This is a genomic window from Citrobacter portucalensis (assembly GCF_002042885.1).
GTDB classification, from domain to species: domain Bacteria; phylum Pseudomonadota; class Gammaproteobacteria; order Enterobacterales; family Enterobacteriaceae; genus Citrobacter; species Citrobacter portucalensis.
In genome coordinates, this window is sequence record NZ_MVFY01000016.1 from 54,654 (window position 1) to 97,824 (window position 43,171).

The 43,171-nt window shown below is 51.8% G+C and carries 39 protein-coding genes and 1 pseudogene; 39 read left to right on the forward strand and 1 reads right to left on the reverse strand.

The genetic code is table 11. From position 1 onward, the window contains the following. Positions 1-36: 36 nt before the first annotated feature. The 14 genes from BZK40_RS20150 (at position 37) to BZK40_RS20215 (ending at position 12,878) form a co-directional block, all read left to right on the forward strand. The gene (locus BZK40_RS20150; RefSeq protein WP_048227623.1) at positions 37-546 is read left to right on the forward strand and encodes a transcription termination/antitermination NusG family protein; all 510 of its coding nucleotides are present in this window, start codon (positions 37-39) and stop codon (positions 544-546) included. A 239-nt stretch (positions 547-785) separates the two neighbouring features. Next, positions 786-1,466, forward strand: a complete 681-nt coding sequence (locus BZK40_RS20155; protein ID WP_048227624.1) for a hypothetical protein — start codon at positions 786-788, stop codon at positions 1,464-1,466. Positions 1,467-1,488: 22 nt separating this feature from the next. Further along, positions 1,489-2,613 carry a TcpQ domain-containing protein gene (locus BZK40_RS20160; protein WP_053069305.1) on the forward strand — a complete coding sequence of 375 codons (1,125 nt, stop codon included), beginning with the start codon at positions 1,489-1,491 and terminating at the stop codon, positions 2,611-2,613. Continuing rightward, complete coding sequence (gene pilM / locus BZK40_RS20165) at positions 2,610-3,050, forward strand: type IV pilus biogenesis protein PilM (RefSeq protein WP_224773767.1); 441 nt, start codon at positions 2,610-2,612, stop codon at positions 3,048-3,050. Before BZK40_RS20160 ends, pilM begins: the two co-directional genes overlap by 4 nt. 14 nt (positions 3,051-3,064) lie before the next feature. Then, the gene (pilN, locus tag BZK40_RS20170) at positions 3,065-4,741 is read left to right on the forward strand and encodes a PilN family type IVB pilus formation outer membrane protein (protein WP_048227625.1); all 1,677 of its coding nucleotides are present in this window, start codon (positions 3,065-3,067) and stop codon (positions 4,739-4,741) included. A gap of 1 nt (position 4,742) precedes the next feature. Further along, entirely contained in the window at positions 4,743-6,047 is a 1,305-nt protein-coding gene (gene pilO2 / locus BZK40_RS20175; protein ID WP_048227626.1) for a type 4b pilus protein PilO2, read from the forward strand. Then, complete coding sequence (pilP, locus tag BZK40_RS20180) at positions 6,031-6,531, forward strand: type IV pilus biogenesis protein PilP (RefSeq protein WP_053069306.1); 501 nt, start codon at positions 6,031-6,033, stop codon at positions 6,529-6,531. The genes pilO2 and pilP overlap by 17 nt, the downstream gene beginning before the upstream one ends. A 2-nt stretch (positions 6,532-6,533) precedes the next feature. Beyond that, entirely contained in the window at positions 6,534-8,093 is a 1,560-nt protein-coding gene (locus BZK40_RS20185) for a GspE/PulE family protein (protein ID WP_048227627.1), read from the forward strand. Beyond that, positions 8,086-9,180 (forward strand): type II secretion system F family protein, encoded by a 1,095-nt coding sequence (locus tag BZK40_RS20190; RefSeq protein WP_040231337.1) that lies wholly within the window; start codon positions 8,086-8,088, stop codon positions 9,178-9,180. Before BZK40_RS20185 ends, BZK40_RS20190 begins: the two co-directional genes overlap by 8 nt. 13 nt (positions 9,181-9,193) lie before the next feature. Further along, on the forward strand, positions 9,194-9,808 hold the full coding sequence (locus BZK40_RS20195) for a type 4 pilus major pilin (protein WP_052463753.1): 615 nt from the start codon (positions 9,194-9,196) through the stop codon (positions 9,806-9,808). 84 nt (positions 9,809-9,892) lie between these two features. Further along, the gene (locus BZK40_RS20200) at positions 9,893-10,375 is read left to right on the forward strand and encodes a lytic transglycosylase domain-containing protein (protein WP_069325157.1); all 483 of its coding nucleotides are present in this window, start codon (positions 9,893-9,895) and stop codon (positions 10,373-10,375) included. Beyond that, positions 10,360-11,034, forward strand: a complete 675-nt coding sequence (locus BZK40_RS20205) for a prepilin peptidase (protein ID WP_048227628.1) — start codon at positions 10,360-10,362, stop codon at positions 11,032-11,034. Before BZK40_RS20200 ends, BZK40_RS20205 begins: the two co-directional genes overlap by 16 nt. Next, positions 11,016-12,317: a shufflon system plasmid conjugative transfer pilus tip adhesin PilV gene (pilV, locus tag BZK40_RS20210; RefSeq protein WP_407056912.1), complete on the forward strand. Its 1,302-nt coding sequence runs from the start codon at positions 11,016-11,018 to the stop codon at positions 12,315-12,317. The genes BZK40_RS20205 and pilV overlap by 19 nt, the downstream gene beginning before the upstream one ends. 54 nt (positions 12,318-12,371) lie before the next feature. Continuing rightward, positions 12,372-12,878 carry a sugar O-acetyltransferase gene (locus tag BZK40_RS20215; RefSeq protein WP_077223963.1) on the forward strand — a complete coding sequence of 169 codons (507 nt, stop codon included), beginning with the start codon at positions 12,372-12,374 and terminating at the stop codon, positions 12,876-12,878. A 925-nt stretch (positions 12,879-13,803) separates the two neighbouring features. Here BZK40_RS20215 and BZK40_RS20225 read toward each other — a convergent pair. Then, positions 13,804-14,190: pseudogene (locus tag BZK40_RS20225) on the reverse strand (phage tail protein); the annotation flags it as partial. 274 nt (positions 14,191-14,464) lie between these two features. Here BZK40_RS20225 and BZK40_RS20230 point away from each other — a divergent pair. The 25 genes from BZK40_RS20230 (at position 14,465) to BZK40_RS20340 (ending at position 42,994) form a co-directional block, all read left to right on the forward strand. Then, a complete protein-coding gene (locus tag BZK40_RS20230; protein ID WP_370450876.1) occupies positions 14,465-15,628 on the forward strand; it encodes a site-specific integrase in 1,164 nt (387 codons plus the stop codon). A gap of 19 nt (positions 15,629-15,647) precedes the next feature. Beyond that, entirely contained in the window at positions 15,648-16,124 is a 477-nt protein-coding gene (locus BZK40_RS24535; RefSeq protein ID WP_127674287.1) for a hypothetical protein, read from the forward strand. 145 nt (positions 16,125-16,269) lie between these two features. Then, positions 16,270-17,106 carry a hypothetical protein gene (locus tag BZK40_RS20235; RefSeq protein WP_048227630.1) on the forward strand — a complete coding sequence of 279 codons (837 nt, stop codon included), beginning with the start codon at positions 16,270-16,272 and terminating at the stop codon, positions 17,104-17,106. A 102-nt stretch (positions 17,107-17,208) separates the two neighbouring features. After that, entirely contained in the window at positions 17,209-18,417 is a 1,209-nt protein-coding gene (locus BZK40_RS20240; protein ID WP_048227631.1) for a conjugal transfer protein TraF, read from the forward strand. Positions 18,418-18,549: 132 nt separating this feature from the next. Further along, the gene (locus tag BZK40_RS20245) at positions 18,550-19,023 is read left to right on the forward strand and encodes a DotD/TraH family lipoprotein (protein WP_048227632.1); all 474 of its coding nucleotides are present in this window, start codon (positions 18,550-18,552) and stop codon (positions 19,021-19,023) included. Further along, the gene (locus BZK40_RS20250) at positions 19,020-19,826 is read left to right on the forward strand and encodes a type IV secretory system conjugative DNA transfer family protein (RefSeq protein ID WP_048227633.1); all 807 of its coding nucleotides are present in this window, start codon (positions 19,020-19,022) and stop codon (positions 19,824-19,826) included. The genes BZK40_RS20245 and BZK40_RS20250 overlap by 4 nt, the downstream gene beginning before the upstream one ends. A gap of 11 nt (positions 19,827-19,837) precedes the next feature. Beyond that, positions 19,838-20,998, forward strand: a complete 1,161-nt coding sequence (gene traJ / locus BZK40_RS20255; RefSeq protein WP_048227634.1) for a plasmid transfer ATPase TraJ — start codon at positions 19,838-19,840, stop codon at positions 20,996-20,998. Beyond that, positions 20,995-21,282 carry a hypothetical protein gene (locus BZK40_RS20260; protein WP_048227635.1) on the forward strand — a complete coding sequence of 96 codons (288 nt, stop codon included), beginning with the start codon at positions 20,995-20,997 and terminating at the stop codon, positions 21,280-21,282. Before traJ ends, BZK40_RS20260 begins: the two co-directional genes overlap by 4 nt. A 71-nt stretch (positions 21,283-21,353) precedes the next feature. Continuing rightward, positions 21,354-25,853 (forward strand): LPD7 domain-containing protein, encoded by a 4,500-nt coding sequence (locus tag BZK40_RS24975; protein ID WP_053069308.1) that lies wholly within the window; start codon positions 21,354-21,356, stop codon positions 25,851-25,853. Positions 25,854-25,870: 17 nt separating this feature from the next. Continuing rightward, positions 25,871-26,221 (forward strand): hypothetical protein, encoded by a 351-nt coding sequence (locus BZK40_RS20270; protein WP_048227636.1) that lies wholly within the window; start codon positions 25,871-25,873, stop codon positions 26,219-26,221. A gap of 5 nt (positions 26,222-26,226) precedes the next feature. After that, positions 26,227-26,928 (forward strand): DotI/IcmL/TraM family protein, encoded by a 702-nt coding sequence (locus BZK40_RS20275; protein ID WP_048227637.1) that lies wholly within the window; start codon positions 26,227-26,229, stop codon positions 26,926-26,928. A 10-nt stretch (positions 26,929-26,938) separates the two neighbouring features. Further along, the gene (locus BZK40_RS20280; protein ID WP_048227638.1) at positions 26,939-27,922 is read left to right on the forward strand and encodes a DotH/IcmK family type IV secretion protein; all 984 of its coding nucleotides are present in this window, start codon (positions 26,939-26,941) and stop codon (positions 27,920-27,922) included. After that, complete coding sequence (gene traO, locus BZK40_RS20285) at positions 27,922-29,238, forward strand: conjugal transfer protein TraO (protein ID WP_048227639.1); 1,317 nt, start codon at positions 27,922-27,924, stop codon at positions 29,236-29,238. Before BZK40_RS20280 ends, traO begins: the two co-directional genes overlap by 1 nt. Continuing rightward, entirely contained in the window at positions 29,219-29,992 is a 774-nt protein-coding gene (gene traP, locus BZK40_RS20290) for a conjugal transfer protein TraP (protein ID WP_129719564.1), read from the forward strand. Before traO ends, traP begins: the two co-directional genes overlap by 20 nt. Next, the gene (gene traQ / locus BZK40_RS20295) at positions 29,992-30,516 is read left to right on the forward strand and encodes a conjugal transfer protein TraQ (RefSeq protein ID WP_048227641.1); all 525 of its coding nucleotides are present in this window, start codon (positions 29,992-29,994) and stop codon (positions 30,514-30,516) included. Before traP ends, traQ begins: the two co-directional genes overlap by 1 nt. A 34-nt stretch (positions 30,517-30,550) precedes the next feature. After that, on the forward strand, positions 30,551-30,955 hold the full coding sequence (locus BZK40_RS20300) for a DUF6750 family protein (protein WP_048227642.1): 405 nt from the start codon (positions 30,551-30,553) through the stop codon (positions 30,953-30,955). Positions 30,956-31,138: 183 nt separating this feature from the next. After that, complete coding sequence (locus BZK40_RS20305) at positions 31,139-31,870, forward strand: hypothetical protein (protein WP_069325142.1); 732 nt, start codon at positions 31,139-31,141, stop codon at positions 31,868-31,870. 71 nt (positions 31,871-31,941) lie between these two features. Next, positions 31,942-34,995 (forward strand): putative type IV secretion/conjugal transfer ATPase, encoded by a 3,054-nt coding sequence (locus tag BZK40_RS20310; protein WP_048227643.1) that lies wholly within the window; start codon positions 31,942-31,944, stop codon positions 34,993-34,995. Then, the gene (locus BZK40_RS24655) at positions 34,992-35,564 is read left to right on the forward strand and encodes a conjugal transfer protein TraV (RefSeq protein WP_164850802.1); all 573 of its coding nucleotides are present in this window, start codon (positions 34,992-34,994) and stop codon (positions 35,562-35,564) included. Before BZK40_RS20310 ends, BZK40_RS24655 begins: the two co-directional genes overlap by 4 nt. A 12-nt stretch (positions 35,565-35,576) precedes the next feature. Next, positions 35,577-36,779, forward strand: a complete 1,203-nt coding sequence (gene traW / locus BZK40_RS20315; RefSeq protein ID WP_048227644.1) for a conjugal transfer protein TraW — start codon at positions 35,577-35,579, stop codon at positions 36,777-36,779. Further along, complete coding sequence (gene traX / locus BZK40_RS20320) at positions 36,776-37,318, forward strand: conjugal transfer protein TraX (protein ID WP_048227645.1); 543 nt, start codon at positions 36,776-36,778, stop codon at positions 37,316-37,318. The genes traW and traX overlap by 4 nt, the downstream gene beginning before the upstream one ends. A gap of 56 nt (positions 37,319-37,374) precedes the next feature. Further along, positions 37,375-39,537 (forward strand): DotA/TraY family protein, encoded by a 2,163-nt coding sequence (locus BZK40_RS20325; RefSeq protein ID WP_048227646.1) that lies wholly within the window; start codon positions 37,375-37,377, stop codon positions 39,535-39,537. Between the two features lie 61 nt (positions 39,538-39,598). After that, positions 39,599-40,231, forward strand: a complete 633-nt coding sequence (excA, locus tag BZK40_RS20330) for a plasmid IncI1-type surface exclusion protein ExcA (RefSeq protein WP_053069310.1) — start codon at positions 39,599-39,601, stop codon at positions 40,229-40,231. 302 nt (positions 40,232-40,533) lie between these two features. Beyond that, positions 40,534-41,742, forward strand: a complete 1,209-nt coding sequence (locus BZK40_RS20335) for a secretion/conjugation apparatus DotM-related subunit (protein ID WP_048227648.1) — start codon at positions 40,534-40,536, stop codon at positions 41,740-41,742. A gap of 52 nt (positions 41,743-41,794) precedes the next feature. Further along, positions 41,795-42,994, forward strand: coding sequence for a thioredoxin domain-containing protein (locus BZK40_RS20340; protein ID WP_053069311.1), 1,200 nt, complete (start codon positions 41,795-41,797; stop codon positions 42,992-42,994). The last annotated feature ends 177 nt before the right edge of the window (positions 42,995-43,171 follow it).

Here is a 43,171-nt window from a genome sequence, read left to right on the forward strand (position 1 = left end):
CCCGTCATGGATCAATTCTGCGCGAAGCGTTCAAAAATGAATATTGAGACTGTATGTAACCAACAATGGTATCTTGCTCTCTATATTACGGGGGGCAAAAATCGCGAGAAATTATTCGGCTGGCTACACGACAGGAGAATTACTCCCTGGACGCCATTATCCTTAACGAAAATACGTCGTGCTGATGCACCGCATGTTTTCAGAAAAAGGGTATCTGCAGTTTTTCCTGGATATTTTTTCCTAAAAGCCAATTTTGATGTTCAAAAGATAGATACTATTAGGGCGCACTCAGCCTTCTGCGATTTTGTGAAGTTCGGTAGCCAAATCACCCCAGTGAACACAAGGGTGGTTGAAGCATTAATGAAAAAATATCCCGACCCTACCCATCACCCTGCAGCAAGGGATGAACTGGAAGTTGCATCAAATATTTGGCTTACAAAAAGTCAGTACAAACGCCTGACACAGCTAGAAAAAATGGAACACCCAATATCCAGGACAGCGATGTTGTTCGATATGATCACCCATGCTGATGCATGGGGGTTTTGAAATGTAATTTACCGTAGCCTCTTAAACTGGCCTTAACCAGTTATCACTCCATCCCTTTTAGTTTCCCCCGTCTATGGGGGCTTTTTTTTGCACCGTTTTCCGGCAATGACGTCTGGGCTGGTCCTACCCGATGAACAACCTCTGTTCCTTTAACCAGCCAGCACTCAGGCTTCCTTCATTCTGGCGGAATGAAGGTACAGACGTCATTGCCAGAAACCGGAACCTAAGAGAGACAAACCATGCAATCCACCCAGGAACAGGTCAGCCATCTCTTGTGGTGCATTCTCGTTGCCTTACGTACGGCAGTCGAAAACCATCACATAACCTCAGAGCGTGGCAAACGTAGATTCATCACTGAATGGTTAAGCGGAGCAAGAAGAATACCGACATTCAAAGGAATGGGAAGCGAGTTCATGACTATCCGGCAGTTACTCGAAACCGAAAAAAAACGCTCCATTGATGCCGTACTGACTACGCTCTGGACGAACTCTGTATCAACCGGGAACTGCGATCTTTTTCGATTCCGGGCAGTACTTAATTCACTTCTAGGACTTGGTTGGAAACACTGCCTCTGCCCCTGGCCTGAACAAGTTGTCACCGAAATCATGGAGCGCCAGCGCACTCGGAAGAATCACATCCTGCAGCTCACTCGTATGGAAGAAGCATTTACCGCAACAGGCTCAATGATTTCACCTGTCACATTTCAACTCCTGCTGAAAAAAAACGAGGACGAAGAAGTTGAAAAGTCTTTCTATCTCGATCGTTTCTCTGTTGTTCGAGGCCGGGACACCTCGTTGTCTAAAGCTACTTTACGCACTCTCTATATCGGACATAGTACCCTGCCGGAAACCGCATGGGGAGCATGGGGAGATCGAGAAAATGTCGGCAGCGGTAATCTCTGGCGGCCAGACCTTCACTGACCGATAACAAAAGGAACAAACCATGAAGTTTCGACCATTCACCCGGGACGTCAGCGTGCATAAAATTGCCCTGCCCCTGTTAATACCGTCACTGTTGAGCAGCTGCACGGGATTTCAAAACCGTAATGTCGCACCAGACACCCCTGCACTCGTGTTTGTAGACGGTCAGATCAGCGACAGCGCTGATATAATCAAACAAACACAACGACGGATAGCGCCTCCGGCCGCTACACCTGTTCCCGTACGACAGTCGGCAACTGCAGCGCAGTTATCGAAGACCTCGCCTTTACCTCAACCAACAATGCTGGCTTCCTCCACAAGTAAATCCAGCGCACCTGGTTCAGTCGCGAACCCATCACTGTCAACACTTACATTTATCGGCACACCGGGTCCCGTTGAAGTTCTGTCATTATCACCGGCGCGCAACCTCACACTCGAACAGTGGGTCAAACGTATCATTCCCACTGGCTGGGCACTCAACTACGAGAATGCACTGCGCCCTGTCCTGAATACCCGTATCGTCTCGGTATACACCAATGACCAGTGGACTAGGGTGCTCAACCGTTTGCTGGAAGAGCAATCAATCCAGGCGCAGGTGGACTGGAATCGTCATGCCGTCACACTGCAGCGAAAGGGTCAATCTGCTCAGTTAAAAACCTCTGCGTCGTCCACTGAAAACCGAACAACTCCTGCCCAGGCAGCCGGCGTACCGAAAAACCCATTCAGCGGCCCGGATTCAGCCCAACCAGTAGCGCAGGCAACTGTTAAATCTCCGGCCCCTGTAACGACAAAATCGGCGCAGACACCGGTAGCGGTGAAACCGCAGCCAGTCACAGGACAACCGATCGCACCTGTGATTCAGGGCAAAACCTGGACGGCACCGGCTGGTACAACTCTGCGGGAAATGCTGATGAAATGGGCACAGGACACCCGCTGTGAATCTGGCGCTTCACCACACTGGACGGTTATATGGCCTGTCGCCGTGACGGATTATCGGCTTGATGCTCCGCTGACATTCCGCGGTTCATTTGAAACCATGCTCGGCCAAATGTTCGACCTTTACCGTACCGCACAGAAACCGCTTTATGCAGAAGCTTCCCGCATGCAGTGCGTGGTATCAGTCACAGACACTCCGGCAGGTCGATGATGGGCTGGGTCATACTGGCCATCGGTATGATATTTTTCCTTATCGCCGGTGATATAGATTCCCAGCGCAATCAGAACAGTCGGACAGCTATACAAACACAGAGCGGCCAGTTTTATGCATCCCAGTTCCTGACCATCGCTAATCGTGTTAATGACTGGCGTTACAAGACAGGTCAGAAGGAGGGCGCCATTCCAACCGATCAACTGGGTCTTCCCTTCACGCCCGACAGCCGAATCCAGTACCGGTTACTTCAGAGCAGATTGTGGATCTGGATGCCGGAACAACCTGGGCTCGTTGATGCATTACGGGCACAGAGTCGCGGTTCGGCACTTATCGGCACCATGAGAAGTGGCCAGCTAATCTGGCTCTCCGGTCTTGCCACCGGACTCACGGCACCACAGGGCGTTTCTGAAGGCGCCGTGGTTTACCTCAACTAATCCGGATTTTCCCCATGAAGAAAACCCTTTTGCGGCGCCTGCTGATGGCGTCCTGCTTTGCCATGCTCGCAGGCTGTACCTTCTCTGAAATCAACAAAATGCAGACGAAGGCTCAATCTGATGCCACGGTAGCCCGCGCGCAGGCGCAGCTGCCACGAACCCAACACCAACAACCACTGACCTGGACGGACCGGCAGTGGATTAACCCCAGCCCCATTCCTGTCGCCGTACGGGAAAGAAACCGCCAGGCTCCGTCCTGTAACATAACTCAGGCAAAAAAGAACATTACGCTGCAGGAACTGGCACAACGCATCACAGCTTTGTGCGGCACACCAGTCATATTTACTCCTGATGCCATTGATATCAGCCAGAGTAGCGTCAGCACCGGCGTCACACGCCAGATGAGTGGCTCACTCCCCCCCCCTGATGACAGTGGGCGGACACCACTGGCAAGCCTGGGTGGCGTAACCTCTCCGGCAACAGGCGGAACCAGCCAGCCCCTGAATCTCACCGGATTGATGTGGCAGGGCGATCTGGGCGGGCTTCTGGATCTGATGGCCAGCCGTAGCGGTCTCTACTGGCGAATGGATAATGGCACCATCGTTTTCTACCTGATGGAAACCCGGACCTATTCGTTGGCCATGCTGAATACCAAAACGTCCAGCACGTCGAGCGTCAGTTCAGGAACGACCAGCAGTATGGGGGCCACCAGTGGCACGGATAACTCCGCATCCGGGGAATCCACCACCTCCCAGAGCACAACTACCGGTCAGGAATACGATCTGTATGCTGATCTGCGCAAAGCTGTTGAGTCCATGCTGACTCCAAATAAAGGCCGCTACTGGCTGTCCTCGTCCAGCTCATCACTGATTGTGACGGATACACCTTCAGTACAGGCTGCCGTGGCCCGTTACGTGAACGAGCAGAATCTCATCATGAACCGGCAGGTAGCGCTGAATGTTGAAGTACTGAGCGTCGGTAATTCACGAAATGAAGATTTCCGGATTGACTGGAATCTGGTCTACAAGTCACTGCATTCAGCTGGCGCAACGCTTAATAACGCTACCGGGGATCTCTCTGGCGGTATATCTGCCGGCGCATCCATTCTTGATACCGCTACCGGTAATGCCGCGAAGTTTGCTGGCTCCAGCCTGCTGCTAAAAGCACTGTCCGAACAGGGTGATGTCAGCGTCGTCACCTCTCAGTCCAGCACCGTGACAAACCTGACGCCCGTGCCTATCCAGATGGCAGATCAGACGGTTTATGTGGCACAGTCGGCTACAACAACCACCACTGATGTTGGCGCCACCACAACTCTGACTCCGGGGATGATCACTACCGGGTTCAACATGACCCTCCTGCCGTTAATTCAGGAAACAGGTAATGTTCAGCTGCAGGTGAACTTCAATCTGTCTGATCCACCTACTATTCGTAACTTCACGTCAAAAGACGGCAACTCCTATATAGAGATGCCATATACCAAACTGCGCTCCCTGAGCCAGAAGGCAAACCTCCGGGCCGGGCAGTCGCTGATCCTCACCGGCTTTGATCAGAACAATACCTCCGTCAATAAGTCCGGTACCTTCACGCCAGGGAATCCGCTCCTGGGTGGAAGTCAGTCAGGTAAAAACGAGCGAACCACTTTGGTCATAGTGATCACGCCGACGTTCCCGCAGAACTCCGGAGGCTGAAATGAATGATGAGGCTTACCTGTTTACAATCCGGGATGGAAAATCCCGCAGCCGTTACTGGCTGGCGGGAATGGACTGGGCACCAAAGGAAAGGCAGAAATTCCGGCTACCGTCATTTCAACTGAGAAAAGCACGGCCCGCCAGTACAGCAGGTATCGGTGTTAATGCTTCCAGTGAACGAATAAATGGACGGGACAGGCAGCAACAGGTAGTTGGGGGCGGCCGATTGCCAGCCCGTCATCGCCGGCATCAGCTTTACTCACTGGCGCTCGCTTTTTGTGCCAGTACACGAAACGGATATGGTATTTACCGACTGAATAGTACTGATTTCGTGTTTCTGGCCAGCATCAATGGTTTGCCTGCCGTCACCGCCGATAAAACGGGGGGCGCAGACAAAATGCAAACGCTGCTGACACTGTTCCTGAGCATGAATGAACCGCCGTCAGAAGGATGGAAGTGTCTGGCCACAGTGGACACCCCGCTTGAAGCCAACAGTCTCTTTACCGGACTCTCTGCGCGTAGACGACAGCAATGCCGTGTACATGTTGATGGACTGCAAAGACAACGCTGGTTTTTAGCCAGCGCGATATTGCTGATGGGTACATTTGGCATTACCTGGTGGCAGGCTGCCACACCACCAGAGGAGCCGACGCTCACCGCCGAGGAAATCCAGGCCAGGGCCCGCGCGATGTTTGCCACCCAGGTAAAACCTCAATCTCTGCCTCACCCCTGGGCACACGAAGTCACGGCTACGGATCTTCTCAACGATTGTCAGAGACGGACCGATCCGGCGAAGTATGTTCTGGAAAGCTGGAAGCTGACATCCGGAACCTGTTCACCTGATGGGATAACACTTCTGTACCAGATTATGCCGGGCGGTACAGTAGAGGGATTCCTGGCCCGCGCCCGGGAAGTTTTCGGTGTCACACCTGTATTCAATCTGAAAGAGGGGGGGCGGGAAGCCAGGGTTACACTGGCTCCCCCTGACAGCCCACTCAAAGATGAAGCCGTGCCGAGCAGCTCAACGCAGTTCATCCGTATCCTCTCCTGGTTCCAGCGACAGCAGGTCATGCTCAACATCACTGATGTAGCTGCACCTCCAGTCCTGCCAGGGGCGAACGGAGAGCCGCCTCCCGTGCAGGACTGGCAGGAATACGTGTTTAGTTTCTCCGCTCCCCTCCCCTCCATCATGTTATTCGACGGTCTGGATGAAACTGGTATCCGACTAACCCGAATCTCTTTCGAGCTGAATGGCAGTGCGTTCAGCTATACCACTGAAGGTAAAATTTATGCGTCAGCAAAGTAACTTTCTGCGACAGGCGACACTCTGGCTCCTGCTGCCAGTATTCAGTCCATTACCTGTTCAGGCCTCTCAGTCAACTAACCAGCAGGTATCACAACCAGCCGAAGTGACAAAAGGTCAGCTTGAGCAACTGCATATCCGAAACATCATCCTCCAGGCAGAAGTGCAGGGGGCGCAACTTCAGCGCCAGCTGGAGGAAAACCAAGCCGGTGCCGGTACCGTCGCCCCTTCCCTTCCTGGAGCTATCGTCGGTGAGACTTCACTGCCCGGCCAACCTGCACGCACAGTTCCCGCAAATAATCGTCCTGTCGTGCTGGAAATCAACGGTCGCGACCAAAAACTCCGCGCCACACTACAACTACCATCAGGACAGTCACTGGTTGTATCGCCGGGGAGCCGTATTCCTGGTCTGGAGAGCACTGTCAGGAGTATTACGCTTGCCGGTGTCACACTCAGCGATGGCACTCTGCTTGCTTTCGGAGACTAACCATGAACGCTATTACTGCAGAATCCCTCCTGCTGTTTGATGACGGAGAAAAGAAAGAAATCCTTATCGACACCAACCAGCGAGGCGACCCAGGTGTACAGGCCGCGCTGATGGATTTAATGAATAAGCATCCAGGGATCAAACATCGTTTTGTTACTCTCTCGGACTTACGTGAGGCGAAAAAAAACCAGGCTGCTCAACCTCAGGCCAGCGATAAGGCTGGTTTGACGCTGGCAGATCTGGGTGGCGACAGCAGCCACAGTGAGCAACGGATCCTGAACTATTTCTCAGTGGCCAGAAAGCTCGGCTCCTCAGATATTCACTTCCTGATTTCAGACTCGCTCTTCCAGGTCAAAATGCGGGTTCACGGCTATTTACATGTGGTGGATGAACGTCAGAGAGAGGAAGGAATGTCCCTCTGTGCCACCTGTATTCTCTCTATGTCGGATGTGTCAGAAACCAGTTTCTACCCACACCGTGAGCAGGATGCACGACTCTCTCCAGCCATGATGCGGAAAATAGGCCTGTTTGGTGCCCGCTACAGCCACCGTCCAACTGGCGATGGTCTGATTGCGGTAATGCGCCTTATCCCGGATGACGGCAATAACGTACCTGACTTTCTACAACTGGGGTATTTGCCCGAACAAATCAAGCTACTGATACGCATGATTGACCGCCCTGAAGGGAAAATCATTCTCTCGGGACCTACCGGTTCTGGTAAGTCCACTACGCTGCGTACCGCCTGTCGGGTATACCTCGATACCAACCCCGGGCAACACCTTCTGACCATTGAAGATCCGCTTGAGGGACAGGTCGTGGGTGCTGTTCAGACCCCGATCATCTGCGACAAATCTGATGAAGAAGCAGTACATATCGCCTGGGGAAAAGCCATCTCGTCAGCTTTGCGACTGGACCCTGACTCAATCATGATGCAGGAAATGCGCGACCTTATCTCGATGCTGGCCACCATTTATGCCGCCCAGACCGGACACCTGGTGATGACTACGCTACACACAAACTCTGCACTCGGTATCCCGGAACGCATGGTTACGCTCGGCATTAACGAAAATCTGCTGTGTGATGCCCAGTTATTGATTGGACTTATCAGCCAGCGCCTGGTGCCCACGCTATGTCCTGAATGTCGTATATCCTGGCAGGATAAGGTCGCCAGCCTGACTCTCGAGGAAAAGGACTGGCTGGAGAAATACTGCAACATTGAAGGTATCTGTTCGACCGATAAGCTCTATTTCCACAACCCAGAGGGATGTGAAGCATGTACACAAGTGGTGGAGATAAACGGTCAGGTTCGCGGTAAAGTCGGTCAGGGGATCAGGGGGCGTACCGTCATTGCCGAGGTTATCGAGACCAATAACCGTCTTTTTAAGCTGCTGAAAACAGACGGCAAAGTCGCGGCGCGCCAATACTGGATAAATCACATGCAGGGGATCAGCCGTGTCCGGCACGTCCTGCATAAAATCAACGAAGGACTGGTCGACCCGCTGATGGCCAACCGTATCATTCCGCTCGATGAAGATGAACGTCTGGAGGTGGATGATGCGTGAAATGCACGTCCTGAAACGACTCCGATATACCCTGGTTCGCAAGACGTTCAGCGGTCGATACCGTGTTCAGTTCTATGATGCCCTGCGATTTCTGATTGAAAACCAGCAACAACTTAAGCCTTCACTGGAGAAAATGCGCAATGCTTGGACAAACTTCGGCCAGAACTGGCATCCCTACGTTGAGCTGACGGATGACTGTGTTGATGCCTTAAGGGAAAACAGCGGGGAAAAAACGCTGGAGCGTACGCTCTCCCGATGGCTACCGGCCGCAGAAGCGTCCGTCATAAGCGCAGGCATACGCAGTGAGTCACTACCACGCGCGCTAAGATACGCCTGTGCTCTGACCAGCGCCGGTAAGCGTATTCGTGCTGCAGTATGGCAGATGGCCATCTATCCGATCGGCTTTGCCATCATGATGGCCAGCACCATTTATGTGCTGAATACTGAGTTACTTCCCACGTTGACAGAAATCAGCCCGCCAGAGAACTGGACCGGTGCACTCGGCTTTCTTTATGGTATCTCGCTGTATTTCAGTGAATATGGCGTAATAACTGCCATCGCTACTATCGCATCAACTATCTGGACTATCTGGTCACTCCCCCGCTGGCACCGCCCCGACAAACTTCGCCGTGCATTCGACGGTCTGATGCCATGGTCGGTTTATAAGGATATTCAGGGTGCAACTTTCCTGTTGAACATCGGTGCACTACTGCAGTCCGGTGTCAAAACTAAAGACGCGCTGGAGATTCTGCAGGAAACGGCATCCCCCTGGCTTGCTGTGCGTATCGAAGCAATTACCGAACACGTTCGTGAAGGTAAACATTTCGGGCTGGCCCTGAAAGATTGCGGTTATGACTTTCCGTCGCAGGAAGCTGCCAACTTTCTCTCCCTTCTACAGGGGGACGGCGATGATGAAATCATAATTAACTACGGCCAGCGCTGGCTTGAACAAACTCTGGAGCGAGTAGCAAAACGTGCAGTCGTTATCCGCGGTCTCATGTTCCTGGCAATGATCCTGATGCTTTTGCTTCTGGTCCTTGTCGTTATGGATATCAATGCCCTTAACAGCTCGTCGGGCGCTTTTTAAACGAGGAAAAATCATGCAATTTAATTCCGAATCAACTTCTCAGACATACAAACCGGTTAAGACAGTGTTGCACCATCGAGGCTGGGGGTTTCTGGAACAGGGGAGTATTGCCCTGATCGTCCTGGTCGTCATCGGCCTTGTGCTGGCGGGATACTTCGCCCTCAAAAATAACGTCAACGTGGGTAAGGAATCATCGAATATTCAATCTCTCATCACCAGTACACAAAACCTGCTGAAAGGGGGAGATGGTTACACATTCACTTCCGGAGCCAAAATGATGGGCGCGCTTATCCAGATGAAAGTCCAGCCTAAAAGTATGACTGTACGGGGTACAGCCTCTTCCGGGACTGCCACACTTTACAATGGATGGGGTGGTGCAGTGACACTGTCACCTGTAACCGTGTCTGGATTCTCAAACGGATTCTCATTGACCTACGAAATGGTTCCTCAGGATGCCTGCGTCTCGCTCGCCACACAGCTCAGCCGAGCCAAAATTGCTGATGCCATTACCGTCAACTCCACGGCACACAGTGATGGAATCGTGACAACCGAAGAAGCCAGCGCACAATGCACAGCTGACAATGGGAGTACCGGTACTAACAAGCTGATCTTCACGCTTAACAGCTAAGGAGACGATATGCGGAGGGAACGCATTCTCTCCTGCTACCTGGCAATGATGCTGCTCATTTTTTCCCTTTCCCCAGGTCCATTGATGGCCAGTTCGAACTCCCCTCCTGATACGTTTGATGCCTGCTTTAATAGTGCCGGTGCCCGATACCAGATAGAGCCACTGCTGCTTAAGGCAATGGCCAAAGGGGAGTCCTGGCTCCGACCATGGGTCACAAACACTAACAGGGATAAAAAGGGCAATCCGGTCAGCACGGACTATGGGTTGATGCAGATAAATTCAACCCATGTGCCAAAGCTCATCCGAATGGGCATCATCCAGAGTGCAGAAGACCTGCTGAAACGACCCTGTCTGAATATTCAGATCGGGGCGTGGATACTGGCCAGCCACTTTCAGGTATGTGGTGTGACATGGAATTGCCTCGGGTCTTACAACGCTGGATTTCGTAAGGACAGGCACGAAACTCGCGAACAGTATGCCAACCGTATCTGGGGGTTCTATCTGGAACTGAAAGGCCTTCGAGTCTGTCGGCAGGAGAAAGGAAAGCGAATATGCGAACCATCATAGTCACCAGCCTGGCAACAGCATGGAGCCTGCCGTTACTGCTGGGTTTTGCGCTAATTGGCAGATGCCTGATGTGGAGAGTACTCGACTTTCTGGAAGATACCACTGCTCATAGTAAGGAGCGGAACTCGCTTCTAACTGCTGGGATTTGGCTTTTCGCCACGTTCAGTATGATCGCTGCCCTGTCACCGGCTCCAATTGCCGATCGGGCTGCTGCCATCATGATGATGGGCTTCCTGCTTCAGTCCGGTATCACCGACGCAGTCAGTGGATATTTGCCACGTACTTTCACAGCACGTCTGTTACTTGGAGGACTTATTTGGGGAGTAACAAAAGACGTTTCGATTGCAGGTGTATATACGCAATTGGTGGAAATCGCTGTGGTGGGCGGCCTGATGACGTTGCTGAGTATCCTGATAAACCGGGGCGATCAGCGTCTTGGTCGGGGAGATTTATGGCTGATAACAGGTCTGACGGCCTGGATGGGGGGGAAAGATGCAGCACTGGCCACTCTGTTTGGTGCTGCAGCCTTTATGCTCTGGCTGCTAACCTGGCATTTGTCCGGAAAAAAAGAGGGGCCGCTTGGCCCCTGGTTGTGTCTTAGCGGGAGTCTCTTCCAGTTATCCAATCTGTATCAACCTGTATGGATATCAATCTTATGAAAAAGCACGATCGTGGCTGGGCGAATCTTGATGTTGCTCTGGCGCTCATAGTTGTGATGGCAATGACCGTCTTTGGACTCACTAAATACAAAGACTGGCAGCAGGAGAAAAACTGGCAGGTTGAAGCCTCCCATATCAGTACATACGCAGCTGCTGCACGGGGATACGTCGGTCGTAACTACGCCACTTTGTTAAGCGCAACCAGTACCACCGCGCCGACAGTGATAACTACGGCCATGCTTAAAAACACGGGTTTCCTGCCGTCCGGTTTCACCGAAACAAACAGTCAGGGTCAGCGTTTGAACACTTATCTGGTCAGGAATGGGCAAAACACGGAGTTACTACAGGGCATGGTAGTATCCAGCGGTGGCAGTGTATACCCGGACAAGGCATTGAGGCTGATATCAAGGGATATCAAAACCGGTTTCGGGGGCTACATTGATGATGGTAAAACCGCCACAGGTGCCCTGCGTTCTTGGAAAATCCTGCTGAGCAGTTACGGTGCCACCTCTGGTAATGGACATATTGCAGTACTCCTCTCAACAGATGAGCTGTCTGGTGCGCAGGAGGACAACGACAGGCTGTACCGTTTTCAGGTAAATGGGCGTCCCGATCTGAATAAAATGCACACTGCTATCGACATGGGTGGTAACAACCTGAACAGTGTCGGCACCATTAATGGCCAGACTGGAACATTTAGCGGAAACGTCAGTGGGTCAAACGGTATTTTTACCAGTAATGTCAGCGGTGCAAACGGTAGTTTCACCCAAAACATTACAGCCGGAGCACAGGTAAAAGGAGCAACGGTCCGTGCCGACAGCGACATTAGCGCCGGACGCAATATTACGGCAACTAACGAGGTTTCTGGTGCCACAGTCAAAGCAACAGGCAACTTGTCAGCAGGTGGGGTTTTGCAGTTGGATCGGATCAATGTTGCAGGCATCGCTTGTTACCCGAATGGGCAGATAAGCCGCGATGCCAATGGCGGCATACTTTCCTGTCAATCCGGTGCGTGGACGTCCAGCGGCAAGGTATCAGCATTTGAAATGATTCAAGGAAATGATGCTTGTGGCAAATACGTCTACTCAAAAGCCTACTGTCCTGCCGGAAAACAATTGATTTCGGGTGGCTGGGTTCTCTCAAACTGGACAGGTGGTAACGGGTGGAACGCCCCAGATTCCTCAATGCCATCACCATCAGATAATGCCTGGCAACTTGTTACTGGAGGTGGTGTTACGGGTGGAACGTGTATGCGCGCAATAGCGTGGTGTGCTAAAAATTAACTGAATGATAAACTTGGATAAATCCTCAAGCACAAGCAAAGGAAGCCGCTAATAATGCTTACGTATCTCTTCAGTACATTAAGAAACAGGTTGAAAGTACCGACTGCCAGAAACCTCTTCAACACAACAAATCTTCGAAGAAAATCACGCAACAAGTTGCTCAAAAAATCAGGGGTTGTCATAACTGGCGAAAGCGCAGTAACCCCCCCATTTTTTTATGAATATGGTCGCATAACGATCGGTCAAGGTGTCTACATCAACACTGGATGTGTCTTCCTCGATCATGCGTCAATTTCGATAGGCGACAATACCCTGATTGGACCGAATGTCACACTGACGACAGCCAGCCATGAAACTTCGCCTGAATTGAGATGTAGTGGCGTTACTCAGGCTCCAATCAGTATTGGCCATAAGGTATGGCTAGGAGCAGGCGTCGTCGTTTTACCGGGCGTTACAATTGGCAATAACAGCGTTATAGCGGCAAACAGCGTAGTACGTTCGGATGTACCAGAAAATACGTTGTACGCAGGTTCTCCTGCTGTTTTTAAACGCAACATATGATATGGGTTACTGGAAACGAAACACATTAAAACTGCCGTAATCGCACCCATAAGCCATCATTCCATTTGATGTAATCGAGAACGATTGGCCATCAGGAACATCAAATGAAAAACTTCCAGATTTCTGCCACTGAGAGTTACCATCGATTGAGTGTGCAACAGTAAGGCCGCCAACTGTAGCTGTCAGTGAAAACGTATTGGCACAGTTATCTGAGTTACCAAAGTTGATTTTTTTGGGGGGGGGATTGCCTCCCCAGGCATATATTTTAAACTGCTTTCCAGTTGTGTTGCTGCTACTAAAAAAGCCTTTAAATGCTCCGAGAGAGGTGTAAATACCATCAGATGGAGAGGGGGAACGCCAGGCACCGGATTGACAGTCACACTGACTCTGTTGAGTTCATGTTTATGAGCAGCTAATTATGAAGCTGCATTTCCCTGTTAAATCCGTTCGGTTAGTGCCTGGGTGAAAGACATATTCATCATAGTAGCCGCATGTAACCACTCGGTTTGCATCTACGGCAGCAACTTGACCGGCGAAGTAATTTGGTTTCCATCCATGTGGATTTTCGCTATTGCTGACACTCCAGGTGCATTGGTTTTGGCTAAAACCTGTGGGCAGCGGAATCTGTTGCCCGTTGCCGATTAAACCCGTTAAAACTGTACTCCCTATGTTCCTGCGCCAGACACCGGATTGACAGTTAGAAACAGTTGATCATAACAGCACCGCCTAATGTATTAGTTTGCCAGAGGTACTTACCTTCACCATCCGGCCCGGCTACTGGGTAGATCTGCGATCCACCACCTTGTCCGTAATGCCCTAAAGCACAATATCTGGCCCATGTAATATTGTTGACACCAACTGGAGAAGCGACAGAAAAAAAACCGATTTTCAAACCACTATTCCACACGCCGGATTGACAGTTTCCTCAACCGGCTTTGACTATGTAGTTAAACGCAACGTTCTTAGGGCGTACTTCACTACCATTTGAGTAGTAATGATCCATACCGTTATGATGGCCTTCGAGCCTACCACCAGTATTAAGGATCATATTACTTTGGTCTTTTTGGTAACTGAGAATAGCTCGTCCATTGTCGAGGCCGCGCCCATTATCCCAACCACGTATAAATGTGCCGCGTAGATCGGGTAATACACATCCAGGATAAACAATAGCCAGTTTAGGGTTAGAACCGCATGAAAAGCTCTGCCCTGCCATTAAAAAGAAACCTGGTGGGGGTGTTGTGGAAGGCCACGGAATAGGGCTACCAACAGGGTAGCTGTCAGATCCGCCCCACACGCCGGATTGACAGATTAATTAATTCAGTCTGACTGCAAAACATCTAACGTTATCTATAGTGCAAGTTTGGTTATCTTCTGTACAAGCATCAGATCCAGTGGCGACCCAACCTTGTGCCGTTAACCCGCTCGAATTCAAGGAAGTCTGGCAAATATCGCCGTAGTTATTCCCTGAATTTACTGACCATGTGTAACGCTGTATTTTTTTTTCCCCAGAATTAGCCCAGGCACCGGATTGACAGAATTATTGCATTTTTCTCTTAAGGCTTTATTTTCTTCACCTTTTAGGAGTAATGATGTCTTCCGTTGCGCGTATTAGAAAAATGCCCCTCAGTCGTGGCCTCGATAAATATTACGAATCAGTATCTGTTCATAAAAAGGGCCACCTTCAGGAGTTTTACCGAACCAACGTCATTAAGCGCCACCCACTGGCCAGCAGGAATATGGACGAAATCACCACGGTTGATATTGCCGCCTACCGTGATGAAAGACTGACCCAGCGCAACCCCAGGACGGGGAACCCTATCACCGGTAATACAGTAAGACTTGAGCTGGCGCTATTGTCATCACTTTTCGGTATTGCACGTGTGGAATGGGGAACCTGCCGTAGCAATCCGGTCGAATTAGTGCGTAAACCAAAAGTATCAAAAGGTCGTGATCGCCGCCTGACATCCACTGAAGAGCGCAGACTGTCCCGGTATTTCCGCGAGCGAAACTTAATGCTGTATATAATCTTTCATCTCGCGCTGGAGACGGCCATGCGTCAGGGTGAAATCCTTAACCTGAAATGGGAATATATTGACCTGCAGCATGGTGTCGCACACCTGCCAGACACCAAGAATGGGTCATCGCGTGACGTCCCCCTCTCACGTAAGGCACGCAATCTGCTTCAGATGATGCCGGCCCTGCTCAAAGGTAAAGTATTTTCATATACGTCATCCGGTTTCAAAAGCGCCTGGCGGCTCGCCCTCAAGGCCCTCACTATCGAAAATCTGCATTTTCATGATCTTCGGCACGAGGCCATCAGTCGCTTTTTCGAGCTCGGTACATTGAACGTTATGGAGGTCGCTGCCATTTCGGGTCATCGGTCGATGAATATGCTTAAACGCTACACCCATTTGAGAGCTTACCAACTAGTCAGCAAGCTGGACGCGCGACGGCGCCAGACTCAAAAGATTGCCCCCTACTTCGTACCTTATCCCGCACTGGTAGAACAGGATTGCGGAAGTACTGGTGACATAAGAGTGATGATATGCGACTTCGAAAACTTGATGGTGTCGGCGCCGACCCGCGAACTTGCCCTGACCCGCGCCAGCGAACTGCTACTACGCACTCTGGCACTTGCTGCCCAGCGCGGCGAACGAGTCCCTGCACCAGGGGAACTCCCTATCAAGACAAATGACCACATCATGATTTGTCCGCTTAACCCCGACCAGGCTCTCTCGGCCCGGGCGTAACCTTTATCCTGGAGGGACTGTGTATCTGATTATCCTTTCAGCAGTACCGCTGACATTACTGCTGTATTGCCCGGTAATGACAGTCGTTAGTGCCGTGACGCCCTGGACAGGGTTTCGCACGGCCTCGGTTAGTCATCGAAAGAAGCATTACACTACCCTGCACCTTTCGACATTTGACCGGGTTGGTCATCTTAATCTTCATCGTGCAGCGCGCTTTCACCGTAGTTTTCTTGCCACGTTGCAACTGGCGTTACAAAGGGACAGCGCCCCCGTGTATTTCACATCCCATTTGATGCGCCCGGCACACATGAAAAGCATGACCCTCCTGATGGGAAAAATGGACGATACACACCGCTGGCGCTGGACCACAGTATCGATTCCTCCTGCCGTCAGGAACGGGATACGGCTACAAACACTGGTACAGGAATGGCGCTGGATTACCGTACCGGAAACCGGCGTGCTTGTGCTCATTCGACCGCGCCGGAGAACGAGTTAAAACGACAATACACAAACGCAATTAAAACGCACACGCAAACGCAGTCGATCTACAAGATCGAATTAACTCGTTATACATGCGCGTCACGATTAATTATTCTTTAACTCACTGAACCGCAAGATGTAATTTTACTTAAGGGGGCCACGTGGCAAACAGTCTTACCGCAATTTTCACCTCGCTTCTGGCGCTCCCCGACCTTGATCGGAACAGGATTGCAGAACTGCTTCAACGCAATGAAAAGAAGCCTATGCAGACCACGTCACTCCGAATGAGGCCCGGCACCCGCCAGCTGATTGATGAGTTATCCGGCAAGATTGGGATATCTCAATCGGAGCTACTGAATCTGGTTATAGAAGGTTCTCTGCGAGATATTTTCCTGCCGTTCAGCAATACCGCGCTTAGTATCATCGATCGCTTTGAGGTGCTAATGCAGGCACATGAGCTTGACCCGACTGATATCGCAGAGTTGCTTTCGTCATGGAATGTTCGGGTGAGCGTACTGCAGGACAGGGAACGAACGATGGACTATCTGTCCACTCCGCTCCTGCAGGCGCTCGCTCAGTGGTTTTTCGTTTCACCGGACTGGTTGTTAGGCAGGAATGTTCCAACGGTCGACACCACCCTGGCTCGACATCAATGGCCACAAACGGAAGATGCCTTACGGAAGATAATAATTCCTTCAGATGAGAATAATAATGACAGCGTTATTTTCTGGACAACCGAACATACAGGTGAGGATGAATATCAGGAACAAACCGGCATATTAATTAAGAAGAAAATTTCTTCATCACTGCTGACATATTTCCCGGTGTTATCCATTATTCCGCTCGTTCTGAATAAAGAGCAAAAATACTGGAAAGAACGCCTCCTCATGGAACATGCCGCAACAGGCACTCTGCGCACCGTCACGGTCAGCAAGGGACTATCCACAGCGCTTGAACAAGGAATAACGCTACCTGCACTTATATTCAAACAGCTTTAAACCACGCAGAAATATTGAATTAAAAAAGAAAAAGAAATTTTTGATGCTGCCGCATCAAGACCTTCTTTTGCCCAAAATCCAGACTTGATTACAGGAAATTTAATGATGAAAAAGACTTACATTGCAAAAACACTGATTTCTTCCGCCATCATGATGGCTTTTCATGCAGGTGCAGCAACCTCCTACATGGAAGCCCGCAGCGATGCCATGGGGGGCACCGGCGTGGCCTCTGCACACTACGGCACTGCTGCCTTATCCAACCCGGCACTCCTGACGAAGTTTGGCGCGAATGATGACTTCAGTCTGGTGCTGCCGTCCGTGGGTGTCCAGGTGGCAGACCCCAATAAGGCCATAGATACTGCCGATGACGTGAAAGATCTGTGGAACAATTTTGACAATGCTGTCGACAGCCAAAGCGGTGTTAGCGAAAGCGCTGCCGCGTTACGCAATAAGCTGGAAGATTTGAAAGATGTGAAGGCAAACGGGCAGGTCGGGGCATCTGTTATTGCCACCACCCCGAATAAAGTACTCCCATTTGCTGTTGTCGTGAAATCCTGGGGCACCGTTTCCGTAAATGGCACGGTCAGCGACCACGATCTGCAGTATCTCGACAAAATCGCAAGCGGGGCCATACCGGCGGATGCGGTAGACAAAGATGCACTAACGTCCCGAGCCTATGGTCGGGCGGCCGTCATCACCGACGTAGGTGTGGCTATGGCGCATGAATTTGAAACGGCAGGACACAGCTGGTCACTGGGCATTACACCCAAGTATCAGCGAATCGATCTTTTCAATTACAGCGCAACGGTAAACGACTTCGACAAAAATGACGTGAACTCAGACGATTACCACAACACCAAAACCGGATTTAACGCCGACATCGGTCTGGCCACAAACCTCGGAGATAACTGGATGCTAGGTCTGGCGGTACAGAACATCATTGCCCGCAGTGTTGACACTAAAGAAGTGAACGGCGAGAAAGAAACGTTCAAAGTGAAACCTCAAGCCACTGCTGGCGTCGCCTGGAGCAACAACGTCCTGACTACCGCACTCGATGTGGATCTGACCGAAGCCAGCCGTTTTGAGCGAGATGACAAACGCCAGTTCGCCAGTGTAGGGGCTGAGTTGAACGCCTGGAGCTGGATGCAGGTTCGTGCTGGTTATCGCCAGAACATGGTCTCCAGCGAGGGTAACGCCTTCACCGCAGGTCTGGGCTTCTCACCGTTTGATGTAGTACACCTGGACCTTACCGGTATAGCCGGAACTGATCGTACCTACGGCGCGGTTGCGCAGTTGCAGTTCACGTTCTGATAATCATAGGGAAGCCCGCAATGGGCTTCCTCTGCCGTTTACTTCCGATCAATATCTCAACCGTCTGCAAAACTCCGTATCCCTGAATCTTCTGGCTTTAACCTCAGTCGCCCTCCCGGCAAGGTAACTACTATGAACTACTTAATTCTTCCCGGCGTGCTGGCTATCTCTCTTCTTGCCGGCTGCCAGCCCTGGATTCCGCCATCGACGCCTCCAGCTTCTGTTTCTCCTGACCGCTACGGCGCAGCATCATCCGTCGCCGTTGCCCGTCACACGCAATATCAGATGTGGAATAACGGTCTTTGGTCCGGTTCGAAAATTGTACCATCGTCCATGGAAATCATACGTACCAACAGTGCTGACGTTTCCTTCGACTGGGAAGGTGATGCTGTGGAGTTGCTGGCTGAACTGGCGCGTGCACGCGGCCTGCAGTTCAACTACAGCGGCGTGCGTCTGCCCTTACCCGTAACGCTACACGTTCGGGGTATGACGTTCAGCAACGTGCTGCGCGTGATTGAAGCGCAGACAGCATGGCGAGCTACCCTGAATCAGTATCCAGGACTGCTGCAGCTCAATTTCATGCAACCGGAGACAAGTAAGAAATGAAATATTTTCTCTTATTACTTTTCCCTGCGCTGCTCCTGACCGGTTGTGCCACCGAGCGTCCTGCGCCAACAACTGATGCGAGTGTTCCTCCACCGGATATGCAGGCCTGGCTCAATCCGGAGCGACAAAGACCAGACAGTATTTCCGAAACTCGCTGGCAGATGCTTACTGATGCCGGCAGAACACTGGGATTTCGGGGGGGTAAATCTCAGCGTGCGTGGGAGTTGACCCAGGCGCTAAATGCCCGCGAGTCCACCCTCAATGCCCTTTACGATTTCCGGCCGCTTATCAGCCCTGAGGGCTGGCTGCCGCCGGTTATCGATGAAGCGCAGGACGTTGCACACATCACTCCTAATCAAATCCGCACCGCCTCAAAGGTTTGGACCATTATCCGACCGGAGAGATTTGTCAGTAACCCGCCCAGTTGGCGCAGTTGGTTACTTCGCGGGCTGGCCACCACGGCAACCCCGGGCACAGAAGGACTGGTCGTGCCGGAAGACAGCTCTCAGAGAAAGGTATGGGAAGACGCGCTGAAAAAAGGCTGGCAGGAAGGTCGCGCAAATGCCGACCTGACCCTTGAAGCCAGTATGAATCAGCTCACCCGTGATTATCGGGGCATGATGCTTTACTCCCTGCTCTGGCGTCGGGGCATGATTTCCCGACCGGAAGTTACCGAACAACAACAGACTGTAACCGGCAGTGGCCAGAAACTCGTTACTGGCGATCGCGTACGCCGACTCAAATCACATGCGTCGTTTGAACTCCAGAAGTCCCGCTGGCGCCCGTCTGTTACCATTCAGTAAGGAGTTTTCTAGTGAACACATCTCTTATCCCAGATAAGTTCGGGATTTTTCCATTCAGTGGAGCCTTCACCGCCGACGAGTTCAGGGCATTTTTTGCCTGGTGCTCAGCACAGGCTGTAAGTGACGTGGACCTGGTCGGTGGCTCTCCAGTTTCTGTTAGTCGTTATGGTCGGCGTGAGAGAGTCTCCGACACCGTACTGCCGAATACCATGCTCGGCAATATGCTTGATGACCTGCTGGGACCAGAAGTGCGCCCTAGAGTGCAGGGAGGTAAACCGTCGGACAGAGCCATCCAGATCGACGGAGACATGCACGGGCGTCATGGCCTGAAGCGGGGTGAACGCGTGCGACTGCGCGCACACATTATTCAGGGAACCTCTGCCCGGGAAGAAAAGGCATTATCCGTCACTCTGCGCGTTATCCCACATATCATTCCCGACTTTCTGAAGATGGGTATAGAGCCTGTACTGGCAGCCTCCATGTTGCCAAAAACAGGGCTGGGTCTCATCTGCGGCGAAACAGGTTCCGGAAAATCAACGCTTCAGGCGGCGTTGTATCGACACTGTCAGAACACTCAACCTGACCGCAAGATAGTGACCTACGAAGATCCGGTTGAGTACATTCTTGGCCGTCCCGATGACCTTCTGCCACCACATCAGGCTCAGGTAGGCCGTGACGTGGCAAGTTTTGCCGATGGGCTTCGCTCCGCCATGCGCCGTAACCCAGAGGTCATCGGTATCGGGGAGATCCGCGATACTGAAACAGCAGAAGCCGCTGTTCAGGCCGGGGAAAGCGGGCACATGACTATCGGGACTCTGCACTCTAAGTCGCCAGGTGAAACCCTGAACCGATTACTTGGTTTGTTCCCGCCTCAAATTCGAGATGCGCGTGCGTGGGAGCTGCTTGGTATGTTGCGTTTCATCGCAGTCCAGGTACTTGTCAAAACGACTGACGGCAAACGTCGTGCCCTTCGGGAATACATCGTATTCGACGATGACTTACGCGATGCGCTTCAGAATATTCCTTCAGAAAAGTGGCCGGCGCACATCGACACAATTCTAAGGATGGAAAAGCGGCGTATTGTCGATCAAGTGCGGGAAGGTTTCGTAACAGGGGACATAGACAGAGATGAAGCAGCGCTCTATCTGTCAGGTAAGGAACTCACGCAATGAAACGAGAAGGATTCTGGCGTTATGCCACTCCGCCGGTCAGCTTTTTTGGTATTCCGCTGCCGTTCCTGCTGCTGTATCTGATCTGGTTTCGCTGGCCATCCATGAACACGCTGTATATCTGTTCCGCCATTCTGGGATTCTTTGTTGCACTGAATTTCTTTGGCTGGAGTGTACGTGCCATCTGCCTGCGCGTGATTAGTACCTTCAGGGGAAAGATTGCCTCCGGTCGCCCCTGGTGGTACCGACACTTCATCGAAACGCCGCGAGACTGGACCGGTCTCTGAGCCCAGTCTGACACGCCAGTTCTCCACAGCGCTTACGCGCTTCCCCCTCTATATCTTCCAGGATTGTGACCATGCAAAAAAGTCACCGTATATGGCTTGCCGTACCTCACGAAGAGAAGGACGACGCCATCAATGCCCATCCGCGTTTGGATAATGGCCAGAAAGCACTTGAATGGGACAATGAACACCGGCTCTGGTATGCCCGACCAGGTGCCGACCTGAACAAGTTCGAACGATGGATGCCCCGACCACACGAACTGTCGATGAATGCAGAAGACCCGGTAACAGAGTTTGCACAAAAACTCGAAGAAGCAGGGCTGATGGTTAAAGGGCTGCCCGTGATGGATGGCAGCCTTCAGCGTGTACCGACGAAACAGGACAGGAAGGGTTCCAAAAGCGGAGCTTACAAAGCATACCTGGACGGGCGCCCTGCCGGATGGTATCGCGATTATCGCAGCGCCGACGCTAAACCAACGCAGTGGGTGTTTTCAGGTGGTGGCGAGATGGACCCGCTTGCGCGCCTACATCTCCGTGCTCATGCCCAGCAAACCCGTGAAGACAATGCACGTGCTCTTGAGCTGCAGTATAACCGTCAGGCGGAATATGCAGCCCGATACGTTGACCGGTACCCGCAGGCTACAACAAACACCTATCTGACCCGCAAGGGAGTAGAGGCCGCTCCGGGTATAAGAATCAACGAAAAACAAGAGCTTGTTATCCCCTTCAGCAACGCGCATGGCGACATTCGTTCTTACCAGCGTATTCCACTTACCGGTGGGAAAGACGCCCGGATCCTTAAAGACAGTGAGAAAACAGGTAACTGGTTTGCTCTCGGGACCCCGCAGAACGGCAAGCCGCTGTTGTTTGCTGAAGGATATGCCACAGCAGCCTCCATACATGAGGCATCAGGCCTGCCGGTACTGATGACTATTGATGCGGGAAACATGATTGCCGTTGGTCAGAACGCCCGTGCCGTCTGGCCAGACAGTCAATTTATCTTCTGCGCTGACAACGACCATCAATTAAAAAACCCGCAGACTGGTGAGCCAGAGAATAAGGGCATCCTAAGTGCCACCAAGGCCGCCGAACTGACGAACGGAGAGGTAATAGCACCAGCATTTACACCGACGGAGCTTGAACAAAACCTTACTGACTTCAACGATTTAATCCTCAGCAGAGGAAAAGACCTCGCCAGGCATCTCATCAATGTTCAGCTTCACGCTATGGGGATAGAAACCCCATTCAACACAAACTCACAAACCCGTAACGCCTTTGTAGAGGGCGGTCTCGTCTTCACCCCTGTTCAGGAAACTGCTATGGATAATCATGAATCTCCGGATATCGCACATATATCCGATAATGACATCGCCCGTGAACATACCGTCAGTGAGTTGGCCGAGGCCACTGCAGCAGAAAAACCAGCGACGGAGGCACCAGTGCAGCCTCCAGAAAACCAGGCGTCACATAAAGCCGGGCGTGAAACGATAACTTTGTTTCATGGTTCACCTGCAGCCTTCAGTGCCATTGATTCTGAAAAAATAGGATTAGGTCAAAACCTCGTGGGGAGAGGTTTTTATACTGATACGTCTGTTTTAGGCGTGCACTATGTAATGGAGGAAATAAATCATAAGGACTATCACGTATATGAATTAGAGATCCCTTCTGAGTCTGTTGTTTTAGACCGTTGGGATAATTCCACATTAACAGAAGAACTGCGGGCACGAATCAGAGAAGCTGGAAATTCGGGGCATCAGCAACTCAATGAAAACGAGAGCATTTCTCGCTCCGAGCTTGGAAATAAACTCGCTGACAGCAAGGCGATAGATGACACCTTTCTTAACTTCGCCAGCAGCCCTCAGGGGATGAGCATTCTGAAAGAAGCAGGAATTGATGCATTAAAAGACAATAGTTATGTCGCTATTATCAATACGGATTTAATTGATAATATTCGTTTGCGCTCAGCAGGTGGAAATATAAAAGCAGAAATGACGCAATATATAGACAAGGCATTAAGTAACGTTGCTCAGGATGCATCAAGATTGTCAAATATATTGCAAAAGGAACAGAATCTTTCAATACATTATGAAGCCATCCGTTCTGAACTAATAAATCTTACAGTGGCTCAAAACCGGCCCGAAGAAGCTGAAAGGTTGACAGCTCTACTTACACATACATTCGTTAAAACTATTGATAGTCCCCCTGATAGAAAAACAAATATTACCCCCTTAAACCGACTATATGCGGAGGCAATAAGAAGCCTTGACCTGAATCACGATGATAGCGCTGCGCAACTGGGTCGCATTATTGATAGTGCTGTTGTAAACATAAACCCTGACCAGAAATTCGTTGCTGAACCCAATAAACCAGAGCCGGCAATTCCTGCCAACGAACAGAATCCCGCGCCGACTGAGCCGGAACAACCTCAACCTGCAGATGTACGCGATGAGCCATCCCCCATGCCCCCAATAGAATCTGACGTTTTAATTCCTGATACGCAGAGCAACCCGGATGGGACGCTCGTGACATCTCCCGATGATATCGGTCAGAGTAGCCAGAGCGTCGCCGAAGCAGGATCGTATGCACCGTTACCTGACCTGGATGATTATGCAGACATACGCGCGCAAATGGACGACCCACAGTTTGGTGAATGGATGCACAGTCAGTCTGACGACTTACCCCATAAGCCTGCACAGGAACAATTTACAGCCCAGGAACTGCAGGAAACGGATGAACAGGCTGTAAAACCTGAGGCTGCATTGCATGATAAAAACGCTGAGCCCACGGCGCCGGTCTCGTCTGAATTACCAATCCCTCCACAGTCCCCCGGAGCACCATTAACCGGGAAAAAACAGGAACAGGCACAGACAGCCAACGCAGATGCAGACATGCCAGAACTGAATCTAAACTGGACGAAAACTGCAGAGAATGAGGTGAATGAAGCGGATGGGCTTGTCTATGGGCCGCGAAGACCGGAACCGCTGCAGCGGGAAGATCTGGATAAAATCATCAAAGCCTTGTCAACAGAAGAGCAGCGCGACAACACGGTGCTCTACCGCCTCGACGGGGAAGATGCCTTTCGCGATCTCGGCAACCGCCTCGAAATGTGTAACGGTGCAAGTCAGGACAAACGAAGGGTACTCGCCGCGCTGGCGGTTGCATCCCGCTTTTACGGCGGCGTGGTGGAGCTAACCGGCAGTATGGAGTTTAAAGAGCAGGCTATGCGGCTCATTATCGAAAATGACCTCGATATCCGCATGAAGTTGCCTGCACAGCGCGCTCAACTTGAGGCACTTCGGCAACAGATGGGGACGACCAGTGATTCAATCACAACGCATATACCTACGCCAGATCTGAATCGGCAGACACCATCACCTGATGCCGCACCACCACAGTCATCGGCAACAGCCGCACCCGAAGCTGCTTCCTCTAACGCGCCAGACACACCAACACCCCCTGCATCACCGAACCCGGTATCACAGGCACAAGAACCCGGCGCGCCTCAGCCGGCGTTTTCATCCTCTACTGAGGCTGTTACTGAGGCTGTCGCGTCAAAGGCTGCCGACAGTATCCGGGTCCCGGAAATGCCCGCTGAACCAGCGCCCTCCGCACTGAAGCCAGGGCAAAGCATCACGGCGGTATTGAAAAACTTTGGCGAGGCGACCTACGAAAATAAAGAGAAAAAGGGTGGGAGCTTCTTTATCGAGCTACAGAACCGTGGAGGGAGTCATACCTACTGGGGACAGGATTTAAGAAAACTTATCGAAAACCACAAAACCGGTGATGTGGTTACACTGACGCTTAACTCCCGTGACAGCTGGCATGTACCAGGAGAGGAAAATGAACGCGTAAAGAATAACTGGTCATTGACATCCGCCTCGACGGGCCTTGCCGTGGCACACGATCGGCCAGAGCAGGGGCAACCCCTGCAAGTTTTTCCGGTCGATACGTTTGGCCGTCTCACTCAGCAAATCCGTCAGGCCTGGCCCGAGTACACCACAGACCTGAAGTTGCCACCTCGCCTGGAAGAACGTCAGTTTTATCTGGGTGAAGACAGGCACCCGGTGAAGTCACCGGTAGCTGCAGCAAGCATTTTGCCACCATCCACAGACGCCCCAGACAGGTTGATACCCGTTATGGCCTCCATGGACACACAGTCAAACCAGTTAGACCTGCTGCTTGTACAGTCAGCGGGGGAACACCTACAGGGTATGGTGCGACTGGATGGCACACTGTATCCGGCACTTGCCACACCAACTACCGACAATAGTCAGTTGGTTATCAATGCCATCACCGACGACGGCCCCCGCTTTGCGGGTTACGGGCAGGCGGTGAATTTCGAACCCGACGGCACCACCCGTGCCGCTCCCCAGCTGATGAAGTTCCACCTGAAAGGTCGGGAAGAAGATACACCACTTCCTGCCCGACTCTACACACCGGAAAAACAGGCAGACACCCTGTTCCAGCGTCTGGGTTTTGAACAGACCTGGAAACAATGGGATGACGCACGAAAGCCGGAGGGCAGACAGGAAAAGGCGCTTCATCAGGAACACTCCCACAGCCCCGGCCGCTAAGCCGATAAGGAGAGAGAATGCGATATCACATGCTTAAAGCCGGACTCCTGTCCGGCTTCATGCTTTTTTCTACCACCGCTACGGCGGCGACCTGCCGAGCAGGAAGTGCCGCTGAAGCGGGTAGTCAGGCTGGTTATGAGCGAGCCAGGGCGGCCGCAACAGCCTGGGAACAGCGCGAAAGCAATGTCTCATCCTCCCTGCAGTCCTGTCTGTCCCGTATCAAGAGCGTCAAAGTGAGCCTGCCGCAATTCCCCGGGCTCGATGACATCATTTCTCAACTGGAAAATAAGGTCTGCGAAGCTGCCCTTGATAAGGTCAACGAACAGATTCCAGACAACATCGATCCCTGGAAAAACTTCAACTCCTGAAACCTATGACAAAACTGACTCAACCGGCCCCCCCTGCAAAGGGGCGGGCCACCTCCCCTGCGGAGGATCCGCTGAACGACGCCGTGAAAATGATGATCACGGCAGAAAAACGCCAGAAAATGGCACCGGAGCTTATGAAAAGTAATCTCCGACTGGGGACTGGCCTGCTTATCAGCATAATCCTCAACGCCGGTTTAACCTGGGCTCTGATACAACAGCCACGAGATTACTTTGCCACCGACAGCGGACGCCTGGTTCGCCTGGCTCCCACATCCGAACCGGCATGGAGCCAGGACGATGCAATCGCCTTTGGCAGCAAGGCGCTGATGCGGGCCTTTAACCTGGACTTCGTTCACTATCGTGAGCAGGTATCTTCTACGGCCTCGCTATTCTCTGAAGAAGGGCACGCCAGTTACATCCAGGCGCTCACTAACTCCAATATCTATGATGCCCTGAAGCGTGAACGTATGAACCTTACCGGCTCCGTTGGGGCTGGTGTCGTCATCCGGCGTGGACGCTTGTCTGATGGAACCTGGTTCTGGACTATGCAATATCCGGTACGTCTGCGTCTGGTTGGTCAGACAACCAGCAAGCCCGAACAACCTTTTGTTTTCGAAATCACCATCCAGCGCGTAGATCCACGACAGAAACCTGTCGGGATGGAAATCCGCCAGATGATCTCACGCAACGCCCCCCGCAACCTCTGAGGCTCCCGCCATGAAACTTCGTTATCTCATGACCGCGCTACTGCTGTGTGGTCCGGCTCTCGCAGTCGCTGCTGACAATACTGGCTGGCAGAACGCCAGGACACCTGGCGCAACAAGTGCAGCTCCAGCCCAGCAAGGTGCTGAACCACATACAACGGACGTACCCGCAACCCGGATTAGTGGGGAGTTACCGGCACCAGGACAAAGCTCACCGCTGGTAGACGAAGCGGCAAGCATGGACTCGCCTCTGTCAGCGGATGAGATACGCGAACTGCGTCTGCGACTGACAGACAACGAGCGGTCGGTAAATGCTCCAATGATAAGCGTGGTTCCGCGCATCAGTTCGTTAACCCTTAATCTTTCACCAGGAGCCAGTATCCCGTTGGTACGTACGGCCATGAACAACCAGAGCGTCGTTACCCTGACAGACATCAGTGGTGCGCCGTGGCCACAGTCGGATCCGCCAATTAATGCCAGTCCGAAAAATTTTGATGTGAAGTTCAATGCTGGTAGCAACATGCTAACTATCACCCCACTGCGTCCGTGGGCGGCAGGGAACATATCCGTCTATCTTAAAGGACTCGATGTACCGGTCATGATTAACGTGACAAGTGGTGAGACAGACACCCGTACAGCCAGCCAGGAGATCGACAGCCGACTGGATTTACGCGTCCCACGCCTGGGTCCCGGCACCATGGCCCCAGGCGCGCCAGTCGATAAAATCGCACTCCATAGTGCCACTTTGCAGGCCTTTCTGGATGGCACTCCACCAGAAGATGCACACCGCCTCAAATTCCAGGGCAACGTTCCTGACACTGTTATATGGCAAAGCGGTGATGATCTGATGGTCCGTTCCCGGGCAATGCTTCGCGATGAGTTTGAACAGACACTCTCTTCAGCGGACGGCACGCATCTCTGGAAACTCCCCCTCACCCCGTTACTGACCTTCTCAGTGAACGGGAAATCCGTTCACGTCACGCCGGAGCTTCAGTAATGAGCGCAGAACAGGATGCCGGAAATAACGGCAAAAAACTTATTTCAATAATCGGATTTGGAGCCCTGGTTTTACTGACTGCCGGTTACTGGTTAGTGTCATGGCTGGCACATGACCCTTCAGGAAAGGATTCTGCCGTCAATCTTAACGGCACTGCCTCAAGTGCCGTAACCACCACAACAGAAAGCCCGCGATACCGTGAGCTACTGAAAGCCTCAAACGACTTAGGTGCGCAAGAAGCCGCACGGACTGATTCATCTTTTATCGCCAGCCTCCCGGTAGGCCTTGAAGTCACGGAACCCCCGCCTGATAAGCCGCCGGTAACAAAGCCGGCATCACAAGATTCGCCATCTCCACAGTCGGGAAAATCGTCACGACGCACGGAAAACACGGCCGGAGAAGAGCAGGCAAACGAGAAGCGCCAGGCTCAACTCCAGAAACTGCTCACGCGAATCAGTGCCGCGCAGGCGGGCGGTGACGCTCCGGTTCTGGCCACTGCACTGGCCACCGTTACGCGGACTTCACCAGAGTCTGGTGCTGGCCGCCAGGCAGAATCCACAGCTAAAACAGAAAACGCACAGGTCTTCATCCCTGCACTCACTCGTGCGTCCGGTTATATGGAGACTGCCGTGGATTCGGATAACCCCAACTCAGAGGTGGTTGCGGTCATACCTGCCGGGCCGCTGGCTGGCGCCAGACTCCATAGCCCTTCAGTAAAACTTGCCGGAAATGGACTCGATATCAAATTCACCAGTATGAGCTGGAAAGGAATGGAACTGAACGTAAAAGCAAGCGCACAGAGCGAGAAAAACCTGATGTCTTCAATAGCTTCCGATGTCAACCATCGATGGGGGACACACATCGTTCTACCAGCTGTATTAGGTGGTCTTGGAGATCTGGGGGGGCTGTACAAGGATGCTAATACTCAAGTCATGCAGTCCAGCGTCGGAACAGTCACCGGACGCGTAGGGAAACCTGACGGCAGCACAGTAGCTGGCGTAATGGTCGGTGGCACAGCACAGACAGGTGCGGAAGTCATCAAACAGGAGATGGCCCGCGAGCCGTTCCGCCAGGTAACAGTTAAGCAGAAAGAGGTTATCTCCATTCTCTTCGTTGAATCAGTAACTTCAGACGACATTATCAGTAATAAGAAGGCCGCACTCTCCGCTGCCAGTACATCAGCACCAACACCTGTTGCAGCAGAGCAGCAAACTGAATCCCGCCTGCAGGAAGCTATAGCGCGCCGCCAGGCTGAAATCCGTCGTCAATATGGCGACACCGTACCCGTGAGGAACAATGATGAATCAGCAAATTGACATACCTGAAGAAGATACGCTGGAAAACGAGGATGATTTTGGCGCGCCAGACCCCCGTCAGAAACCACCTTTATGGAAACGGGAGCTGCTGTTTGGCTATTCTCTACCGTGGCTTCTCGGGATAACTCTTCTGGCAGTGGCCAGCCTCTGGTATCTGTTCGGTCCGTCACTGTCATTTACAAATAACACACCGTCTGAAAGCAGCTTCAGTGAGGTTGAAAGTACGCTCGACGGTGCACCGCAAAATGCAGTTGAGACTATCCAGCACACGAGGGCTTCGATCCCCGTAGCGCAGCCAGCGACACAAATTGCACCTCCGATGCTCCAGGGCGATACGGCGAGCATGATGACGGATATTCGTGACGAGCTGAACGACCGTGATCGAAAGATAAATGACTCTATGACGTCACTGAAAGACAGCGTCACCCGTCTGTCTGATGCTATCAAGAGGGATGAGGCATACGCGGTAGAAACGCGTGCCCAGCTTAATGACCTGATACAAAAGCTGGCAGTACTGGAAGCCCGGGCAAGCGTCACTGATACCTCAAAACCCGCTTCCAGGTCCCAAAAACGGCAGGTAGCCAGTGCTATTTCAGGCATGAAAATCATGTCACTGGAGTCGGGAATGGCCTGGATTAAATGGCAGGGCAGTACCTGGTCCGTCCGGGAGGGGGATACGCTGGGTAAAGTCACTATTCGTCAGATTGATCCCGCCACACGCTCTGTGGTGACAACAGGAGGAACCCTGCGCTAATGGCACTGGATGCCATTACGCTAATAGAGAACCTGGCTTCGGGCATCTTCACCGCTGGACTGGATTTACTGTTCAGTTGGTCTGAGATGATTGGTTTTTTTGGCCTCATCGCCCTACTGGTCCGGCAACGTTCCAGTCGTGGTCCCTTATCCCCGGGCAGGTTCGCTATTGGCCTTTTTTCCTGCGCCGCACTGGTATCCCTTCCCTCCATAATTAATGCCAGTGGTGCTCAGCTTGGTTTTGGCGCTACATCCTTTGATGCAATCGCTTATGTGCAGCCCGCCACCTACGGCGTTGCTGCAGGGGCCGCTAACGCCGTGCTTTCCCTGGTTCGGCTCGCAGGTGTGGGATTTGTCTATGCAGCACTAGATATGTTTCGACGTTCAGAACTTGAAGGGCATACCGCGCTCAGTTCAAGCGAAAGCATTCGTGCCGCGACCGTAAAACTGATGGCCGGAACCGCGATGGTCTTTTCACCTCAGCTCATCGATGCCGCGCTCGCCACCTTCGGACTCGCTTTTTAACACCATTCGTTTTTTTATAACCCAAGGAGACACCATGTCACTTTTCCGTGCTATTTCCGCGCGTATTTATGCCGTTGTTATTTTCTGTCAGCTGACCATGATGAAGTGCCGTGAGCGAATGATTCAGGGGTTGTGTGCCCTGGCCACGTTCCTGTTACCCGGCATGGCCTTCGCCGAAGGCGATCTTGCTGACATGCTTAGCAGCGCCGCTGCCGGTGCTAAAAGTGGTAAAACTTCTGGCCTGGAAATTGCCCAGGCGATCGGAGTATTCATCTTCATCGGTTCCCTGCTGGCTTTCAAAAAAGTTGGTACCAACCCGCAGATCACCGTGGGCCGCTGCTGTGCAGGTCTGGCTATTGGCGGTCTGCTGGCCGTTGTCCCTGAAGTTATGAGTCGTACCCAGAAACAGCTTGGTACCAGCTCCGTCAATATCAGCTAAGCACAGGAAAGGGTCGGTGTTTACCGACCCTTTCAGGAGAAAACGATGAGTAATAAGAAAAAGACACCTGACCTTCGGTGGCTACATTCACTTCCAGTACCTGATGTTGTCCATACCACAGCCCCCCAGCTTCCTGCCCCTGTGAGCGTTTCAGGGGGACGCTGCTATTGCTGCGGTGCTGATATGAAACATCTGTTTATGTTACCGGAATCCCTGCCCTTAACCCGACTTGCGGAAGAAGCACATGATGCAAAGGCCAGACTCGTCAGAGCGAAAGATACGCTGGCTCAGCTGGCGTCCCGCCCCACGCCACAGGTACCGGCTGAATACGAAAAACATACTCGTGCACTGAAAGCCGCACAAACCGGGATGCAGCACGCATCACTTGCAGCCCGCCGCCTTGCCCTGCGCCAGATTCCCACCGCGCTTCTGACCGATACCGGTTTACTGTCTGATACTGAATATGCTGAGTTCGAACGGCTCACGCAGCCGTTTAATCTCTGTTTTATCTGCCACGCCTGGCATGCCCTCAACGGATTTGCTGCTGCTCAGGGGGTAATGGTCTGGTTACCGGATCTGCATCCACGTAATGTCGTCGCCCTGAACCGAAAAGCGCTGCAGGCCGTCTTCAGCAACATTCCTTACAAAATTCGGGAGGGTCGCCGGGTGCTGTCGGAATTGACCCGGCATCGATTGCCTCTGGAAGAACGTTTCGGAGGGTGGCGGCCTGCTGATTATGCCGATGCGCTTAAACGCTTCCCGCCAGTCATTCGCGATGACATGCGACAGAAAATGAATGGAGTGGCGTTGATCCTTACACCGGATTCAGTAACGGACAGTGACGTGCTGTCAGAAATCCCGCAGAAAAAAATAGTATCGGCGCTGCCCACTGGCACCACTGTCACACAAAACTGAAGCGCACCTCGTCACACAGATGCGCCATCGAGCCCATCAATACACGCCATCCTGGTGGAGTCTTCACTGCTATGAATATCAACCGCCTTGTCTTCGCCATTGAAGACGTTATGAACACCTTTTCCCGTTTCACCATCTCTGCTGACTTTGTCGACTATTGCGACATTCGCACTGTGATCGGACTGGACAAACACGACCTGGAACTCAGACCCTGGCTGGAAGCACCTTATATTGGCGTAACCCATCATGGTTATTACCTCTCTGTATTTGAAATTTCCGGGGCATTGCGTGAACTATCAGAAACCGCCTCAGCCGACCATCCGGATGCGTTTGAAGGAATGATCGCGCACCTCACATCCACACTCAGTACGACCTGGAAAAATACCGGCCATAAGTTGGCCTTCATTTTTGAACGAGATCCGGAAAAAGGGCGTGACGAAGTCAGCACCATGATCGCCCCACAAAAACGCTCAATTCAGCACATCGGCATCCAGTTGGATGACCTGCTCAATGAAAAGGTAAACGTAATTTCACCTTGGCTTGTCCGTGAGCGATGCTGGCTTGCCGTCTGGAGTTCACCGACACTGGTGAGCCATCAGGAAAGAGCAGATTTCAATACCACCGTTCGGGCTATCCAGGATAAAGCGCCGGTCGCGCGCTTTGGACAGGAGCCCTGGCGCTGGCAAATGTCTGGTCTGAAGATCAGGCATGACAGCTTTATCTCTACTCTTGAAAAAGCACTCGTACGCGGCGGAGACGGCTTACTTGTCCGCCTGCTAGACGTGCCTGAGTTCTGTAACGAAATCAGACGTGAAACAGCACGTAACAGCACATCGGCAGCATGGCGCCCGGCACTGCCGGGGAAAGCCGCACCCTCGGGTACGCTTCAGGATGATGACGCCACGGCTCTGCTTGCTCCCTTCCTGAATTTTCAGGTTTTTGGTTGTACACCAAAAACTGAAGGTAATCTTGTGTTTGCAGAGGGACTATGGCATGGCATGGTAGCCATAACTCTGCCTCCTCAGAACCCCAGCCCCTTCAATGAACTGGTTAAACTGGTTCCACGTGCCGTTCCCTGGCGTATTCGGATCGATATAATGCCGGGTGGGATGAAGGCGCTGGGCTGGAAAAAGAATATTTCATCATTTGGACAATTTATTCCCTCCATTCGTCCTCTTTACGACGCTTTTACGCAGTTGGCTGAAACGGATGAACGAGATCCAGTTTGTGTGATGACCATTGTGGCTTCCACCTGGGGGCGTACCCGTGAAATATGCACCCGTAATCAGATGCTGCTTGAATCAGCTATGCAGGGATGGGGAGTCTGTAACACGACCACAACCTTCGGTGATCCACGTCGGGGATGGGTAAACAGCATGCTGGCAGCGTCAGCAGGTTCAGGCCCCGTCCCGCTTTATCCGCCACTATCCCATGCGCTTTCTATGCTGCCCTTCAACCGACCAGGTTCCGTCTGGCGCGGGGAAGGTAATTTGATGCTGCACACTGAAGACGGCTGCGCCTGGGAAGTTGGGCTGGGTTCTTCACGACAGAACAAGCACACCGAACTTGCACCAGGTGACTCAGGTCTTGGTAAGTCGGTACTGATTAATACCCTGACGGAAATACAGGTATCTTCCGCCCAGGTTTCACTTCCCTATGTGGCGCATATCGATAAAGGGTTCAGCGCTATGGGGTTCATCCAGCTGATTCGTGACAGTCTGCCGGAGGAGCGAAAGGACGAAGCCGTCGGTATTATTCTCAGCAACGACCCGTCTAAGTCGCGCAATGTTTTCGATATCCTGTACGGTGCCCATAAGCCAGTAACGCCGGAGAAGCAATTTATCGCGTCCATGTTGATGGCCTTCTGTATAGAACCGGATAAAGGGACGCCTCCTAACCCGACCGATACCCGGCAGATAGTGAACCGCCTGATTGATCTGGCGTTCGACATGCGCAGCGGTATTGAGCCAAACATGTTCCGGTCAAACGTAGAGCCAGAAGTGGATGAGGCACTGGAGTCATCCGGGTTGAGAGATGAGCACGATCAGGAATGGTGGACTGCGACGCCATGGTATGAAGTACGTGATCTCCTCCATGAGCGCGGGCAGTTATCCGCGGCTCAACGGGCGCACTATCAGGCAGTACCCGAACTCGCTGATATGCCAGCGCTACTACGCAGTGAGGCAATTCAGGAGAGTTTTGGCAGAGTACAGCGTGACGGTTCACAGGAGCCACTGCTGGAATACATTGAGCGTTGCATGATTCAGGCTCGTCAGGACTATCCGATGATGGCCAGTCGGACTCGTTTCGCGCTGAACCCGAACACACGCATTATTGCCGTAGACTTAAACAACGTCGCCGGCGATAAGACTCCGGCAGGCAGACTGAAAACCGGCATAATGTTCCTCTTTGCTGGCCACATAACAGCTGGTGATTTTACGCTTCCTCAGTATCAGGAAGAGATAGTGAAAACGGTGCCGGAAGCCTATCTCCCGGGCATTATGCGGCGTATCAACCAACTCGACAGCGAAATGAAAACCAAAATCTACGACGAGTTACACAACGTCAAGGGCATTGATTTCATCTTCGAAGCGCTGGACACGCAGGACAGGGAACAGCGTAAGTTTGGCATCCGCACGGTGTTAAGTACCCAGTTCCTTACCGACTACCCGAAAAGCCTGCTCGATTCTGCCAACACCCTCTGGCTGCTGCGCTACCGCCAGGAAGACATCCCTCTTTTACGGGACAGTTTTAAGATCCCCGAACACAATCTCCATGCTTTCCTGCGTATGCCAGCCGGTCCTGCTGCAGACGGTAGTGGAGTACCGATGCTGTGTATGATGCGCACGACCCAGGGCACGCTGGCGCGGATTGTCCGGTTTACGCTCGGACCGCTGGAGCTGTGGTCGCTTAACTCAGACAAAAAAGACGGTGCGCTACGCAAAAATCTCTCCGCGACGATCGGCACTGCCCGTGCCCGTCAGTTGCTGGCAGATAAGTTCCCACGTGGGTCTGCAAAAAAACTCATTGAGTACAGAGAGCGTAACAGTGGCGTCCGTGGTGATAAGGGTGTCATCGAACTGATGGCGGACGAAATGATTAACGAACTGGGGTATGACCTGTGATGTGTTCCATCCACCTGACGCCACGCTGCCGTCGCCCGGCAAAGGGACAGGTCAGACTTTCACGCCTGATGATCGATGTTGACGGCGTGGAGTTTGTTCTACCATCTCGTCACTTTCGTACAGACAGTGCAGTGAACTCTCGTGCTGTATACGCTACTGATCGTCGGGCTCCACAAGAAGCCTGTGGCGTTCTTCTTACGATCAAAGATCGTCCTCGCCAGTTGGTAACTACGGCCATATGGCAGGTACAAGAGCCAGGCGAACAGGTGCGAGAATCGCGTCATGTGGTCCAGTGGCTGTTACCTGAGGATATAAGGACGGTGTTAAGTGATGATACCTGGTTATGGCCGGAGGGGGCAGAGACCCCACAACTCAGCCCAGGAGACAGGCCGGTACTGGATATTACCCCTTCAACTCACTCGCGGATCGCTCGTCGTGGGTTGACTATCATAGACACCCGCAGCCGGGAAGGACGTATCAGCAGACGCTTTCAGACCTTCCCTCTGGTAGCCCTCGCCCCCGACCCACAGTCAACTCGCCTTCCCAACGTATTTACCCCGCTCAACTAAATGGAGAATTTCATGATACAACGCCATCTCCCCGCGCTGGCGCTTGCCATCGCGTCCAGCCTTCCCACAGTTGCCAGTGCTTTCACCGTCAACGTGAACTCCAGTGTTCCGATAACTACTCAGGTTCTGCCTGAGATGGCCACCATCCAGGCAACGCTGGTCGAAATACTACAGATGCAGCAGGCCACCGGTACAGCAATCACACAGAATGCTGACAAGCTCGGCGCGCTGATTAATCAGGATGGACAGGCCACCCGTCAGCAAATGATTTTCAATAATGAAACCCAACGGCTGGAAGAAGCTCGACAGAGTTTTTCGGTACCGGATTCGATCTGCAGTGATTCAGCCTCCGGCGTTGCTGCACAAAGTAAAAGTGCGTCAGGTAGTACCGCATCAAAACTCTCTTCCGGCAAAGGCGTTTCCAACTCAGCGGTGCGTAAGAGGATTTCCACTGCATCAGAAGAGCAGGCCCGCGACGCTTATGACGGTGCGAACGTGCATGCAGCGTACTGCACAGCAGCAGAATATGAGCGTTTTGGTGGGACGGGGATCTGCCCAGCCGTCAGCAAAATGCCCGGTGGTGACAGCCAAGTACGCTCGATCTATGGTGGAGCAGGACCGGAAGGGACGGCACCAGCACTGTCCTGGACACAGGAACAGACCGACGCCGCAATGGCCTACATGAAAAACACATCGCGCCCTTCGGCCGGTCGCACGCCCGGTAAAGGTGAAGTCAACACCGTAACCGGACGGACGTATGTAGGATTGCTCAACGAGTACAACGGTATCACCGATGCCGCCTCTGAACCTCAGCTCTCGCTGATTGCCGACAGTAAGCCCAGTGAAACCACCCGTGATGCCCTGAAAGAAGCACTGCAGTCCCCTTCCGCAGCGCAGTATTTTGATGATGTGGCTTCACCGGAGGCGAAAGCGAAAGGCTACATGAGCCAGCGAGAATTTGAATCCTTTGAGGCCGGACGTCGATATGCCAATACAGCCTATCTCTCTGACCTGCAGCAAATGAACGGAGATAACCTTATGCGCGAACTCATCCGAACCACGGCGCAGATGAACTGGCAACTTAATGACATTAAAGAGTTGATACGCAAAGGGAACGTTATCGACGGCCAGTTGCTCGCTGCCTTTGCCCGTCAGTCCTATGCCCCACGACTAAAACAACTCGAATCAGCCATGAACCAGGGAGCGGCCAAATGACATCTGAAAAAATAGTCTCACGAAAAAAAAGCCTCACCGGGCGTATCACCATCGGATTGCTTAGCATCTTTCTACCTGTGCAGGAAACAAAGTGGTTTCTACGATCAGCTCGACACATGACATCACGCAATCTGGAGCGAATGCGTGATGCCTTTCCTGAGCTTAACACCGACGACAAACTGCCTGCTTCTCCTGATTGGGAAAAAGCCGTTGAGGAATCCGGCTGTACTACCGAACAGCTGGATAAGGGGTATGTTAGCCAGCGCCGGCGCTGGCGATTTCTGTTCTGGCTTATGATTATACTCGTTCCGCTTGCACCACTGACAACATTCATCATCGGTGGGAGTATCACTGCACACCAGATCAGCACCTGTGTGGTGCTGTTTTCCGGCGCTGGCGTGGCGTGGTCAAAAGCGCTAATCGTAACCTATCGACTGTGGCAGTTACGCAACCGGCGTGTGAGTCTTGCTGAAGGAGGCACCTTTCAGCATTTCAGGACGGAAACACATGCCTTACGAGATTCCATTCTCGGAAAATAACGGCCCTCTTCTGCCCCAACCGCCATCCCGGCATTCATGTTTTATCCGGAGTTACCGTGAAAAATCTCATTCGTGCGCTTTGTGCAGGGCTGCTTATACCTGTTATCCCGGCACGCGCCGGTGTCACTTACGATGATATAGTCTCTGCTGCGACCAATGCCCAGGACCTTTCCCGACAGGCTCTGGTCACTATCTTCGGCGACGTGGTGCTAGACCCTCTCGCCGCCGGTAATACCACGATGATCGGGAATCTGTTTGCGCTGTTTAACGGAATTATTGCCGTCCTTGCCGTCGTCTGGTTTGTGATTATTGGCCTGAAGCACATCAACAAAACGGGGCATCAGGGCAAGGTATTCAGTGGCGATCGCGATATCACCAGTACACTGAGTACAGTCTCAGGATTCTTGATGATTATCCCGACAGCCAATGGCTGGAGCATGTCTCAGCTCATCATCCTCTGGGGCGCATCGATTATGGGCGTGGGCTCTGCCAACCTGATGGTGTCCAAAGCTGCAAGTGATATTGCCAGCGGCTACTCCCTGACGGTGCAGCCCACCCAGGCCTCGACCCGTACATCTGCACGCGGTATTTTTGAGATACAGCTGTGCAAATACGCCATCAATACGGCACTGGACGATTACAGCAGCACTGCCAATTCCACCACAGCAAAAATGACTGAGAGATTCGGTTCGTCTGGAGGAAATTATACCTACCGGGTCACGAACGGCAGTGGAGTGTGTGGCACAGCAACAATTCCGGAACAACAGAAATCAGGCTCCTCGTCTGGCTCTGGGAGCTTCTTTAATCCCTTCAGTAATAGCGACACACGTGAAGTCGTGGACGCACAAAACAAAGCGATGGAAGCCATGATTCAGGATATGGATAGCGCTGCCAGCGAGTTTGTTACAGGATTTATGAATAAGCGAACGACCGGAAACGGCACACTCCCGGATATAGAAACGCGCATTCAACGAGCTGCCAACAACTATGAACAAACAGTACAGCGTGCGCTGCCGGCACAGAGTGAGCAAAATGGCATTCAGGATGCTGTCAGGAATTACCTCGATACATACGGCTGGGCGTCTCTCGGCGCCTGGTATCAGACTTTCGCAACGGCCAACCAACGCCTGACTGAAGTTGCCAGTCGCGCACCGGCGACCAGTGGGATGTCCTCTCTAGGGGAAATTGGCAGCGGAGAACTTTTCAGTGCAGTAATGAGCGCATACAGAACTCAATTGCAGAATTCGAGTTACAGTCCGGCGTTGGGGACCACTATCTCAAACGATGAACAAACGGCAGTAGATGGGAATGATCCAAATAGTTATTTCATGAAAACTGTCGGTGGGCCCATGCAGAGGTTAACCAACTACTTAGCAACTTCATTAAGTGGAACAGGTTCTGTAAATGGGCAAGTTAACCCGCTTATTAAGATGAAAAATGTAGGCGATTACACGTTTGGAGCTGCCGAAGGCACATTAACTGCATACACAGCTGTTCGAATCATTGCAGCTGCTGGGGAAGGAAGCTTGGTAGGTAAAGCGCTAGATTTATCTACCGGCACAGTCAGCGCGATTAATAAAGGTCTGGATGCTATATCTCCAGCAATATACTTCCTGCTGCTGCTCATGTTTACGGCTGGGTTTACCTTATCAATCTACTTACCGTTTATACCATTCATTTTCTGGATGACAGGGATTGGAAACTGGATTGTCAGTGTTCTTGTTGGCTGTGCTGCAGGCCCTCTGTGGGGAGCTACACATCTAGGTACTTCACAGGATCGAGGTAGTCGTGCTGCGTACGGCTATATCTACTTGATCGACACGATGATACGCCCAACCCTCATGGTGTTTGGATTCTTTTTCGCATCTGTCGCGATTATAGCTGTAGGTACAATCTTACACGCATTGTTCGGAGCAGCTCTGGTCAATGTTCAGGCAAATTCTTTGACCGGAGTTTTCAGTCTTGTTGGATTCTTAATGATTTATGCACGCCTGTGTACAGCACTGGTATCCAGTATGTTTGCATTACAGGCATATCTACCGGACTACGTGATTTCATTCTTGGGCGGAAGGGATGCAGCCAATACCCTTGGCAGTATGGCTGGCTCAGTGAAAGATATGTTTATAGCCGGTGGGAGAAATATACGCCATACCCCTGGAGTTAATACAAAGGGTATGAATGGCCCCGATGGAACAAATAATGATGGAATCAAAAGTTGAGATGTGGACATCTATCCAGTAGTGCTATAATATTGATTGAAATACCTAAGGAGGGTTGACTGTGAAAGATAGATTCCCTAAATGGTGGCTTCCATATTATGTAGTCAGAACTCTATTCTTGCGGTTCGGAGTTATTACATTAGTTTTACTTGCTCCGCTATTTACTTTATATGTATCGAGCGGGGATTATGTTATTGGAAGTGACTATATTTTTCTCTTTAGTCTTTGGTTTATGCTGTTCGCCCCATTCATCATAAATTACGGCATAGCCAATAATCGTAAAAAAAAGATCCTTGCTGTTATTGAGAAAATCAAGGATACAGGGCACTTCAAGCCGGACATCAACTCAGAAGGCTGGCTCTTCTGGCAAAGTACCTATCTGGGTTTCGACTTCCAGCAAGGAACGTTTTTGTACATCAGAATCTATCCTGGCAACGTTATGGATGTCATTGGTTTCGATGCTTACAGCCTTACCCGTACAGAGGTTGAAGACTCAAAGCTGCGCCTGTTCACAAAGTTTACATCGTTGCCGATGATTCTTATTGATACCGGCGCTGCATCCAGTATTGCTAACCATTTGCACGCAATGAACAATAAAGGATACAGCTATAACTTTAACTTCAATGATGTCGTGAATAAAAAACGTGCCGAGATCGAAGTTCTGACAGGACTACCAGTTCCCGTTCTTGCCTAAAACACATCTACTCCCCTCCAATAAATAGCCGGTTTAATTACCGGCTATTTTTATTAAAGTAGATCATTGCCCTGAAAATTCACTCTAAAACAGATAATGATAATTAAAACCACAATCTGACTCCTTATTGATTATTACTCAAATAAAGGGGATCCATATCAGATCCACAATAATTTAATTTTTAACCAATCAATATATTTTCACCTTCCGTTGCCATCAGTAAACACGCCTACAGACTTTAGATAAGTCCATGCGTTGTTGCCCTTTTTTATTCAGTTAGTCTTCATCTTGGGAGTTTATCCATGACATCCGCTCGCGTGGGATCGAATGACCCGCTTGAATTTCTCGGCGCCCTCGCCATCCTGGGAATTATGGTTCTGCTTGTCGCTTGGCTGTACTTGCCCGAGTTTGTGTATTGGTCATGTTTCATTTTGCATATCCTGTGGGGTATGGCTGACTTTGGACCATTCCATACCTGGGCCGCACCGCGCTATAACCTGTTGGCCGTCACCGCCAACAATGCCCAATACATCACGTACGATCAGTGGATCAACGTGATGGAGCAAACGACAGGGATCTTGATGATATTCCTCATTCCCCTGTCCACCGCTTCCCTGTGGAGCTGGTTACACCATCCAGCCCGCAACTGGCAAACTCGGCGGGTACTCGACATAAGTACATTGCCGTTCGCCATGGAAGCTATTTCTCCTGCAATTTCCCCCATCCTTAGTGAGGGAGATGCCAGTCGTCTCTTGTTGGATAAACGTCGTCCGGAAAGACGTCCGGCACAAACCCCGGAAGGTTTCGTAGAAGAACATCAACTCATCAGTAACATGCAGCTCGATGTTGCCCGCTGCCGGGCTGTTTTCATGGCGCAGCTGGGACGTCCGCTGAATGGATGGAAAAGCCTTGCGCCGCATGAAAAAACTCTGTTCGCAATATTCGGCCTTCAGTTTTTCCTGGACGATCGCCCGGCAGCAAAAGCGCTGATGGATGAACTGAACCGTTCCTGCCGTCTCAAAAGTCGCCGTGATAAGGGGAAATTCTCAGTACCAGTCTATGCGCTGGCCAGAACTGCCTTTAAGCGTGTCATCCAGAGCGAAGGCGCGAAAAAGTGGTTGCATGAGCACCGCTACGTCAGAAGTGGCATGGTCTGGCTGTACGCACATGATTTACGGCTGACACCGCCTAACTGGTTATGGCTCAAGGGAGTGGATCGTCCCCTCTTCTATGCCCTGCACCGGGCAAACACCACCAAAGGATTTATTGAAGGAGCAGGTATCGTCGCCGTCGCCCGCACCGAAAGTGAGGCTATACGACTTGGCCTGCCCTGCCCGCAAGCCTGCGTCGATGAAGCCATTGAGGGACTGCGCATCGATATGCTGTCCTTGGGGCTAATCTGGGACGAACCTCAGCCAGACCGAGACCGCAAGCGCCGCATCCGGACCAACTGGTCACTGACGGAAGATGTTATCACTCGCCCGGGAGGCGACGACGCTCCCATCTTCTGAAAATCCGAACATATCTAACGCGAATTAACATACCGTCTACTGGAGTCTCCTTATGTCACAGAAAAGCACCTACACCACCTTTCGTTGTAACGATTTCATTTACGACACAATTGTGGTTTTACATCAAAGCGGAGAAGGCGATCCTCAGGCCCTGCTCATATTCCGCGAACCACAGCGTATGGCCATTCATGATAAAAAACTCATTGCCTTTTATGAGCTTTCAAAAGAAGCCGTGACACTTCTTGATGACCCGATGCACGATGCGGTAGAAGTATTCAACACCATTGCACTGCAACTCAAAACTCAGAGTAAGGCGGTGATAAAACGGCGAATTAAAGCCCTTGCCCTGTTTGTTGGCGGTGCGTTGATTGCGTCCTCGTTATGGTTCATGGGTACAAGCAACCATACCTCACTTAATTTCAGTAGCACAGAACTGACAATACCTGAAGAGCCTGTCCCTGTTCAGCCACGACAGTCTGCCGCTATTCAGGGACAACCTAAAATGACGGTTCTCCCGCCGACTGACAATACAGTCAGCCACGTTGCACAGGCTGAATCCGCCAATATGCAGAATATTATGAAGGAAAGCCATGAATCCTTACCGGCCTCTCCTGCTGAAGCATTGCAGACGGCAGCAACACCGGTAACTCCCCCTACGCCAGTAACAACAGAAGCGACGGAACAGTCAGCCCGACAGAAGATGGTAGCCATACTGAAGCGCAGCGCCGATCGGGGTCTGTTCACCATCCCACTCTCAAACGGACATGAACGTACGCTGTATGCATTCCTAGATCCAACCTGTGCGGTTTGCAAAAGCATGGAACCAGCGATCGAACAGCTGGCACAACATTACAACGTGGTCATTTTCCCTGTATCTGTAGTCAATGACGGTGGCGATGCCGTAGATAAAATCGTTCCGGTATTGTGCGAGAAAGACCTGACTGCCCGTGCAGTAGCATGGAGCGATCTTTTCCGTCCAGACGCTGGCATGCAGGTTCCTGGACAGGCGGCCTCTCAACAGGTGAGTTCAGACTGTTCCGTGTCGGCTCAAGCCGTAGTGGCCGTAAACGATACAGGCTTCCGCGCATTTGGTTTTTCAGGTACGCCTACAGTGCTGACTGACACAGGCATTCGCCTGGCAACAGGCATGCTGGCCGCACCAGATAAAATTGCTCACTTCATGAAAATTACCGATCCAATGACACAAGAACAGGTCGACCGTTTTGTGAGTTCCCTTAGCATCCAGGAGTAACCCATGAATAATACGCCCGTAAATCAGGCGCTAATGAAGCGTAATGCCTGGAACTCCCCTGTTCTTGAGCTTATGCGCGACCACCTGCTATATGCCGGAATTATGGCAGGAAGTGTGGTGGCGGGCTTTATCTGGCCACTCGCCATACCGCTCTTTCTTTTGCTGGCCATCGTGGCC

Coding starts and splice junctions, on each gene's coding strand:
- BZK40_RS20150 (WP_048227623.1), top strand. CDS start 37: ATGAATATTGAGACTGTATGTAACCAACAATGGTATCTTGCTCTCTAT.
- BZK40_RS20155 (WP_048227624.1), top strand. CDS start 786: ATGCAATCCACCCAGGAACAGGTCAGCCATCTCTTGTGGTGCATTCTC.
- BZK40_RS20160 (WP_053069305.1), top strand. CDS start 1,489: ATGAAGTTTCGACCATTCACCCGGGACGTCAGCGTGCATAAAATTGCC.
- pilM (WP_224773767.1), top strand. CDS start 2,610: ATGATGGGCTGGGTCATACTGGCCATCGGTATGATATTTTTCCTTATC.
- pilN (WP_048227625.1), top strand. CDS start 3,065: ATGAAGAAAACCCTTTTGCGGCGCCTGCTGATGGCGTCCTGCTTTGCC.
- pilO2 (WP_048227626.1), top strand. CDS start 4,743: ATGAATGATGAGGCTTACCTGTTTACAATCCGGGATGGAAAATCCCGC.
- pilP (WP_053069306.1), top strand. CDS start 6,031: ATGCGTCAGCAAAGTAACTTTCTGCGACAGGCGACACTCTGGCTCCTG.
- BZK40_RS20185 (WP_048227627.1), top strand. CDS start 6,534: ATGAACGCTATTACTGCAGAATCCCTCCTGCTGTTTGATGACGGAGAA.
- BZK40_RS20190 (WP_040231337.1), top strand. CDS start 8,086: ATGCGTGAAATGCACGTCCTGAAACGACTCCGATATACCCTGGTTCGC.
- BZK40_RS20195 (WP_052463753.1), top strand. CDS start 9,194: ATGCAATTTAATTCCGAATCAACTTCTCAGACATACAAACCGGTTAAG.
- BZK40_RS20200 (WP_069325157.1), top strand. CDS start 9,893: ATGGCCAGTTCGAACTCCCCTCCTGATACGTTTGATGCCTGCTTTAAT.
- BZK40_RS20205 (WP_048227628.1), top strand. CDS start 10,360: ATGCGAACCATCATAGTCACCAGCCTGGCAACAGCATGGAGCCTGCCG.
- pilV (WP_407056912.1), top strand. CDS start 11,016: ATGGATATCAATCTTATGAAAAAGCACGATCGTGGCTGGGCGAATCTT.
- BZK40_RS20215 (WP_077223963.1), top strand. CDS start 12,372: ATGCTTACGTATCTCTTCAGTACATTAAGAAACAGGTTGAAAGTACCG.
- BZK40_RS20230 (WP_370450876.1), top strand. CDS start 14,465: ATGATGTCTTCCGTTGCGCGTATTAGAAAAATGCCCCTCAGTCGTGGC.
- BZK40_RS20240 (WP_048227631.1), top strand. CDS start 17,209: ATGATGAAAAAGACTTACATTGCAAAAACACTGATTTCTTCCGCCATC.
- BZK40_RS20245 (WP_048227632.1), top strand. CDS start 18,550: ATGAACTACTTAATTCTTCCCGGCGTGCTGGCTATCTCTCTTCTTGCC.
- BZK40_RS20250 (WP_048227633.1), top strand. CDS start 19,020: ATGAAATATTTTCTCTTATTACTTTTCCCTGCGCTGCTCCTGACCGGT.
- BZK40_RS20260 (WP_048227635.1), top strand. CDS start 20,995: ATGAAACGAGAAGGATTCTGGCGTTATGCCACTCCGCCGGTCAGCTTT.
- BZK40_RS24975 (WP_053069308.1), top strand. CDS start 21,354: ATGCAAAAAAGTCACCGTATATGGCTTGCCGTACCTCACGAAGAGAAG.
- BZK40_RS20270 (WP_048227636.1), top strand. CDS start 25,871: ATGCGATATCACATGCTTAAAGCCGGACTCCTGTCCGGCTTCATGCTT.
- BZK40_RS20275 (WP_048227637.1), top strand. CDS start 26,227: ATGACAAAACTGACTCAACCGGCCCCCCCTGCAAAGGGGCGGGCCACC.
- BZK40_RS20280 (WP_048227638.1), top strand. CDS start 26,939: ATGAAACTTCGTTATCTCATGACCGCGCTACTGCTGTGTGGTCCGGCT.
- traO (WP_048227639.1), top strand. CDS start 27,922: ATGAGCGCAGAACAGGATGCCGGAAATAACGGCAAAAAACTTATTTCA.
- traP (WP_129719564.1), top strand. CDS start 29,219: ATGATGAATCAGCAAATTGACATACCTGAAGAAGATACGCTGGAAAAC.
- traQ (WP_048227641.1), top strand. CDS start 29,992: ATGGCACTGGATGCCATTACGCTAATAGAGAACCTGGCTTCGGGCATC.
- BZK40_RS20300 (WP_048227642.1), top strand. CDS start 30,551: ATGTCACTTTTCCGTGCTATTTCCGCGCGTATTTATGCCGTTGTTATT.
- BZK40_RS20305 (WP_069325142.1), top strand. CDS start 31,139: ATGAAACATCTGTTTATGTTACCGGAATCCCTGCCCTTAACCCGACTT.
- BZK40_RS20310 (WP_048227643.1), top strand. CDS start 31,942: ATGAATATCAACCGCCTTGTCTTCGCCATTGAAGACGTTATGAACACC.
- traW (WP_048227644.1), top strand. CDS start 35,577: ATGATACAACGCCATCTCCCCGCGCTGGCGCTTGCCATCGCGTCCAGC.
- traX (WP_048227645.1), top strand. CDS start 36,776: ATGACATCTGAAAAAATAGTCTCACGAAAAAAAAGCCTCACCGGGCGT.
- BZK40_RS20335 (WP_048227648.1), top strand. CDS start 40,534: ATGACATCCGCTCGCGTGGGATCGAATGACCCGCTTGAATTTCTCGGC.
- BZK40_RS20340 (WP_053069311.1), top strand. CDS start 41,795: ATGTCACAGAAAAGCACCTACACCACCTTTCGTTGTAACGATTTCATT.